The 48,049-nt window shown below is 69.4% G+C and carries 52 protein-coding genes and 1 riboswitch; of the genes, 30 read left to right on the plus strand and 22 right to left on the minus strand.

The features are described from left to right. Positions 1-122: fasciclin domain-containing protein (locus ACFE65_RS12395; RefSeq protein ID WP_375382720.1), on the plus strand; the 122-nt coding region annotated here is incomplete at its 5' end. A 59-nt stretch (positions 123-181) separates the two neighbouring features. Here the strand turns inward: ACFE65_RS12395 and ACFE65_RS12400 are convergent. The 10 genes from ACFE65_RS12400 to ACFE65_RS12445 all read right to left on the minus strand — a co-directional run bounded on the left by ACFE65_RS12400 (position 182) and on the right by ACFE65_RS12445 (position 7,230). Then, a complete protein-coding gene (locus ACFE65_RS12400) occupies positions 182-592 on the minus strand; it encodes an acyl-CoA thioesterase (protein WP_375382671.1) in 411 nt (136 codons plus the stop codon). 71 nt (positions 593-663) lie between these two features. Continuing rightward, complete coding sequence (ribH, locus tag ACFE65_RS12405) at positions 664-1,083, minus strand: 6,7-dimethyl-8-ribityllumazine synthase (protein WP_375382672.1); 420 nt, start codon at positions 1,081-1,083, stop codon at positions 664-666. A 1-nt stretch (position 1,084) separates the two neighbouring features. Next, positions 1,085-2,260 (minus strand): 3,4-dihydroxy-2-butanone-4-phosphate synthase, encoded by a 1,176-nt coding sequence (ribB, locus tag ACFE65_RS12410; RefSeq protein ID WP_375382673.1) that lies wholly within the window; start codon positions 2,258-2,260, stop codon positions 1,085-1,087. After that, positions 2,253-2,909 (minus strand): riboflavin synthase, encoded by a 657-nt coding sequence (locus ACFE65_RS12415; RefSeq protein WP_375382674.1) that lies wholly within the window; start codon positions 2,907-2,909, stop codon positions 2,253-2,255. Before ACFE65_RS12415 ends, ribB begins: the two co-directional genes overlap by 8 nt. Positions 2,910-2,922: 13 nt before the next feature. Next, a complete protein-coding gene (ribD, locus tag ACFE65_RS12420; protein WP_375382721.1) occupies positions 2,923-3,981 on the minus strand; it encodes a bifunctional diaminohydroxyphosphoribosylaminopyrimidine deaminase/5-amino-6-(5-phosphoribosylamino)uracil reductase RibD in 1,059 nt (352 codons plus the stop codon). A gap of 17 nt (positions 3,982-3,998) precedes the next feature. Next, positions 3,999-4,346, minus strand: a complete 348-nt coding sequence (locus tag ACFE65_RS12425) for a hypothetical protein (protein WP_375382675.1) — start codon at positions 4,344-4,346, stop codon at positions 3,999-4,001. A 79-nt stretch (positions 4,347-4,425) separates the two neighbouring features. Further along, positions 4,426-5,097: an energy transducer TonB gene (locus ACFE65_RS12430; protein WP_375382676.1), complete on the minus strand. Its 672-nt coding sequence runs from the start codon at positions 5,095-5,097 to the stop codon at positions 4,426-4,428. A 117-nt stretch (positions 5,098-5,214) separates the two neighbouring features. Continuing rightward, entirely contained in the window at positions 5,215-6,540 is a 1,326-nt protein-coding gene (locus tag ACFE65_RS12435) for a glutamate--tRNA ligase (RefSeq protein ID WP_375382677.1), read from the minus strand. A gap of 25 nt (positions 6,541-6,565) precedes the next feature. After that, positions 6,566-6,976, minus strand: a complete 411-nt coding sequence (locus ACFE65_RS12440; protein ID WP_375382678.1) for a type II toxin-antitoxin system VapC family toxin — start codon at positions 6,974-6,976, stop codon at positions 6,566-6,568. Further along, positions 6,973-7,230, minus strand: coding sequence for a type II toxin-antitoxin system Phd/YefM family antitoxin (locus tag ACFE65_RS12445; RefSeq protein ID WP_375382679.1), 258 nt, complete (start codon positions 7,228-7,230; stop codon positions 6,973-6,975). Before ACFE65_RS12445 ends, ACFE65_RS12440 begins: the two co-directional genes overlap by 4 nt. Before the next feature lie 101 nt (positions 7,231-7,331). On the opposite strand from ACFE65_RS12445, the gene ACFE65_RS12450 reads away from it, so the two are divergent. Continuing rightward, on the plus strand, positions 7,332-8,261 hold the full coding sequence (locus tag ACFE65_RS12450) for a ribose-phosphate pyrophosphokinase (RefSeq protein ID WP_375382680.1): 930 nt from the start codon (positions 7,332-7,334) through the stop codon (positions 8,259-8,261). A 231-nt stretch (positions 8,262-8,492) separates the two neighbouring features. On the opposite strand, the gene ACFE65_RS12455 is transcribed toward ACFE65_RS12450, so the two are convergent. After that, complete coding sequence (locus ACFE65_RS12455) at positions 8,493-8,825, minus strand: pilus assembly protein PilZ (protein WP_375382681.1); 333 nt, start codon at positions 8,823-8,825, stop codon at positions 8,493-8,495. Between the two features lie 262 nt (positions 8,826-9,087). Between ACFE65_RS12455 and sucC the strand changes: the two genes are divergently transcribed. The 3 genes from sucC (at position 9,088) to ACFE65_RS12470 (ending at position 12,121) form a co-directional block, all read left to right on the plus strand. After that, a complete protein-coding gene (gene sucC, locus ACFE65_RS12460; RefSeq protein WP_375382682.1) occupies positions 9,088-10,287 on the plus strand; it encodes an ADP-forming succinate--CoA ligase subunit beta in 1,200 nt (399 codons plus the stop codon). Between the two features lie 114 nt (positions 10,288-10,401). Further along, entirely contained in the window at positions 10,402-11,151 is a 750-nt protein-coding gene (locus tag ACFE65_RS12465) for an electron transfer flavoprotein subunit beta/FixA family protein (protein WP_375382683.1), read from the plus strand. Positions 11,152-11,191: 40 nt separating this feature from the next. Then, on the plus strand, positions 11,192-12,121 hold the full coding sequence (locus ACFE65_RS12470; protein WP_375382684.1) for an electron transfer flavoprotein subunit alpha/FixB family protein: 930 nt from the start codon (positions 11,192-11,194) through the stop codon (positions 12,119-12,121). Between the two features lie 231 nt (positions 12,122-12,352). Here ACFE65_RS12470 and ACFE65_RS12475 read toward each other — a convergent pair whose 3' ends face one another. Continuing rightward, positions 12,353-12,985: a class I SAM-dependent methyltransferase gene (locus tag ACFE65_RS12475; protein WP_375382685.1), complete on the minus strand. Its 633-nt coding sequence runs from the start codon at positions 12,983-12,985 to the stop codon at positions 12,353-12,355. Positions 12,986-13,103: 118 nt separating this feature from the next. Between ACFE65_RS12475 and ACFE65_RS12480 the strand changes: the two genes are divergently transcribed. Both ACFE65_RS12480 and ACFE65_RS12485 read left to right on the plus strand, forming a co-directional pair. Beyond that, positions 13,104-13,427, plus strand: coding sequence for an antibiotic biosynthesis monooxygenase family protein (locus ACFE65_RS12480; protein WP_375382686.1), 324 nt, complete (start codon positions 13,104-13,106; stop codon positions 13,425-13,427). Next, positions 13,424-14,752 carry an MFS transporter gene (locus ACFE65_RS12485; protein WP_375382687.1) on the plus strand — a complete coding sequence of 443 codons (1,329 nt, stop codon included), beginning with the start codon at positions 13,424-13,426 and terminating at the stop codon, positions 14,750-14,752. Before ACFE65_RS12480 ends, ACFE65_RS12485 begins: the two co-directional genes overlap by 4 nt. 172 nt (positions 14,753-14,924) lie before the next feature. Here ACFE65_RS12485 and ACFE65_RS12490 read toward each other — a convergent pair whose 3' ends face one another. After that, the gene (locus ACFE65_RS12490) at positions 14,925-17,207 is read right to left on the minus strand and encodes a CDC48 family AAA ATPase (protein ID WP_375382688.1); all 2,283 of its coding nucleotides are present in this window, start codon (positions 17,205-17,207) and stop codon (positions 14,925-14,927) included. A 275-nt stretch (positions 17,208-17,482) separates the two neighbouring features. On the opposite strand from ACFE65_RS12490, the gene ACFE65_RS12495 reads away from it, so the two are divergent. Then, a complete protein-coding gene (locus ACFE65_RS12495; RefSeq protein ID WP_375382689.1) occupies positions 17,483-18,376 on the plus strand; it encodes a LysR substrate-binding domain-containing protein in 894 nt (297 codons plus the stop codon). 45 nt (positions 18,377-18,421) lie between these two features. Here the strand turns inward: ACFE65_RS12495 and ACFE65_RS12500 are convergent, their stop codons facing one another. After that, a complete protein-coding gene (locus ACFE65_RS12500; RefSeq protein WP_375382690.1) occupies positions 18,422-18,877 on the minus strand; it encodes a peptidylprolyl isomerase in 456 nt (151 codons plus the stop codon). Between the two features lie 164 nt (positions 18,878-19,041). Between ACFE65_RS12500 and mgtE the strand changes: the two genes are divergently transcribed. Together mgtE and ACFE65_RS12510 are read left to right on the plus strand one after the other, a co-directional pair. Continuing rightward, a complete protein-coding gene (mgtE, locus tag ACFE65_RS12505) occupies positions 19,042-20,490 on the plus strand; it encodes a magnesium transporter (RefSeq protein ID WP_375382691.1) in 1,449 nt (482 codons plus the stop codon). Positions 20,491-20,520: 30 nt separating this feature from the next. Then, the gene (locus ACFE65_RS12510) at positions 20,521-20,925 is read left to right on the plus strand and encodes a DUF1489 family protein (RefSeq protein WP_375382692.1); all 405 of its coding nucleotides are present in this window, start codon (positions 20,521-20,523) and stop codon (positions 20,923-20,925) included. 16 nt (positions 20,926-20,941) lie between these two features. On the opposite strand, the gene ACFE65_RS12515 is transcribed toward ACFE65_RS12510, so the two are convergent. Next, positions 20,942-21,259: a 2Fe-2S iron-sulfur cluster-binding protein gene (locus tag ACFE65_RS12515; RefSeq protein ID WP_375382693.1), complete on the minus strand. Its 318-nt coding sequence runs from the start codon at positions 21,257-21,259 to the stop codon at positions 20,942-20,944. A gap of 60 nt (positions 21,260-21,319) precedes the next feature. Between ACFE65_RS12515 and ACFE65_RS12520 the strand changes: the two genes are divergently transcribed. Beyond that, positions 21,320-21,937 carry a DNA-3-methyladenine glycosylase family protein gene (locus ACFE65_RS12520; RefSeq protein ID WP_375382694.1) on the plus strand — a complete coding sequence of 206 codons (618 nt, stop codon included), beginning with the start codon at positions 21,320-21,322 and terminating at the stop codon, positions 21,935-21,937. Between the two features lie 15 nt (positions 21,938-21,952). On the opposite strand, the gene ACFE65_RS12525 is transcribed toward ACFE65_RS12520, so the two are convergent. After that, positions 21,953-22,840: an alpha/beta hydrolase gene (locus ACFE65_RS12525; protein ID WP_375382695.1), complete on the minus strand. Its 888-nt coding sequence runs from the start codon at positions 22,838-22,840 to the stop codon at positions 21,953-21,955. A 98-nt stretch (positions 22,841-22,938) separates the two neighbouring features. Here ACFE65_RS12525 and ACFE65_RS12530 point away from each other — a divergent pair, with 98 nt between their 5' ends. The 4 genes from ACFE65_RS12530 (at position 22,939) to ACFE65_RS12545 (ending at position 28,490) form a co-directional block, all read left to right on the plus strand. Beyond that, a complete protein-coding gene (locus ACFE65_RS12530) occupies positions 22,939-24,261 on the plus strand; it encodes an Nramp family divalent metal transporter (protein ID WP_375382696.1) in 1,323 nt (440 codons plus the stop codon). A gap of 78 nt (positions 24,262-24,339) precedes the next feature. Continuing rightward, on the plus strand, positions 24,340-26,523 hold the full coding sequence (locus tag ACFE65_RS12535; RefSeq protein WP_375382697.1) for a penicillin acylase family protein: 2,184 nt from the start codon (positions 24,340-24,342) through the stop codon (positions 26,521-26,523). Positions 26,524-26,663: 140 nt separating this feature from the next. Beyond that, positions 26,664-27,608, plus strand: a complete 945-nt coding sequence (locus tag ACFE65_RS12540) for an isoaspartyl peptidase/L-asparaginase family protein (protein WP_375382698.1) — start codon at positions 26,664-26,666, stop codon at positions 27,606-27,608. 9 nt (positions 27,609-27,617) lie between these two features. Next, positions 27,618-28,490, plus strand: a complete 873-nt coding sequence (locus ACFE65_RS12545) for a S1/P1 nuclease (protein WP_375382699.1) — start codon at positions 27,618-27,620, stop codon at positions 28,488-28,490. Between the two features lie 10 nt (positions 28,491-28,500). Here the strand turns inward: ACFE65_RS12545 and ACFE65_RS12550 are convergent, their stop codons facing one another. Genes ACFE65_RS12550 through ACFE65_RS12560 form a run of 3 tightly spaced genes read right to left on the minus strand, consistent with a single transcriptional unit; the run spans position 28,501 to position 29,920 of the window. Next, positions 28,501-28,839 carry a GNAT family N-acetyltransferase gene (locus ACFE65_RS12550; protein ID WP_375382722.1) on the minus strand — a complete coding sequence of 113 codons (339 nt, stop codon included), beginning with the start codon at positions 28,837-28,839 and terminating at the stop codon, positions 28,501-28,503. Beyond that, the gene (locus ACFE65_RS12555; protein WP_375382700.1) at positions 28,776-28,988 is read right to left on the minus strand and encodes a hypothetical protein; all 213 of its coding nucleotides are present in this window, start codon (positions 28,986-28,988) and stop codon (positions 28,776-28,778) included. The genes ACFE65_RS12550 and ACFE65_RS12555 overlap by 64 nt, the downstream gene beginning before the upstream one ends. A gap of 47 nt (positions 28,989-29,035) precedes the next feature. Continuing rightward, positions 29,036-29,920 (minus strand): hypothetical protein, encoded by an 885-nt coding sequence (locus ACFE65_RS12560; protein ID WP_375382701.1) that lies wholly within the window; start codon positions 29,918-29,920, stop codon positions 29,036-29,038. A gap of 152 nt (positions 29,921-30,072) precedes the next feature. On the opposite strand from ACFE65_RS12560, the gene ACFE65_RS12565 reads away from it, so the two are divergent. After that, complete coding sequence (locus ACFE65_RS12565) at positions 30,073-30,561, plus strand: TraY domain-containing protein (protein WP_375382702.1); 489 nt, start codon at positions 30,073-30,075, stop codon at positions 30,559-30,561. A gap of 8 nt (positions 30,562-30,569) precedes the next feature. Further along, positions 30,570-30,890 carry a type II toxin-antitoxin system RelE/ParE family toxin gene (locus tag ACFE65_RS12570; RefSeq protein WP_375382703.1) on the plus strand — a complete coding sequence of 107 codons (321 nt, stop codon included), beginning with the start codon at positions 30,570-30,572 and terminating at the stop codon, positions 30,888-30,890. A gap of 850 nt (positions 30,891-31,740) precedes the next feature. Here the strand turns inward: ACFE65_RS12570 and thiC are convergent. Next, entirely contained in the window at positions 31,741-33,648 is a 1,908-nt protein-coding gene (gene thiC / locus ACFE65_RS12575; protein ID WP_375382704.1) for a phosphomethylpyrimidine synthase ThiC, read from the minus strand. A 28-nt stretch (positions 33,649-33,676) separates the two neighbouring features. Then, positions 33,677-33,785, minus strand: a riboswitch (TPP riboswitch). Positions 33,786-33,812: 27 nt separating this feature from the next. Continuing rightward, positions 33,813-34,289, minus strand: a complete 477-nt coding sequence (locus ACFE65_RS12580) for a DUF2569 family protein (protein ID WP_375382705.1) — start codon at positions 34,287-34,289, stop codon at positions 33,813-33,815. 206 nt (positions 34,290-34,495) lie between these two features. Between ACFE65_RS12580 and ACFE65_RS12585 the strand changes: the two genes are divergently transcribed. The 10 genes from ACFE65_RS12585 to ACFE65_RS12630 all read left to right on the plus strand — a co-directional run bounded on the left by ACFE65_RS12585 (position 34,496) and on the right by ACFE65_RS12630 (position 45,371). After that, a complete protein-coding gene (locus ACFE65_RS12585) occupies positions 34,496-35,497 on the plus strand; it encodes an SDR family oxidoreductase (RefSeq protein ID WP_375382706.1) in 1,002 nt (333 codons plus the stop codon). A 163-nt stretch (positions 35,498-35,660) separates the two neighbouring features. Next, positions 35,661-36,422 carry a Coq4 family protein gene (locus tag ACFE65_RS12590; protein WP_375382707.1) on the plus strand — a complete coding sequence of 254 codons (762 nt, stop codon included), beginning with the start codon at positions 35,661-35,663 and terminating at the stop codon, positions 36,420-36,422. 202 nt (positions 36,423-36,624) lie between these two features. Further along, positions 36,625-37,698, plus strand: a complete 1,074-nt coding sequence (gene recF / locus ACFE65_RS12595; RefSeq protein ID WP_375382708.1) for a DNA replication/repair protein RecF — start codon at positions 36,625-36,627, stop codon at positions 37,696-37,698. A gap of 219 nt (positions 37,699-37,917) precedes the next feature. Further along, positions 37,918-39,090: a M42 family metallopeptidase gene (locus ACFE65_RS12600; protein WP_375382709.1), complete on the plus strand. Its 1,173-nt coding sequence runs from the start codon at positions 37,918-37,920 to the stop codon at positions 39,088-39,090. A 98-nt stretch (positions 39,091-39,188) separates the two neighbouring features. Continuing rightward, the gene (locus ACFE65_RS12605) at positions 39,189-39,479 is read left to right on the plus strand and encodes a GIY-YIG nuclease family protein (RefSeq protein WP_375382710.1); all 291 of its coding nucleotides are present in this window, start codon (positions 39,189-39,191) and stop codon (positions 39,477-39,479) included. 200 nt (positions 39,480-39,679) lie between these two features. Beyond that, positions 39,680-42,208 carry a DNA topoisomerase (ATP-hydrolyzing) subunit B gene (gene gyrB / locus ACFE65_RS12610; protein ID WP_375382711.1) on the plus strand — a complete coding sequence of 843 codons (2,529 nt, stop codon included), beginning with the start codon at positions 39,680-39,682 and terminating at the stop codon, positions 42,206-42,208. 387 nt (positions 42,209-42,595) lie between these two features. Then, positions 42,596-42,829: a hypothetical protein gene (locus ACFE65_RS12615; RefSeq protein WP_375382712.1), complete on the plus strand. Its 234-nt coding sequence runs from the start codon at positions 42,596-42,598 to the stop codon at positions 42,827-42,829. Between the two features lie 354 nt (positions 42,830-43,183). After that, entirely contained in the window at positions 43,184-43,507 is a 324-nt protein-coding gene (locus ACFE65_RS12620) for a MerR family transcriptional regulator (protein WP_375382713.1), read from the plus strand. Positions 43,508-43,687: 180 nt separating this feature from the next. Continuing rightward, entirely contained in the window at positions 43,688-44,305 is a 618-nt protein-coding gene (locus ACFE65_RS12625) for a hypothetical protein (RefSeq protein ID WP_375382714.1), read from the plus strand. 133 nt (positions 44,306-44,438) lie between these two features. After that, positions 44,439-45,371: a 3'-5' exonuclease gene (locus ACFE65_RS12630; protein WP_375382715.1), complete on the plus strand. Its 933-nt coding sequence runs from the start codon at positions 44,439-44,441 to the stop codon at positions 45,369-45,371. Positions 45,372-45,792: 421 nt separating this feature from the next. Here the strand turns inward: ACFE65_RS12630 and ACFE65_RS12635 are convergent, their stop codons facing one another. Beyond that, the gene (locus ACFE65_RS12635) at positions 45,793-46,059 is read right to left on the minus strand and encodes a hypothetical protein (protein WP_375382716.1); all 267 of its coding nucleotides are present in this window, start codon (positions 46,057-46,059) and stop codon (positions 45,793-45,795) included. 172 nt (positions 46,060-46,231) lie between these two features. On the opposite strand from ACFE65_RS12635, the gene ACFE65_RS12640 reads away from it, so the two are divergent. From ACFE65_RS12640 to ACFE65_RS12650, 3 genes are read left to right on the plus strand one after another with little or no spacing between them, the layout of a single operon-like run. Then, on the plus strand, positions 46,232-47,035 hold the full coding sequence (locus tag ACFE65_RS12640) for a hypothetical protein (RefSeq protein WP_375382717.1): 804 nt from the start codon (positions 46,232-46,234) through the stop codon (positions 47,033-47,035). Continuing rightward, the gene (locus ACFE65_RS12645; RefSeq protein WP_375382718.1) at positions 47,032-47,847 is read left to right on the plus strand and encodes a hypothetical protein; all 816 of its coding nucleotides are present in this window, start codon (positions 47,032-47,034) and stop codon (positions 47,845-47,847) included. The genes ACFE65_RS12640 and ACFE65_RS12645 overlap by 4 nt, the downstream gene beginning before the upstream one ends. Beyond that, complete coding sequence (locus ACFE65_RS12650; protein ID WP_375382719.1) at positions 47,844-48,002, plus strand: hypothetical protein; 159 nt, start codon at positions 47,844-47,846, stop codon at positions 48,000-48,002. The genes ACFE65_RS12645 and ACFE65_RS12650 overlap by 4 nt, the downstream gene beginning before the upstream one ends. The last annotated feature ends 47 nt before the right edge of the window (positions 48,003-48,049 follow it).

Raw genomic sequence — 48,049 nt, forward strand, 5'->3', positions numbered from 1 at the left:
CGATGAAGATGGGCAAGCTCGTCCTCACCGACGCCAAGGGCGGCATGTCGACGGTGACGATCAAGGATGTGATGCAGTCCAACGGCGTGATCCACGTCGTGGACACGGTGCTGATGCCCTGAGGCAGGCAGGGGCGGTCGGACGATACCGGCCGCCTCATCCCTCCGGCAGGACGGATGGCTCATCCCTCCGGCAGGAACATCGCCACCACCGCATCGTCCAGCCGCACCGGCCGATGCGTCGCCGCATCGACGCAGCACCAGCGCGACGTGACCTCCACCAGCAGTTCGCCATCGCGCGTGAACACGGTGTCGTAGAACGCGCTCTCGCGCTTCACCCGGTCGAGCCGCACGGACACCACGACCGCGTCGTGCAGGAACGCCGGGCGCCGATAGGTGATCTCGTGCCGCACCGCGATCCACAGATAGCTCGCCACTGCGTCCGGCGGCGCCACGGTACGCCAGTGGCCGATGACAGCGGCCTGCACCCATTTCAGGTAGCTCGCGTTGTTGACGTGGCCCATGAAATCGATGTCGGCGGGTTCGATCGCCACCTGTTCGCTGTATCGCGCGGGATCGTTGACGGCGCTCATGCCGGCCGGCCATCATGGGCAGGGCCCGCGGCGTAGGAGAGTGCGGCCATGCCGGTCACCGTCCCGTCATGTCACCCCAGCCGCTCGCGCAGCGCAAGCATCGCGAGGGCCGCCTTCGCCGCCTCGCCGCCCTTGTCCTTCTCCGTGCGACGGGCGCGCGCGAGCGCCTGCGCCTCGTCCTCAACGGTCAGGATGCCGTTGCCGATCGCGATCCCGTCCATGCTCAGCGCCATCAGCCCGCGCGCGCTCTCGCCCGCGACGATCTCGAAATGATAGGTCTCGCCGCGGATGACGACGCCCAGGCCGACGAACGCGTCCCACCGCCCCGACTCGGCCGCCAGCGCGACGGCGCCGGGGATCTCCAGCGCGCCGGGGACGGTCACCGTCTCATGCTCGTGCCCCGCGGCCGCGATGGCCGCGCGCGCGCCGTCGAGCAGCAGGTCGTTCAGATGGCCGTAGAAGCGCGCCTCGACGATCAGGATACGCGCCATGTCATCCCTCTCCGACGCCGGTGCCGACACCGACGCCAGGGCTGTCGATCGGCCGCTCGCCGACGATCGACAGGCCGTATCCGCCGAGCGCCACCAGCGTGTGGTGCGTGTTGGTCAGCAGCACCATGTCCTGAACGCCGAGTTCCGCCAGGATCTGCGCGCCGATGCCATAGTCGCGCAGTTCCTCCACCTCGGGCGCGGCGGCGTCCTTGCCCTCCGCGCGCAGCTTCATCGAGCGGGTGACCCAGTCCTTCATCGGCCGGTTGATGACGACGATCACGCCGGCGCCCTCCGCCGCGATCGCTGCCATCGATCGGGACAGGAGGTCGGAACGGCTCGAATCCTCGCCGAACGTGTCGCTGAACAGCGACAGCGTGTGCATGCGGACGAGCGTCGGCGTGTCGGGATCGATATGGCCCTTCACCAGTGCGACCTGCTCGTCGCCGCTCGCCTTGTTGTAATAGGTGATCGCCCGCCACCGGCCGCCCCAGCGCGAGTCGAAGTTCATCTCCGTGCGCTTCTCGACCAGATGGTCGTTGCGGCGGCGATAGGCGATGAGGTCGCGGATCGTGCCGATCTTGAGCGAGTGGAACTGCGCGAACGAGACGAGGTCGTCCATCCGCGACATCGTGCCGTCGTCGTTCATGATCTCGCAGATCACGCCCGAGGGATTGAGCCCGGCGAGCCGCGCGACGTCCACCGCCGCCTCCGTATGCCCCGCACGCACCAGCACGCCGCCGTCGCGCGCGACGAGCGGGAAGACGTGGCCGGGCGTCACGATCTCGTCCGCGCCCTTCCCCGCGTCGATCGCCACCGCGACCGTGCGGGCGCGATCAGCGGCCGAAATGCCGGTCGTCACCCCGTCCCGCGCCTCGATCGAGGTGGTGAAGGCGGTCTCGTGGCGCGTACCGTTGTGCCGGCTCATCAGCGACAGGCCGAGCTGGTCGACGCGCCGCTTCGTCATGGCGAGGCAGATGAGGCCGCGGCCGAAACGCGCCATGAAGTTGATCGCGTCGGGCGTCGCCATCTGCGCCGGGATGACGAGATCGCCCTCGTTCTCGCGGTCCTCGTCGTCGACCAGGATGAACATGCGCCCGTTGCGCGCCTCGTCGATGATCTCCTCGGGACTCGACAGGAATGCGTGGCGCAGCCGCGCCAGTTCAGCAGATTTAGCCACGGCGATACGTCTCCATGCGCATGAGGTAGCGGGCGAGCACGTCGATCTCGATGTTGACCGACTGGCCGGGCGCAAGATCGCCCAGCGTGGTCGCGCCCTGGGTATGGGGGATGATGTTGAGCGTCATCCAGGTGCGGCCGCTCCCGTCGTCGGCGCCCCCGTCGCTGTCGTCGTCGAGCACGCGATTGACGGTCAGCGATACGCCGTCGACCGTGACCGATCCCTTGCCAGCGACGAAGGGCGCGAGCGCGGCGGGCACCGCGATCTCCAGCCGGGTTGAATCACCGTCGGGCTCGACGCGGATCACCTCGGCGAGGCCATCGACATGGCCGGTGACGATGTGGCCACCCAGTTCGTCGCCCAACCGCAGCGCGCGTTCGAGGTTGAGGCGCCGACCCTCCACCCACTGCCCGTCGGCGGTGCGCGAGCGCGTCTCGCCCGACACGTCGACCGCGAACCAGCCTGGCTCGCCACCTGAGGAGCTTGGCGGCGCCTTGTCGACCACGGTCAGGCACACGCCTGAACAGGCGATCGACGCGCCCAGGTCGATGGTGGCCGTGTCGTAGCCGCAGTCGATCACGACGCGGGTGTCGCCGGTCCGCGCCACAGAGCGGACGGTGCCGATATCGGAGATTATGCCGGTGAACATCGCGTCCTCGCTGTCACCGCATCCCGGCGGATGCGGTGTGGCGCTCGTAGACCTCCAGGCGGTCCGCGCCAAGCCGGCGTTCGTCGACCAGGGCCCAACGCTCGTGCGCCTCAGCGAGGCTGCCGAGCCCGATGTCACCGAGCGCCGCCCTGCCCCCGCCGATCAGGATCGGCGCGCGGTAGAGCAGCAGGCGATCGACGAGGTCGGCGGCGAGGAACGCGACGGCCGCGCCCGCGCCGCCCTCGACCAGGAGGTGGTCCACGCCGGCGAGGTCGGATATCTCCGCCGGCCCGCCCAACCACACCACATTATCCCCGCGAAAGCGGGAACCCATCTCCTGCGGTTGAGCCATGGTGGACGGGTCGGGAGATGAGCCCCCGCTTTCGCGGGTGTGACGAGAGGAGAGGACGACGCGCCGTGGCGACCGCGCCTCCAGCCCGGGCAGCCGCACGTCGAGCGCTGGCGCGTCCACCTCCCACGTCCCGCGCCCGACCAGGATCGCCTCGCACCGGCTGCGCTCCAGATGCGCGTGCGCGCGCGCTTCCGGCCCCGTGATCCAGCGGCTCTCGCCCGACGCCATCGCGATCGCGCCGTCGAGCGAGGTCGCGAGCTTCAGCGTCACGTGCGGCCGTGCAAGGGAAAGGCGCGTAAGGAAGCCCGCCATCGCGCGCCCCGCCTCCGCCTCGCGGACGCTGATCGTCACCGCGATCCCCGCCTCCCGCAGGCGATCCAGCCCGCGCCCGTCGGTGCGCGGATCGGGGTCGCGCAACGCCGCCACCACGCGGGCAACGCCGGCCGCCGTCAGCAGCGCCGCGCAGGCCGGCCCCCGTGGCGAGGCGTGCGCGCAAGGCTCGAGCGTCACGAACGCCGTCGCGCCGCGCGCCGCCTCGCCGGCCTCAGCCAACGCCATCGCTTCGGCATGCGGGCGCCCGCCGGGCTGCGTCCAGCCCCGACCCACGACACGGCCATCACGGACCAGGACGCAGCCGACGTTAGGATTGGGCGCCGTCCGCCCCCTGCCCCGCTCACCCAGCGCGAGCGCCGCGCCGATCCAGCGCGCATCCTCCGCCATCGTCGACGACGGCACGCTCAGATGCCGTATTTCTTCAGGCCATCGTCGATGCGCTTGAACGCCGCCTGCTGCTTGTCCTGCGCCGCCTTGATCTCCGCCTCGCGCTTGTCGTCGGCGACCTTGTCGATCTTCTGCTGCGCGAGGATCTGCGCCTCGCTGCGATCGGCGGGCCATTGCTGCACATAGATGATGTTGCGGTGGTACTCGGCGACATAGTGCGAATCGTGCGCGATCTCGAACAGCGCCAGCCCGGTCAGCGCCACCGCCGCCGACGCGAAGACGAACTGATGCGGGCGCCGACGCGACAGGAAGTCCCGCAGGTCGAGATAGGCGCGGCGCGGCGACAGGAACTGCAGGAAGGCCATTGATGCCGAAGATAGTGACGCGGGGCCGGGCCGACCAGCCCCGCGTGTTCCGTCGTTCAGTGCCTCCGCGGGTCGGCCGCTACTCCGCGTCCAGCACGAAGCGGACCGTCATCGTCCGCCATGCCTCGACCGGGATGCCGCCGCGCGTGCCGGGGCGGAAGCGCCAGCGGGTGAGCGCCTGGCGCCGGGTGCTGGCGAGGAACGACTCGGGCGCCGATCCGACCGGCTCGATCTGCTTCACCCGCCCGTCCATGCCGACCAGCACGCGCACCGTTATTTTCGCCTCGCGTCCGGCGCGGCGTTCCTCCGCCGGATAGGCGGGCTGGAGCGCGTCGGCGTAGCGCGGGTCGACGCTGGGATCGACGAGCGCGGGCTCGGCGGCGGTCGGGCTGGCGGTGGGAAGCGGCACGGGGCCAAGATCGAGCGCGGTGGCCGGCGGCGTCGCCGGCTGGATCGGCAGGTCAAAGGCGATCGGCCCGGCGGTGGGCGGCGACGGCACCTGCGGCGGCGGCGCGATCAATGGTTGGGCGTGCGGGGTCGCCGCGCTCTTGGGTTGCGGCTTGAGCGGTTCGGGTGTCGGTGGCGGCGGGACCGGAATGTTGCGGGCCACCAGATCGACCTCGCTGGGGCCGTGGGTGATATGCGGGGCGGAAAAGATCAGCCCGGCGATCATCGCGCCGGTGAGGGACAGGCTGGTCGCAAGGCTTACGGGATGGACGCGCCCTGAGCGGGCGTGACGATCAGCATACATGGTGGGGGGCTCCTTCAGTCACTCTCCTAGGGGGTACGCACACGCCGGCTCTTTCGGCCGGTCAGGCAATGATACACCAGCACCCAGGCGCTCGCAACGGGCGGACGCTACGGAACGCTAGGATTTCGCAAGCCGCTCGATCGCCCGTTCGCGCCCGATTAGCGGCAGCAGCGCGGCCATGTCGGGGCCGTGATCGAGCCCGGTGAGCGCGCGGCGCAGCGGCAGGAACAGCGCGCGGCCCTTGCGCCCGGTCGCCTCCTTCAGCCGATTGGTGAGCGCATGCCATGGATCGCCCGCCGTCCAGTCGATCGCAGCGGCCGCGGCGGCCGCGGCGGCGAGGAAGTCGCGATCCTCCAGTGGCGCCTCAGCTTCGACGGGGCCGGTCACCACCCGCCACCAGTCGACCGCCTCGGCCAGCGTGTGGAGGTTGGGCCGGATCGCCTCCCACGCCGCCACGTCCATGCCGGCGGGCAGCCGGTCCGCGACCGCCCCGAATGCCAGCGCGTGGACGATGCGCGTGTTGAGCTGCGCCAGTTCCTCCTCGTCGAACCGCGCCGGCGCGCGCCCGAACCGGTCGAAGCCGAAACCGGCGGCGAGGTCGTCCAGACCGAGCGGCTCGACCGGATCGCTGGTGCCGATCCGCGCGAGCAGCGCGGTGACGGCGGCGGGCTCTACCCCCGCGTCCCGGAAATGATCGACGCCCAGGCTGCCGAGCCGCTTGGACAGCTTGCCCTCCGCTCCCGTCAGCAGCGCCGTGTGGGCGAAGGCAGGCGGGGTCGCGCCCATCGCGGCGAACATCTGGAGCTGGAGCGCGGTGTTGGACACGTGATCCTCACCGCGCACGACATGGGTGATGCCCATGTCGGCATCGTCGATCGCCGACGGCAGCAGGTACAGCCACGAGCCGTCGGCGCGACGTACGACGGGGTCGCTCATCGTCGCAGCGTCGAACCGCTGGGGGCCGCGGATCAGGTCGTCCCACTCGATCGCGCCGGGATCGAGCCGGAAGCGCCAGTGCGGGCGCACGCCCTCCGCTTCCAGCGCGGCGCGCTCGGCATCGGCCAGCGCGAGCGCGCCGCGGTCGTAGATCGGCGGCAGGCCGCGGCCGAGCTGGATCTTGCGCTTGAGGTCGAGCTCCTGCTGCGTCTCGTAAGCGGGATAGACGCGGCCGCTCGCGACCAGCTCAGCGAACCGCGCGTCGTACAGCGCACCCCGCGCCGACTGCCGCTCCTCGCCGTCCGGGTGCAGGCCGAGCCATTCGAGGTCCGCGCGAATGGCGTCCACGAACCGCTCCTCGCTGCGTGCCGCATCGGTATCGTCGATCCGCAACAGAAACCTGCCCCCGGTGGCGCGCGCGAACAGCGTGGACAGCAGCGCGGTACGGATGTTGCCGACGTGCAACCGGCCGGTTGGAGACGGGGCGAAGCGGGTGATGGTGGTCATGATATCCGTCGTAGGATCAGACCCGTCACGCGAACAGCTCGATCCCGATCCGCGGAGCCGCGATGCGAAGCTTGCTGTCACCGGTGAGCAAGGTGGCGGACAGCTCGAGGGCAAGCACCGCATAGGACGCGTCATACGCGCTCAATCCGAACTCGCGGGCCAAGCCGACCACGACATGGGTGGGTGGATCGGGCGCGATGATGGCCGTTCTGCGGAACAGGTCGGCTTGCGCACAGACCCGCATCAGGTCTTCCGGTCCCAAACGTTTGCGACGAAAGGCATTGATCGTCAGGCTGGCGATCTCGGCAGCCCATATGGCTGGTACATGGAGGTCATGTTCGCGGGTGGCGCGCAGCACATGCTCGCGCATCGCACCTTCCTCGTCCGGCAACAGGATCGCGCCGGTGGCGGACGCGTCCAGCACGACCGCCGTCACGGACGCCCTTCGTCGATCCAGTCCCGGATTTCCGCTCGGGTCGTTGGGCCTTGCTTGCTTCGGATCTCCTCGCCCAAAGCGATCAATCCTTCAACGGCTGCACGCTGCCGGATGCGCCGTTCCTCCTCCACCGGAACGAGGCGCACCGTTTGCCGACCATGCCGCGTTATGACGATGTCTTCGCCCGCCTCGGCAGCGGCGATCGTTTCGGCCATCTTGTCCTTGAACTCCGCCATCGGCATGTGTCGCATCATATTCTCCGGCCGAAAATGTAGCCGGAATAATCCGATGCCGCAATTGGCGATCGTATCCGCTCTCGCTAAAGACCGCGCCCTAACGCGAGGAACCCGCACCCATGAAACTGATGACCGGCAACTCGAACCTGCCGCTCGCGGGCGCGATCGCTGCGTATCTCGAGGTGCCGTTGACCGAGGCGCTGGTGCGGCGGTTCGCGGACGAGGAAATCTTCGTCGAGATCATGGACAATGTCCGCGGCGAGGACGTGTTCGTCATCCAGTCGACGGGCTTTCCCGCCAACGACAATCTGATGGAGCTGCTCATCATGATCGACGCGCTGAAGCGCGCGTCGGCCAAGCGGATCACCGCCGTCGTCCCCTATTTCGGCTATGCGCGGCAGGACCGCAAACCCGGGCCGCGCACGCCCATCTCGGCCAAGCTGGTCGCCAACCTCATCACGGTGGCGGGCGCGGACCGGGTGCTGTCGGTCGACCTGCATGCAGGCCAGATCCAGGGGTTCTTCGATATCCCGACCGACAACCTCTACGCCGCGCCGGTGATGAGCGCGGACATCCGCTCGCGGTTCGGCAGCCGCAACCTGATGGTCGTCTCCCCCGACGTCGGCGGCGTGGTGCGTGCGCGCCAGCTTGCCAAGCGGCTCGACAACGCGCCGCTGGCCATCGTCGACAAGCGGCGCGAGCGGGCGGGCGAGTCGGAGGTGATGAACATCATCGGCGACGTCGAGGGACGGTTCTGCGTGCTGATCGACGATATCGTGGATAGCGCCGGCACGCTGTGCAACGCGGCGGCGGCGCTGCGTCAGGCGGGGGCGGAGGAGGTCGTCGCCTATGTCACCCACGGCGTCCTGTCGGGCGCGGCGGTGGCGCGGGTCGAGTCCTCGGTGCTCAAGGAACTGGTCATCACCGACTCGATCGGTGCCGATCTGGGCGCAGGCGGCCGCATCCGCCCGCTGACGATCGCGCCGTTGCTGGCGGAGGCGATCAAGCGGATCGCGGACGAGACGAGCGTGTCGAGCTTGTTTGACTGACGGCCCGAGGCGCGGCCACGACCGCGCCGACGCGCGCAGCGCACGGGCCGACTCGGCTGGCGGTTCGGCATAGCCGAGCCGTCCAACGTCACGACGGCGGCTTTGCCGTCGGCGCGCCTGAAGTGAAAGGACAGAAGAAGCGACGGCCAAGCCGCCGCATGACGTCGGATCGGGCTCGTCGGCTCCGCCGCCGACCCGCCGGCCGGACCACATTGTAGCGCTATATCGCGCTCAAGCGCGAGACAGCGCTACAATGTGGTCGAACACCGCCGGATGCAGCGGCTTGGTGAAGGCGCAACCGTACCGATACTTGTCCCGCCACGCGACCACCGCTTCCAGCCCGGCGAGGCCCGGCAGCGTCAGCCACACGGTCGTCCCGGGCCACAGCGTAAAGCTCGTCTCGGCGCGGAAGCCGGTGACGGACAGGTCGACGACGTCGATCTCGAACCGTGTCGTGCCCCGGTCGCGCAGATGGGCGCGCATCCGGACCGACTTGCGCAGCGCGACGCGGTGCTCGTCGTCGCCGCCTGTGGGGTCCTCGGGAGAATAGGCTGGCTGATCCATGGACGCGAGTATCGCCAACAATGTTTAATTTTCGCCCAATGACGTGCTTGTCATAGCTGCCCAGGTGTCGAGCGGCGACGCGGGATCGTCGGCTTCCTCGTCGCACCGCGGCCGGAGGCGCTGAAGGCCGCCTCGTGGACGCGTCGCGCCCGCCGGGTCCACGCGTCCGCTGGCGGGAGCCGCATCCCGGCAGGGTGGATTCGGCCGCCCGGCTGTGCTTTAGGCCGACCATTCCCGATCTTCGAACCGCGAGGGCGCACCTGTGAACATCCATGAATACCAGGCCAAGGAATTGCTGGCCAAGTTCGGTGTCCCCGTCCCCGCCGGCTACGCGGCGATGAGCGTCGAGGAGGCCGTCGAAGTGTCAAAGAAGCTGCCCGGGCCGCTTTATGTCGTGAAGTCCCAGATCCACGCCGGCGGCCGCGGCAAGGGCAAGTTCAAGGAACTCTCCCCCGACGCCAAGGGCGGCGTGCGCCTCGCCTGGAGCGAGGACGAGGTCCGCGCGGCGGCGACCGACATGCTCGGCAACACGCTCGTTACGATCCAGACCGGCGAGCATGGCAAGCAGGTCAACCGCCTGTACATCACCGACGGCGCCGACATTGACAAGGAGTTCTACCTCGCGCTGCTGGTCAACCGCGCGACCGGCCGCGTCTCGATGGTCGTCTCGACGGAAGGCGGCATGGACATCGAGACGGTCGCGCACGACAGCCCTGAGAAGATCCACGCGATCGACATCGACACCGCGACCGGCTTCATGCCGCACCACGGCCGCGCCGTCTCCGCCGCACTCGGCCTGACCGGCGATCTCGCCAAGCAGGCGGCGTCGACCGCGTCCAAGCTGTACGACGCGTTCCTCGGCACCGACGCCGAGCAGATCGAGATCAACCCGCTCGCCGTGACGAAGGACGGCAAGCTCTTGGTACTCGATGCCAAGGTCGGCTTCGACGGCAATGCGATGTTCCGCCACAAGGACCTGGCCGCGCTGCGCGACGAGTCCGAGGAGGACCCGGCGGAGCTGGAGGCGTCAAAATACGACCTCGCCTATATCAAGCTCGACGGCGACATCGGCTGCATGGTGAACGGTGCCGGCCTGGCGATGGCGACGATGGACATCATCAAGCTGAACGGCATGTTCCCGGCGAACTTCCTCGACGTCGGCGGCGGCGCTAACAAGGAGAAGGTGACGGCGGCGTTCAAGATCATCCTGGGCGATCCGAACGTGAAGGGCATTCTGGTCAACATCTTCGGCGGCATCATGCGCTGCGACATCATCGCCGACGGCATCGTCGCCGCGGCAAAGGAGGTGAACCTTTCGGTGCCGCTTGTCGTCCGGCTCGAGGGCACCAATGTGGAGGCGGGCAAGGCGATCCTGGCCAACTCCGGCCTCGCGATTGTGCCGGCCAACGACCTGGGCGACGCGGCGCAGAAGATCGTCGCCGAGGTGAAGAAGGTGGCGTGAAGCAACCCGTGACCCTTCGTCATGCCAGCGAACGCTGGCATCTCCCCGATGGGAAGCGCGTCATAACCGGGAGACCCCAGCGTTCGCTGGGGTGACGATATTGGAGCGGATGCAATGAAGGTACTGGTCCCCGTCAAGCGCGTGCTCGACTATAACGTGAAGCCGCGCGTAAAGGCGGACGGCACGGGCGTCGATCTCGCCAACGTCAAGATGAGCATGAACCCGTTCGACGAGATCGCGGTCGAGGAGGCTATCCGGCTGAAGGCAGCCGGTGTCACCGAGATCGTCGTCGTGTCGATCGGCGAGGCGAAGTCTCAGGAGACGTTGCGCACCGCGCTCGCGATGGGCGCAGACCGCGCGATCCTCGTCACCAGCGACACGCGCGTCGAGCCGCTGGGCGTCGCCAAGATCCTCGCCAAGATCGTCGAGGAGGAGAAGCCCGATCTGGTGATCCTGGGCAAGCAGGCGATCGACGACGACAACAACCAGACCGGCCAGATGCTCGCCGGGCTGCTCGGCTGGGGCCAGGGCACGTTCGCGTCCAAGGTCGTGATCGCGGACGGCTCCGTCAGCGTGACGCGCGAGGTCGACGGCGGCGCCGAGACGGACAAGCTCAAGCTGCCGGCGATCATCACCACCGATCTCCGCCTCAACGAGCCGCGCTATGCGAGCCTGCCCAACATCATGAAGGCCAAGTCCAAGCCGATGGCGCAGAAGACGCCGGCCGATTACGGTGTGGACGTGACGCCCCGGATCGCGACGCTGAAGGTCGTGGAGCCGGGCAAGCGCCAGGCCGGCGTCAAGGTCGCCGACGTGGACGAACTGGTGATGAAACTGTCGGCGATGGGGATCAGCAAGAGCTGAGCCGCGTCAGGCGCGATGAACAGGTCGAGAGGATGAAGCGATGAAGACGCTGGTATGGGTCGAGCATGATGGTTCGGCGATCAAGGATGCGACGCTCAATGCGGTGACCGCGGCGGCGAAGCTGGGTGAGGTGCATCTGCTCGTCGCAGGCCAGGGCGTCGATGCGGTCGCGCAGGCGGCGGCGAAGATCGTCGGCGTCGGCAAGGTGCATGTCGCCGACGACGCGGCGTTCGCGCACGCGCTGGCCGAGAACGTCGCGCCGCTGATCGTCGAGCTGATGGGCCACCACGACGCGTTCGTCGCGCCGTCGACCACCAGCGCCAAGAACATCGCACCCCGCGTCGCCGCGCTGCTCGACGTGATGCAGGTGAGCGACATCCTGTCGGTCGAAAGCGAGAACACGTTCACCCGGCCGATCTACGCCGGCAACGCGATCGCGACGGTGCAGACGTCGGATGCCAAGCTCGTGCTGACGGTCCGTACCACCGCATTCGAGAAGGCGGCGGCCGAGGGCGGCAGCGGCACGATCGAGGCGGTGGCGTCGACCGGTGATAAGGGCCTCTCGACGTTCGAGGGATCGGAGATCGCGAAGTCCGTGCGTCCCGAGCTCGCGAGTGCCCGGGTCATCGTTTCGGGCGGTCGCGCGCTCGGCTCTGGCGAGAAGTTCCGCGAGCTGATCGAGCCCTTGGCCGACAAGCTAGGCGCGGGCGTCGGCGCCAGCCGGGCGGCGGTGGACGCAGGCTTCGTGCCCAACGACTATCAGGTCGGCCAGACAGGCAAGATCGTCGCACCGGAGGTCTATGTCGCGGTTGGCATCTCGGGCGCGATCCAGCACCTCGCCGGCATGAAGGACTCCAAGATCATCGTCGCGATCAACAAGGACGAGGACGCACCGATCTTCCAGGTCGCGGACGTCGGCCTGGTGGGGGATTTGTTCAAGCTGGTGCCGGAGCTGACGGCCAAGTTGTAGGCGCGGAGCGCCGGTGCGCTGCGTAGCGGCGCAACACTTGGCCCGGCCGGGCTCGGCATAGCCGAGCTTCGACGTCAGGGGCTTTGCCCCATGACCGCCCGACGTAAGGCTCTTAAGAAGGTAGCAAGTTACGACGGCAAAGCCGCCGTCGAACGGGTTCGGCTTCGCCGACCCGCCGGCCGGGCCCGACGCTGCGCTTTGCGCATCGGGCCGGACGTAGCCGGCCCTGCGTCAGCCTTTCCACGCCCAATACAACTGCGCAGGCGGCACGTTCCACCATTCCATGTCGTGATCGATCCGGTCCCAGTGCGGCGTCAGGAAGTCGCGGACCTTGGGACTGAACTGGTACACCAGGAACGCACCGTCGACGCGCAGCACGCGGTGGGTCGCGGCCGCGATCGCGGGGCCGACGCCCGGCGGCAGCGTCGAGAACGGCAGGCCCGACAGGACGTAATCGGCGTGCGCGAAGCCGTGCTCGGCGACGATCCGCTCCACGTCCGCCGCCGACCCCGCCACCGCGGAGAAGCGCGGATCCGGGATCGTGTCGCGCAGATAGCCGATGAACTCCTTGTTGGTGTCGATCGCGATCAGCTTCGCGTCCGGCGCCATCCGGTCGAGGATCGGGCGGCAGAAGGTGCCGACGCCCGGGCCATATTCGACGAACAGCTTGCAATTCGCCCAGTCGACCGGCCCCAGCATCTTGCGGATCAGCTTGCCCGACGACGGCATGATCGAGCCGACCATCACCGGATGCTTGACGAATCCCGACAGGAACATGCCCCAGGGGGAGGGAACGCCGGCGTCCCGATGCGCCCGTCGGGCCTGCGTCGTCGTGGCGGTACCGGTGCTGGAGGAAGGTGGCATGGGATCCTGACGTGATTGCTGTCCGCGACACTCTCCGTCGCAAGAACGACGACGACTTTCAAGCGTCGCTGATTGCCGGCCGGTTTGCAGCCGATCGCCGGCGGCGTAGACCCATTTGATGCAAGACGATCGTATCGGCCAGACTGCCGTCATCTTCCTGAACCGCCGCACCGACACGGACGAGGCCGGCTATGCCGAGGCCGCCGACCGGATGGCGCGGCTCGCCGCCGCTCAGCCCGGCTTTCGCGGGCTCGACAGCGTGCGCGGGGCCGACGGGGTCGGGATCACCGTCAGCTGGTGGGCGGACGAGGCGAGCGCGCTCGCCTGGCGCGCGCAGGCGGACCATGCCGCGGTCCGCGAGGCCGGCCGCGCCGGCTGGTATTCGGCCTATGAGGTCGCCGTCGCCGGCGTCGGCCGCTCGTATCGCTGGAGCCAGCCGTGATCGGTGCCGTCGCGCGCAAGCCGCCCGACCGCCGCTTCGCGCTGCTGTTCGGGGTGATGCTGACGATCGCGGCGGGCAACACCGCGCTCCAGTCGGTTCTGCCGGCGCTCGGGCGGGAGCTCGGGGTCGCCGACAGCGCGGTCGCCGCGGCCTTTTCGGTTTCGGCACTGCTGTGGGTGATCGCGGCGCCGTTCTGGGCGACCCGATCGGACCGTCACGGGCGCCGCGCGATGATCCTGCTGGGCCTCGCAGGCTATGTCGTCTCGCTGTCGACGTGCGGGGCGTTCCTGGCGGCCGGGATCAACGGCTGGATCGCGGGCGGCACCGCGTTCGGGCTCTTCATCGCCGGGCGGCTGATCTACGGCACGTTCGGCGCGGCGGCGCCGCCGGCGGTGCAGGCGCTGGTCGCGGGCGAGACGAGCCCGGAGGAACGCACCCGCGCGCTGACGCTGCTCGCCTCCGCCTTCGGATTGGGGACGATCCTGGGCCCGGCGGTGGCGCCCTATCTGGTGCTGGGCAGCATCGCCGGCGTGCGGATCGCGCTGGCGGGGCCGGCATTCGTGGCGGCGCTGGCCGGCGCGGGCATGTGGATCGCGGTGCGCGTAATGCTGCCCGACGACCGGGTGACCGCGGGCGCCCCGCACGCGGCAGCTCATGGCGCCGCCTCCGCCTATCCCTCGATCGGGGGCGAGCCGACCGGCGCCAGCGTGCGCGCCGCGACCGCCAGCCATGCGGAGAAGGTCGGCTGGCTCGATCCGCGCATCCGCGGCTGGATGGTCGCGGGCGTGGTCAGCGGCCATGCACAGGTGATGGCGAGCCAGGTCGTCGGCTTCCTGGTGATCGACCGGCTGCACCTCGCCCCCGCCGCAGCGCTGGAGCCGACCGCGATCGTGCTGATGATGGGCGCGGGCGCGACATTGCTCGCGCAATGGGGGATCATTCCGCTGCTGGACTTGAGCCCACGCGCGCTGATGCTGTGGGGACTGGGCGTCGCCGGTGCGGGCTGCGCGCTGACGGGGATGGGCGGCTCGCTCTACGCGATCGGCACCGCCTATGCGCTCGCGAGCCTGGGCTTCGGCTTCACCCGCCCCGGCTACACGGCCGGCGCGAGCCTCGCGGTAGGAGCCGATGCGCAGGGCGAGGTCGCGGGCAAGGTGACGAGCGTCAACGGCGCGAGCTTCGTGCTCGGCCCGAGCATCGGCGTGGCGCTGTATGGGGTGGGCCACGGCTGGCCATATTACATCGCCGGGGCCGGATGTGTGGCGCTGCTGGCGTACTGCTGGTCGGCGTTGCGAGATGGCGTGATCGTCGCTCACGACGTCTAAAAAGTGTTTCGTTTGGGTCCACACGCAGACCTTGCTGTTCCTCCCCCGCCAGGGGGAGGTGGCGCCGAAGGCGACGGAGGGGGCGGACTCGCGAACGTCAGCCAGTCCTCCCCCTCCACCAGCTCCGCTGGTCCCCCTCCCCCTTGCGGGGGAGGATAGGCGCGTTCTGGCCTTACTCCCGCTTCGCCGGCGCCGGTAGGGCGAAGCCGATCGGCTGCATCGACGCTGCGTCCTGCTTCAGCCGCCCGGCGATCTGCTCGTAATCGCGCTCGGTCTCGGGCGTCACCGACGCGCGGGATTCCTTCAGCGCCTCCTCGAAATCGACCATCCACACCTCCGCCGATTTCAGGCTCCGGCGCAGCGCGCCGAGCCCGGCGCGGCGGACGAGGTCCTCCAGGTCCGCGCCGGTATAGCGATCGGTACGGTTGACCAGCGAGTCGAGGTCGACATCGCCGGCCAGCGGCATCTTCTCCGTCTGGATGCCCAGGATCCGCCGCCGCCCCTCGCGGCTGGGGACGCCGACATAGATCAGCTCGTCGAACCGGCCGGGCCGCAGCAGCGCAGGGTCGATCAGGTTGGGCCGGTTGCTCGCGCCGATCACCACGACCGATTGCAGTTCCTCCAGCCCGTCCATCTCGGCGAGCAACGTGTTGACGACGCGCTCAGTGACATTGGGCTCTCCCATCGACCCGCCGCGCGCGGGCGCCAGGCTGTCGAGCTCGTCGATGAAGATCACTGTCGGCGCGACCTGGCGCGCGCGGCTGAACAGGCGGGCGATCTGCTGCTCGCTCTCGCCATACCATTTCGACAGCAGATCCGACGACTTGGTGGCGATGAAGTTCGCCTGCGCCTCGCGCGCCACCGCCTTCGCCAGCAGCGTCTTGCCGGTGCCGGGCGGGCCATAGAGCAGGAAGCCCTTGGCCGGGCGGATGCCGAGCCGCCGGAACGCGTCCGGGTCTTTCAGCGGCAACTCGACGCCCTCCTTCAGCCATTCCTGCGCCGCGTCGAGCCCGCCGACATCCTCCCAGCGCACGTTGGGCGCCTGAACCATCACCTCGCGCATCGCGCTCGGCTGCACGCGCTTCAATGCACCCAGGAAATCCTCGCGTGTGACCGACAGCGTGTCGAGCACCTCGGGCGGGATCGTCCGCTCTTCCAGGTTCAGCCGCGGCATGATCCGGCGCACCGCCTCGATCGCCGCCTCGCGCGTCAGTGCCGCCAGGTCCGCGCCGACGAAGCCATAGGTGGTGCGCGCCAGTTCATCCAGGTCCACCTTGTCGCCCAGCGGCATGCCGCGGGTGTGGATGCCCAGGATCTCGCGCCGGCCGCGCTCGTCGGGCACGCCGACGACGATCTCGCGGTCGAACCGGCCGGGGCGGCGCAACGCCTCGTCGATCGCCTCGGGCCGGTTGGTGGCGGCGATGACGATCAAATTGGCACGCGACTCCAGCCCGTCCATCAGCGTGAGGAGCTGCGCGACCAGCCGCTTCTCCGCCTCGCCCGAAACCTGCCCGCGCTTGGGGGCGATCGAGTCGATCTCGTCGATGAACACGATCGAGGGCGCGTTCTTGGTTGCTTCCTCGAACACGTCGCGCAGCCGCTTCTCCGACTCGCCGTATGCCGAGCCCATGATCTCGGGGCCGTTGATGAGGAAGAACTGCGCGTCCGACTCGTTGGCGACCGCGCGCGCCAGCCGCGTCTTGCCGGTGCCGGGCGGGCCATAGAGCAACAGGCCCTTGGGCGGCTCGACGCCCAGCCGCTGGAACAGCTCTGGATAGCGTAGCGGCAGCTCGACCATCTCGCGCAACTGGTCGATCGTGCCGCCCATGCCGCCGATGTCGTCATAGGTGACGTCGGCGCGTCGCGCCTGCGCGGGCTCCTCATATTCGGAGCGCAGCTCGATCTCGGTATTGTCGTCGATGTGGATGACGCCCTTGGGACTGGCCGAGACGACCAGCAGGCGGATCTCCTGCAGCGCATAGGCCGGCGCGTTGAGCATCTGGCGCACGTTCGCCGGCATGTCCTGCGGGCCGACGCGCTGCTGGCCCGCCGTGGCGACGATGTCGCCCTGGCAGAACGGCCGGCCGAGGAAGGTGCGCTTGAGCGCCTGGGTCGAGCCCTGCAGCCGCAGGTTCTGCTGCGCGGGCGCGAACACGACACGGGTCGCGGGCTTCGATTCGGCGCGCTGCACCTCGACGAAATCGCCCGAGCCGACGCCCGCATTGGCGCGCTGGAGCCCGTCGAGCCGGACGATCTCCAGCCCTTCGTCCTCCTGATAGGGCAGCACGGCGCGGGCGGGCGTCGTCGACTTGCCGACGATCGCGATGACGTCGCCCTCGGTGATGCCCAGCGCCTGCATCAGCGTGCGCGGCACATGCGCCAGCCCGCGGCCGGAGTCCTCCGGACGCGCGTTGGCCACCTGTACCTTGCGAGCGGGGGCTTCGACGTCGGCCATGTCACGCTTCCTCGGCGGCACCAAGCCGACAAGCGTGTGAGATAGGAACGCAACTCCGGCGTACCAGCCGACGCCGGTTGGAGCGGCCCACCGGCGCAGGAACAAAAAAAGGGCCGACCCGAAGGCCAGCCCGAAAAGTTTTTAGGAGAGGATGCCTGAAAGGCCTGTTCTCTCTGAACTTCGATCAGTTTTTGTGCAAGTGCGAAATGAACTGGACCGATTGCATTTTGCGCAATCGCCAGCGTAACGGGGGCGTTACATCCAGCGAGGGACTGATGCGCCGCTTGCCACCTCTCACCGCCATCGAGGCCTTTGTCCAGGCGGCTCGACTGGGCTCGATCAAGGCGGCCGCGCAGGAGCTGGCCCTGTCCGCGCCCGCGCTCAGCCGGCGGGTCCAGACGCTGGAGCGCTTCATCGGCAAGCCGCTGTTCGAACGGCGGCACCAGGCGCTGGCGCTTAACGCCGACGGTGAGCGGCTGCTCGCCCATCTGGCCCCGGTGATGGACTCGCTGTCGGATGCGGTGGAAGCTATGACGAGCGGCACGGAGGTGCTGCGCCTGCGCCTCGGCGTGTTGCCGCTCTACGCCTCGCAGCGGCTGTTCCCGCGGCTGGGCGAATTGCGCGCGCAGCATCCGGAACTCCATCTCGACATCGACACCGCCGGCCATGGGCTCGCCCGGCTCGGCGACGGCCTGGACGCGGTGATCGCGATCGCGCAGGACGTCGACCCCAGCCTCTATTCGCGCCGGCTCGATCGCAACATGGTGTATGTGATTGGCAACCGCACGCTGCTGACCGGCTCCGATCCAGTGCTGCGCCCGGAGCAGCTCGCGACGCAGACGGTGCTGATCCACCGTGACATGCCCGACACCTTCGCCACCTGGCGTGCAGCGGCGGGCCTCGACGGGATCGAACCGCTCGCGGTGGACCAGTTCGACTCAGGCGCGCTGATGCTGGAGGCGGCGGCGCAGGGACTGGGCGTCGCGTTCATGCACGGCAGCCATTTCGACGACGCGCGCGACGAGCGGCTGGTGAAGCTGTTCGGGATCGAGGTCGAAAGCCCGTACAGCTATTGGTTCGTCTGCCGCCCACGCGCGATGCTGCAGCGGCCGGTACGCTTGTTCCACGATTGGGTGGTGAAGGTGATCGCGGACAAGGACGCAGGGTAGCGCCCCTCCCGCCGCCGGATCGCGGACGGCGGGAGGGGCGTGGCGTCAGCTCGCGCGCATCTTGACGATCTTGCCGGGCTCGCGCGGCGGCTCGCCCTTGGGGAGCGCGTCGATCAGCTCCATGCCGTCGGTCACCTGGCCCCATACGGTGTACTGCTTGTCGAGGAAGCGGGCATCGTCGAACACGACGAAGAACTGGCTGTTCGCCGTGTCGGGCTGGTTGGTGCGTGCCATCGAGCACACGCCGCGCACGTGCGGCTCGGCAGAGAACTCGGCCTTGAGGTTCGGCTTGTCCGACCCGTGCATGCCAGTGCCGGTGGGATCGCCACCCTGCGCCATGAAGCCCGGGATCACGCGGTGGAACACGACGCCGTCGTAGAAACCGTCGTTGGCGAGCGTCGCGACGCGCTCGACGTGCGCGGGTGCAAGGTCCGGGCGCAACTTGATCGTCACATCGCCGCTTTCGAGCGTCATTGTCAGGGTGCTGAACTGGTCGGGCATCGGGTATCTCCGGATAGGGGAAGCGGGCGCACACGCGATCGGCGCGCCGATGGGCAACCGAACGGCGGCGGGCGTGGCGGGTTCCTATCGGGCGGCCGCGATGCTGGCAAATCGGGCGGCGGCGGGCTACGGGCGCGGCAACGCACCATCGGAAGGGAGCAGCGATGAGCGAGACCGACCTCCCCTCCGGCGCGCGGCCGGGTGACGCCGAGACGCTGGACCGCCCGCAGACCGGCGAGACCCCGCCCGACACGCAGCTCGACGAGGACGACCGGCTGCGCCCGGCTTTCGTGCGCGCGGTGCTGGACGCGGTGGAGGCGGGCGATGCCGCGGCCGCGAAGGCGCTGGTGGAGCCGCTGCACCCCGCCGATATCGCCGACCTGTTCGAACTGACCCCCGCCGACGAGCGCGCGGCGCTGGCCAAGGCGATCGCCGAGCACCTCGACGCCGACGTGTTCGCGGAGATGAACGACTACGTCCGCGAGGTGCTGATCGACGCGCTGACCGCGACGCAGGTCGCCGACATCGCCAGCGAGCTCGATACGGACGATGCAGTCGCGATCATCGAGGACATGGACGCGGAGGACCAGCTCCAGGTCCTGCGCGCGATGGAGCCCGACGATCGCGCCGCGATCGAGGAGGCGCTGTCCTATCCCGAGGAGTCCGCGGGCCGGCTGATGCAGCGCGAGCTGATCGCGGTGCCCGAGCATTGGACGGTCGGCAACGTGCTCGACTATCTGCGCGGCCACGACGAGCTGACGACGGACTTCTGGGAGATCTTCGTCGTGGACGCGGGCCACCATCCGGTCGGCACCTGCGCGCTGTCGTGGATCCTGCGCACGCCGCGCGCCGTCCCGGTCGCCGACGTGATGAAGCGCGAACAGACGCTGATCCCGGTCGACATGGACCAGGAGGAAGTCGCGCTCCGGTTCCAGAAATACGCGTTGATCTCCGCCGCCGTGACCGACGCGTCCGGGCGGCTCGTCGGCATAATCACGGTCGACGACATCGTCCACATCATCCAGCAGGAAGCGGGCGAGGACGCGCTGCGTCTGTCGGGCGCGGGCGATGGCGACATCAACGAGCCGATCGGCCTGACGGTGCGCACCCGGCTGGTGTGGCTGGTCGTCAACCTCGGCACGGCGATGATCGCGGCGGGCGTCGTCGGCCTGTTCGATGCGGTGATCGCCCGCTACGCGCTGCTCGCCGCGCTGATGGGCATCGTCTCGGGCATGGGCGGCAATGCGGGCACGCAGACGCTGGCGGTCGTGGTGCGCGCGCTCGCCACCAACCAGCTGACGTCGTCCAACACGTGGCGGATGATCGGCCGCGAGTTCAAGATCGCCGCGAGCAACGGCCTGCTGCTCGGCCTACTGATCGGCGGCGGGTCGTGGCTGCTGTACGGGCGCGCCGACCTGGCGGTGGTGTTCGGGTCGGCGATCTTCATCAACAACGTGGTCGCCGGCCTGTCGGGCGTGCTGATCCCGATCGGGCTGGAGCGGATGCGCGTCGATCCCGCCGTGTCGTCGGCGGTGTTCGTGACGATGATGACCGACTGCTGCGGCTTCGGCGTCTTCCTGGGGCTGGCGACGCTGTTCCGGCTGCACGGTTGATCGCGCCAAGCCTGCGCCCACATCGGTGACGTGCCTCTCCACATTACCAAGGTCGCGTTCGGCGCCACCAGCCTCGACCATCTGACCGAACGGCTGGCCGGGCGTGCCGCGGAAGGCGCGCTGTTCCTGACCACGCGCTACCTCCCCAAGCGACACGAGGAGATCGTCGGAGACGGATCGCTCTACTGGATCATCAAGCACCAGCTCGTCGCCCGGTCGCGGATCCAGCGGTTCGGGGATGCGGAGGGCGGACGCGTGGCGATCCACCTCGATCCGGCGCTGGTGCTGGTGCAGGCGCGGCCCAAGCGCGCGCACCAGGGGTGGCGGTATCTGGAAGGCGCGGACGCGCCGGTCGACCTGGGCGACGGCGCCGCCGGGCTGGTCGACATGCCGCCCGCGCTGCTGGGCGCGCTCGCCGAGCTGGCGCTGATCTGATGCCGCTTGGGAAGCGCTATTCCTCGGCGGCGATCGTCACGCGCAGGCCGTCGAGCGCCGGGCCGAACGGGATCTGGCACGACAGGCGGCTGGTGGCGTCACGGCCGTCGGCGGACTCGAGCAGATCGTCCTCGTCGCGGTCCATCGCCGGCAATCTGTCCATGAACGCCGGGTCGACTTGGACGTGGCAGGTCGCACAGCTCAGGCAGCCGCCGCACAGCGCCAGGAGTTCGTCGATGCCGCCGTCGCGGATGACCTCCATCACCGAAAGACCGGCTTCGCCGTCCAGCTCGCGCACGGCCCCCTCGCGGGTGGTGACGATCAGCTTGGGCATGGGCGACCTTTCCGAAACAAGGCCGCGCCTTGCCGCGCCGGGCAAGCGGGATCAAGCGCCTTGGGGCTGAACGCGGCCGATCTCACCGCGGGCGTCGACGCGCTGTGCGCCCGCGAGCCCGCCTTCGCGGCCGCGCTGATCCGCACCGGCTATCCGGCCCCGCGCATCAGCGCGCGCGGCCATGCGACGCTGCTGCGCACCATCGTCGGCCAGCAGGTGAGCGTCACCTCCGCCGCGGCGACCTTCGCGCGGCTGGCGGCGCTGGTCGGCGATCCAGACGACCCCGCCGGCATCGCGCGGGCGACGGACGACGAACTGCGCGCCGCCGGCCTGTCACGGCAAAAGGCGGGCTATGCGCGCAGCCTGGCGGACGAGGTGACGAGCGGACGCCTTGATCTCGCCGCCTTGCCTGCCGACGACGAGGAAGCGATCGCGGCGCTGGTGCGGGTGAAGGGGATCGGCCGCTGGTCGGCGGAGATCTACCTGCTGTTCGCCGAAGGACGGCGCGACATCTGGCCGGCCGGCGACCTGGCGGTACAGATCGAGATCGGCCGCATCCTGGGGCATGGCAGCCGGCCCGGCGAGGCGTTGACCCGGGCGGTGGCGGAGGCGTGGCGGCCGCATCGCGGCGCGGCGGCGATCTTCGCGTGGCACTGCTACCAGACGGTGGTGCTGTAGAGCGTACGCCGGAAGCTAACGCTCTGCCGTCACCCGCCGGGCGAAGGCGACCACGTCGTCCAGCACCGGCGCGCGGCGGCGGAACGGGCGCGCGATCGCGGTCACGAGCCCGACATGGCCGATCCCGGCGTAGCGCCGCCGCTCCACCGGTACGCCTGCTGCCGTCAGCCTGGCGGCGAGCGCATCGCTGTTGCGGGGCAGGACCAGCGTGTCGTCGTCTCCGGTCGCGAGGAAGGTGGGCGGATCGCCGGCGCCGGCGTAGGCGATCGGCTGCGTCTGGCGCGGGTCGGCCGCCGCACCGAAGGCGGCCTGCGTCACCGGCTGGTCGAGCGGCAGGAAGTCGTACGGCCCGGCGAGCCCCACCCAGCCGCGCACCGCCGCCCGGTCGGCGCCCAACCAGCGCGGATCGAGCGCGAGCATCGCCGCGTCGTACGCCCCGGCCGAATGACCGGCGAGCACCAGCCGGTCGGGATCGCCGCCGAGGCGAGCGACGTGACGCCTCACCCAGCGCACCGCCGCGGCATTGTCCTCCAGGAACGCAGGGAAGCGCACCTGCGGCACCAGCCGGTAGTCGGGCACCGCCACGACGAAGCCGCGCGCGGCGAGCGCGCGTCCCACGAACGAATAGCCCGCCTTGGTGCCCGAGTTCCACGAACCGCCGTAGAAGAAGACGATCACCGGATGGACGGCCCTGCCGTCATTGGGGCCGTCCGTCGGCGCATAGACGTCCAGCCGCTGGCGCGGATCGAGGCCGAAGGCGGCGTCGCGGGTCACCAGGCTGACGCCTCCGTCCTTGGGCACCACCGCATCGAAGGTGCGCAACGGCGAGCAAGCCGCCGCCATTATGCCCAACACCGCGCCGGCCCAGCGGCCGCGCCCCAGTTTCGCCGCCCAGCCGCTCATGATCGAGCGATAACAGCGCAAGGGCGCGGCGTCAGCCTGCGTTGGCCGGCTTCGTTGGGCGGTTGTATCCCCGGCCGTGTTTCCGCAGGACGATCGGTGTGCCTCCCGTAACGCCCGCCCCCGTCGATGCCGCATCGTTTCGCCCGTCGCTGGCGGAAAGCCATCGCTCGGTCGCGGTCGCGGGCGGGTTCTGGCGGCGGCTGGCCGCCTTCTCCGGGCCGGGCTATCTCATCGCGGTCGGCTATATGGACCCGGGCAATTGGGCGACCGACATCGCCGGCGGTTCCGCCTTCGGCTACACGTTGCTGTCGGTCATCCTGGTCTCCAACCTGCTGGCGATCGTGCTGCAGGCGCTGGCCGCACGGCTGGGCATCGCCGCGGGGCTGGACCTCGCGCAGGCGTGCCGGGCGCACTATCCCCGCCCGGTGGCGATCGCGCTGTTCGTGCTGGCGCAGGCCGCGATCGTGGCGTGCGACCTCGCCGAGGTGCTGGGCACCGCGATCGGGCTGCAACTGCTGTTGGGCCTGCCGCTGATCGGCGGCGTGGTGCTGACGGGGCTCGACGTGTTCCTGATCCTGGCGCTCCAGCATCGCGGCTTCCGTCGGCTGGAGGCGTTCGTCGTCGCGCTGATGGCGATCGTCGCGATCTGCTTCGTCTGGGAACTGATCGCGGCCCAGCCCGACATGGCCGGCATCCTCCACGGGCTGGTGCCGAGTCCGGCCATCATCGCAAAACCGGCGATGCTGTACCTCGCGATCGGCATCGTCGGCGCGACGGTGATGCCGCACAATCTGTACCTCCACTCCTCGATCGTGCAGACCCGCTCGTTCGAGCAGATCGACAGGGGGCGGCGCGACGCGATCCGGCTAGCGGCGATCGACAGCACGCTGGCGCTGACGCTCGCGCTGTTCGTCAACGCGGCGATCCTGATCCTGGCGGCTGCGACCTTCCACCGCGCCGGGCGGACCGACATCGCCGAGATATCGGACGCGTACAATCTCCTCACACCGCTGCTCGGCGCAGGCACCGCCAGCGCCGTCTTCGCGATCGCGCTGCTCGCGTCGGGGCAGAACTCGACGGTCACCGGCACGCTCGCCGGCCAGATCGTGGCGGAGGGGTTCCTCGACTGGCGGCTGGCGCCCTGGGTACAGCGGCTGGCGACGCGCGGGCTGGCGATCGTGCCGGCCGTGATCGCGGTCGCGGCGGCAGGTGGCGCAGGCGCGACCCGGTTGCTGGTGCTGAGCCAGGTGGTGCTGAGCCTGCAACTGCCGTTCGCCGTCGTGCCGCTGGTGCAGTTCACCGGCCGCGCAGGCATCATGCGCGGGCTGGAGGCGCCCCGCTGGCTCCAGGCGCTGGCTTGGACCATCGCCGCGCTGCTGATCGCGTTGAACCTGAAGCTGCTCTTCGACTTCGCTTTCTGACGGACGGCGCGGTAGGCAGCCGCCGGTCCGTCGCCAACGACGCTTGCCGCTCGTGGCCAGCGCCGATAGCCTTCCGCCATGAACCGAACCCTCCTCCTCGCCGTCGTTCTCCTCGCCGCGGCGCCAGCGGCCGCGCAGCCCACCGACCAGTCGCGATGGCAGGCTCAGGCGGCGCGGGTCACGATCACGCGCGACGATTGGGGCATCGCCCATGTCCATGGCCGCAGCGACGCCGACGCGGTGTTCGGCGCCATCTATGCGCAGGCGGAGGACGACTTCCCGCGGATCGAGGCCAATTACCTGACCGCGCTCGGCCGCACCGCCGAGGCGGAAGGCGAGGATGCGATCTGGCGCGACCTGCGCGAGCGGCTGTTCATCGATCCCGAGCTGCTCAAGGCAGATTATGCCGCCAGCCCCCCGTGGCTGCGCGAGCTGATGGACGCCTGGGCCGATGGGCTGAACTTCTATCTCGCGCGCCACCCCGACGTGCATCCCCGCGTGCTGACCCGGTTCGAGCCGTGGATGGCGCTGTCGTTCACCGAAGGCAGCATCGGCGGCGACGTCGAGCGGGTGGACCTCGCCAGGCTCGCCGCCTTCTACGGTGGCAAGGCGCCGCAACTCGCGCTGGCGAACGACGAGCGGCTGCGGGGCGAGCCGACGGGGTCCAACGGCATCGCGATAGCGCCCAAGCTGACCCGCGACGGCCACGCGCTGCTGCTCATCAACCCGCACACCTCGTTCTTCTTCCGCTCGGAGCTCGGGATGGAGAGCGACGCCGGGCTCCACGCCTATGGGGCCAGCACCTGGGGGCAGTTCTTTCTCTACCAGGGGTGGAACGAGCATCTGGGCTGGATGCACACGTCGAGCGGCGTCGACACGGTGGACGAGTTCGCCGATGCGATGGTGTCGACCCGCGCCGGGCCGCCGGCCTACCGATATGGCAGGGAGGTGCGCCGGTTCACCGAGCGGCCCATCACGATACGCTATCGCCTGCCCGATGGCGCACTCGCGAGCCGCACCTTCAAGGCGTTCTTCGATCATCGCGGACCCGTCGTGCGAATCGAGGCGAACCGGTACATCACCGTCGAGCTCATGAACCGCCCGATCCCCGCGCTCGAACAGAGCTGGCTGCGCACCCGGACCACGTCGTTCGCCGACTACATGAAGGTCGCCGCGCTCCAGGCCAATTCGTCCAACGACACGCTGCTCGCCTCGAAGGAAGGCACGATCGCCTATCTCCACCCGCAGTTCGTGCCGGTGCGCGACGACCGGCTCGACTGGCGCGCGCCGGTCGACGGCAGCGACCCGGCCGCCGAGTGGCACGGCCTCACCCCGCTCGACAAGCTGCCCCAGGCGGTGAACCCGGCGTCGGGGTGGGTGTACAACAGCAACGACGCCCCTTGGCGCGCGGCCGGGGAGGCGCCGGGGTCGGGCAGCCCACGCCAGGCCGACTTCCCCAGATACATGGACCAGGCGGGCGCCTCCCCGCGCGGCGACCATGCGGTCGGACTGCTCTCCAGGGCGCATGACCTGACTCCGGAGGGCCTGCGCGCCATCGCCTACGATCCCGGCCAGCCCGGCTTCGACCGGCAACTGCCGCGGCTCCTCGCCGCGTTCGACGCCCTGCCGCCCGGCCCGCGCCGCACTGCGCTCGCCGAGCCGGTCGCGATGCTGCGCGGCTGGGACCGGCGCTGGTCCGGCACGTCGGAGCCCACCACGCTCGCCATGTATTGGGGCGAGGCGCTGTGGGCCAAGGCGGCTCCGCTCGCCGGCCCCGCCCGCGTCACGCCCTGGGACTGGATGGCCGACCGCATGACTCCCGCCGATCGCCTCGACGCGCTCGACGCCGCCGTCGCGCGGCTCCGCGCCGACTGGGGCGGCATCCATGTGCCGTGGGGCGAGGTGAACCGTTTCCAGCGCAGCGACGCCGAGATCGTCCAGCGGTTCGACGACACGAAGCCCTCCACCCCCGTCTCCTTCACCTCCGCCAAATGGGGCAGCCTCGCCTCGTTCGGCGCCAAGGCGTATCCGGGCACGAAGCGCTGGTATGGCACCAGCGGCAACAGCTTCGTCGCGGTCGTCGAGTTCGGGCCGCGGGTGACGGCGGTCGCGGTGACCGCCGGTGGGGAGAGCGGGCATCCCGGCTCGCCGCACTTCGCGGACGAAGCGGGCCGCTATGCGAGCGGGGACCTGCGCCGGGTGTATTTCTACGACGACGAACTGCCGGGCCATGTCGAGCGGCGGTATCATCCGGGCGGTTAGCCTGCCCCTGCGTCATCCCGGGCTTGACCCGGGATCCCGCTTCTCGCGCGTCCTCCATGATGAATAGCGGGATCCCGGCTCAAGGCCGGGATGACGAAGAAGGGGGATCGCACCTTCTCAAACAAATTCAAGGACCTTCCATGACCCACTGGACCCTCCTCGTCCACGGCGGCGCCGGTCGCTTCGATCCGGCCACCATGGCCGCCGAGACGGATGCCGCCACCCGCGCCGGCCTGTCCGCCGCGCTGGACGCCGGGAGCGGCATACTCGATGCCGGCGGCCGCGCGCTTGACGCGGTGGAGGCGGCGGTGCGCGTGCTGGAGGACCACCCCGCCTTCAACGCCGGTCGCGGTGCCGCGCTCACCACCGCGGGCGGTGTAGAGCTCGATGCGGCGATCATGGACGGCGCCACCTGCCGGGCCGGCGCGGTCGCGTCCGTCTCCGCCACCCGCCACCCCGTCGCGCTCGCCCGCGCGGTGATGGAGGACAGCCCGCATGTCCTGCTCGTCGGGCCGGGCGCCGACGCGTTTTCGCGCCTGCAGGAATTGGACCAGGTCGGCCCCGACTGGTTCGCGATCCCGGAGCGCCAGGCCCAACTCGCCGAGCTGCTGGCGGGCGACGCCGGCTTCGACACGGCCATGAAATACGGCACCGTCGGCGCGGTGGCGCGCGACCGGGACGGGCACACGGCCGCCGCCACCTCCACCGGCGGGGTGACGGGCAAGCGGCCGGGCCGGGTGGGCGACACGCCGCTGATCGGCGCGGGCACCTATGCCGACGACGCCGGGCTCGCCGTGTCGTGCACCGGCTCGGGCGAGCAGTTCATCCGCGCGGCCGCCGCCGCCGAGGCGAGCGCGCGCGTCCGACTGTTGGGCGAGCCGGTGGCCGTCGCCATCGCGGCGGCGCTCGCGCGGGTGCGCGCGCTGGGCGGCACCGGCGGGATGATCGCACTCGACGCCGCCGGCCGCTCGGCATGGCGCTTCTCGACGCCGGGCATGAACCGTGGCCTCGCCCGGTCGGACGGCACGCGCGCCGTCGCGATCCATGGCGACGAGTTCACTGGACAGGCCGGCGCCGACGACTAGGGGCAGGCGATGCGCCTCCCCTTCCTCGCCGCCGCCCTTGCCATCGGCGGCGCCCTCACCCTCGCCGGTCCCGCCCATGCTTATGGCGCCTATGGTCACGAGACGATCGCCAGCATCGCGATGGCCAACGTCACCCCTCGCACGCGCGCCGCGGTGAAGCGCATCCTGAAAACCTCCGCGCTGCTCGACACGCCGACCTGCCACGCCGCCACGCCGCAGCAGGCGTCGACCTGGGCCGATTGCGTCCGCGCGATCAAGGACGCCGACGGCAAGTCGCCTTGGGGCCATACCGCCGGCTGGCACTATCAGGACGTCGAGGTGTGCGATCCGTTCGAGGCTTCGCTCGAGGCGGCGTGCAAGGACGGCAATTGCGTCTCCGCCCAGATCGAGCGTGACGTGGCGCTGCTCCGCGATCCGGCCACCACCCCGCACGACCGGGTGCAGGCGCTGGTGTTCCTGATCCACTTCGTCGGCGACCTGCACCAGCCGCTCCATGCCGGCGAGAAGCATGACAAGGGCGGCAACGACGTGGCGGCCAGCTATGGCATCTACGCGTCGCGCCGGCTGAACCTCCATTCGGTTTGGGACGGGCAGCTCGCCGAGCGCGCGATCACCAGCGGGCCCGACATGATCCACCGCTACCCCGCTGCCGAGCGCAAGTCCGTCGCCGCCGGCACCGTCCAGGACTGGAGCCGCGAGTCCTGGCAGGTCGCCCGCGACACCATCTACGCCCGGATCGACGGCGGCGATGCCTGCGCGTCGACGCCCGCGCGCCTGGCGCTGGACGAGGCGACGATCGAGGCGTGGGTGCCCGCGGCACGGCTGCAGGTGGAACGCGGCGGGCTACGCCTGGCCAAGGAGCTCGACGCGGCGCTGGGCTGAGGCGGGGTCATCACGCAAGCGGGAAGCGCATCGCCACGTCGCAGCGCGTGTAGGTCGCGCCATATGCGGCCATGATCCCCGCGTCGTGGACGAAGCCGGCGCGTTCGTAGAGGCGGATCGCGGTACGGCACTTGCTGCTGGTCAGCAGGAACAGCGTCTCGATCCCCGGCAACGCCCGCGCGCGCTCGATCAGCGCGGCGAGCAGCAGGCTGCCGGCGCCACTACCCTGCGCCTCGGGGCGCACGCCCATCTTGGTCAGCTCGTACACACCGGGCGCGACCGGCATCAGCGCGCCCGTGCCCAGGATGTCGCCCGCCCCAGTATCGCCATCGTCCGCGACGAACAGGATCGCCCGCCCGGCTCGACGATCGCCTCGCGCGGGTGATCGAGCACATGCTCGTCATGCGCCTCCAGCACGAACATCTCCTCGATCCACGCGGCGTTGATGGCGCGGAAGGCGGGGGCGAGCGCGTCGGTGAAGGGCAGGATCACGGGCATGGCGGCGGCAAATCCAACGAGTAGGTAACAGTAGGTAACACCAAACGCTATCTGCGACGCCGTCGCTTGCCGCCCGGCGGAACCCGGGCGGGCTCCCCCGGCGGCACCCATGTGCCGTTCTTGGCGGCCTCCAGGTCGCGCTCGAACTGCTCGCCGAGCGGCGAGATCGCCGGATCGATGCGGGATGCGAAGTCGCGCTCACAATTATCCCGCGCCACGAGATCGCGATCGCGGCGCCAATGAGGCAGATCGCCGGGCATCATGTCCGCCACCTGCAACGCGCTCGCCATATCGTCGGGCGGCATCAACGTGTGCGGTTCGGGCGGCGGTACCGGATCGATCGCCTTCACCGCCTCCGCGACCGGCTCGATCGCGGGCGGCAGCGCCTCGCCGCGCGCGCGGTCGGCGCGATGCGCGTCGCGATACTGGTCGGGCATGTGCGCGCGCAACAGGAACATCGCCATGCGGTCGTGGTATCGCCTCCGGTGGCCGATGACGTGTCCGTCCTTGTCGAAGATCGCCTCCTCCGTCCCTTCCAGCGCGCGCTCCATGCACACGTCGACCAGCCGGTTCATCCCCTGGTGGATCGCGGCGGTCCAGGCGCGCGCGAACCCGGCCCCTTCCGGCGCGCGCCGCAGCGCATAGGCGCTGCGCGTCGACATGCCGACGTCGCGCGCGGCCTGCGTCACCGATCCCGTGTCGGCGAGCGCGGCGATGAACACCCGCTGCTTCTCCGCGCTCCACCCGCCGGGGTGCGGCTGACGCCGGACGGGTATCCAGTCATAGGCGGCGGGATCGAAGCCGTGCGCGTCGAGTGAGGTCTCCTCCTCCTGCGCGACGAGCGCGGTGGTGGCGGCGGCCTTCTCTGCGCCGGCGGGGTGGGAGGAGGCCAGGTCCGAGCCGGCGGTGGTGGGAGCGGGGATGTCGGTCATGCCGCGGGGCAAACCATGGAAAAGAGGGTGTAGGACAGCACCGGCGCCGGCGTGTTGAACATTTTGCCGGGCGGGTATGGCGGCGGGGCCTCCATCAGCGGGAGGCGGGGGATTGTAGGGACGTTGAAGATAGCAGGGCCACTACTGCGGGCGTGACCTACGCGGGGGCGGCGAATACGATCGCCGAAGGGGTGGCGCAGGACGTCGCGGGGTGGGGTGAGCAGGCCTTTGATCTCGTGCGGCTTGGCCGCTATACGCGTATAGCAAGGAGACGGCCGATGCTGGCGGTGCGACTGGACGAGCAGACCGAACGTCGCCTGGACGCCTTGGCGGCGCGCACGGGACGGACCAAGACCTTCTACGCACGCGAGGCGATCGAGGCGCATCTCGACGATCTGGAGGACTTCTACCTCGCCGAGGAGCGGCTGCGCGCCTTTGGGGATCGTCATGCAACGACAGCCACCGAAGCGATTGGAAGCGCGCCGGGTGACGACGCGGCGCGCGCCGACCTGCTCGAAGCGCTACGCCGGCTGTGGGTACAGGGAGAAGCGAGCGGCGCCACAATCGAGCGCAATTTCGACGCGGCGGACGTAGCGCGACGCGGGGCCGAGCGGCTGGCGGCGATGCGACGCGACGATTGAGGAGGGCGTTGAGGATACGGCGCCTTCCGCGCGCGATCCGCGACGTCGACGACATCTGGCTTCACATCGCCGCCGACGATCCCGCCGCCGCGACGCGGCTGGTCGAGCGGTTGGCGACCGGCGTTGCCCGTCTGTCGGATTTTCCCGAGAGCGGCCCCGCCCGTCCGGAGATCGGCACAGGCGCGCGTAGCTTGGTCGTCGGCGGCTATCTCGTGCTGTACCGGGTGAATGGCGAGTGCGTGGACATCGTCCGCGTCATCCACGGCGCGCGCGAGATCGCGGGATTGCTGGATGGAGCAGACCGGTTGCAGGGCGGCGCACCGCGCTGATGCTGCACATCGGCGGTCTGATGTTCGAGTAGCAGGTGCGATCAGTGCCCTACATCGCCGAGGCGTTGAGCGTGACGTATGCGGGGGGGGCGGCGAACAATATGGCTGAGAGGGGCGCGCAGGGCGCGGCGGAGGTGAGGGGGGAGCTAGCCAATGCTGATCCGGTTTCTGGGAATGCTGGAGGCGCTGCGGGTAGGGTAATTGCTATGTCTCAGGCCCAACGCCAGCGATCAGGAATTACCTAACCCCCATGTATCTATGCATTCTGCTTGACAACTATTTTAAAGAAGCGGACAACAAGGTTGCATTGAGACGACCGGTTCCTCCGCACCTGCGGAGATAGACCGCCCCATGTATCGATGCACAACAACGCAGGAGCGGGTTCCCCGCACCCGCGGGGACATTTTGGTCGCTGCGCAACAAGCTTTCAGCTCGTAGCTGCGACAAAGCGAAATTAGGGCCGCCTTGCCGGGCGACCCTAATCGAAGGCAGGCATCCCACCTCGTGCTATTCTCAAGCAGGCTCGAGTTAGTGGACCTTCGTTATTAAATCAACGCCTAGGTGCCGGGTGTCTGAAGCGGAGGCCGGCATGGCTTGCTACAAGTACGATCAATACGTTCAGAAATCATCAAGTGACGCTTATGATAGCATCTACGGGCCGGGAGCGACTGTGCCCCACTCTGGCATCTATCGCTGTCAGGGATGTGGTCGTGAGATTGCGGCAAACAAACCCAATCCGTTTCCGCCGCAGAATCATCACCAGCATACGTCTGGGCACGCGATCCAATGGCGGTTGGCTGTGTACGCCGACCCAGACGTAAAGTGACTGAAAGCCGGCCTGAGCGTAAGCTCAGGCCGGTTCAATCGATGCGGGCAGGTAAACCTCCCCGCCCTTCTCCCGGAACCTCTCGCTCATCTCCGCCATGCCCTTGAGCGCCGCCGCCTTGCTGGCCGCTGCGGTGTCGGCGGCGTTGAGGCCGGACGCCAGGAACGCGTCCGCCGGCGCGTTCTGCTTCGCCGCGAAGTCCCGAACCTCCTGCGTGATCTTCATCGAACAGAACTTGGGGCCGCACATCGAGCAGAAATGCGCGGTCTTGGCGCCTTCGGCGGGCAGCGTCTGGTCGTGATAGCTTTCCGCCGTGTCGGGATCGAGCGACAGGTTGAACTGGTCGCGCCAGCGGAACTCGAACCGCGCGCGGCTCAGCGCGTCGTCGCGCATCTTGGCGGCGGGGTGTCCCTTGGCGAGATCGGCGGCGTGGGCGGCGAGCTTGTACGTCACCACGCCCACCTTCACGTCGTCGCGGTCGGGCAGGCCCAGATGCTCCTTGGGCGTCACGTAACAGAGCATCGCCGTGCCATACCAGCCGATCATCGCCGCGCCGATGCCGCTGGTGATATGGTCGTAGCCCGGCGCGATGTCGGTGGTGAGCGGCCCGAGCGTGTAGAACGGCGCCTCGCCGCAGACCTGCAGCTGCTTGTCCATGTTCTCCTTGATCTTGTGCATCGGCACGTGGCCCGGGCCCTCGATCATCACCTGGACGTCCTGCGCCCAGGCGCGGTGGGTCAGCTCGCCCAGCGTGTAGAGCTCGGCGAACTGCGCCTCGTCGTTGGCGTCGGCGATGCTGCCGGGCCGCAGGCCGTCGCCGAGGCTGTAGGCGATGTCATACGCCTTCATGATCTCGGTGATCTCGTCGAAGCGTTCGTACAGGAAGCTCTCGCGATGGTGCGACAGGCACCATTTCGCCATGATCGATCCGCCGCGCGACACGATGCCGGTCACGCGCTTGGCGGTCAGCGGGATGTACGGCAGGCGAACGCCGGCGTGGATCGTGAAATAGTCGACGCCCTGCTCCGCCTGCTCGATCAGCGTGTCGCGGAAGATCTCCCACGTCAGGTCCTCGGCGACGCCGCCGACCTTTTCGAGCGCCTGGTAGATCGGCACGGTGCCGATCGGCACGGGCGAGTTGCGGATGATCCATTCGCGCGTGTCGTGGATGTTGCGGCCGGTCGACAGGTCCATGACCGTGTCCGCGCCCCAGCGGATCGACCAGACGAGCTTGTCGACCTCCGCCGCCACGTTGCTGGCGACCGCGCTGTTGCCGATGTTGGCGTTGATCTTGACGAGGAAGTTGCGGCCGATCGCCATCGGTTCGGATTCGGGGTGGTTGATGTTGTTGGGGATGATCGCGCGGCCGCGGGCGACCTCGTCGCGGACGAACTCGGGTGTCACGAAATCGGGGATCGCCGCGCCGAAGCTCTCGCCGTCGCGGACGTGGTCCATCATCTGTTCGCGGCCGAGGTTCTCGCGGGTGGCGACGTACTCCATCTCGGGCGTGATGATGCCGCGGCGGGCATAGTGCATCTGGCTGACGTTGTGGCCGGCTTTGGCACGCAAGGGGCGGCGGATGACGTTCGGGAACGGCTGAACGCCGCCCGAGCGATCCGGGCCGAGCTGGCCGTTATCCTCGGGCTTCAAGTGGCGCGCGTCGTAGCTCTCGACGTCGCCGCGACCCTCGATCCACGGGCGGCGGAGCTGCGGCAGGCCGGCGCCGATGTCGATGAAGGTCGCGGGATCGGTGTAGGGCCCGGACGTGTCGTACACGCGCAGCGGCGGCTCGGAGCACGACGGGTCGAGGCGTATCTCGCGCATCGCGACCAGCACGTCGGGGTTTCCCGGCGCCGGCACGTGGATCTTGGCGGAGCCACGGATCGCGCCGGTGGTGACAACGATTTCGGTACGGGCGGGAAGGTCTGCCATGCGCTTCGCTCCATCTAGTCGGACGGGGGGCGCATAACCGCTCCCTCCCTCCGCCGGTATTACCCGGATCAGGTTCGGCGGGTTCCGGGCCGCGAGCGGACCGATCTCAGCCTCGTGAGGCTCCCCGGGGACTGAGGTGATCGTAGCAGGCTTCGCAGGCTGCGCTAACCGAAAACGTCGGCGAGCGCGTTGTCCGTCGGTGCGTAGGTGTTGGCCACGCGGTCGGAGCGGAGGAGATAGGCGGTCCAGATCGCGGCATAACCAGCGGTGCGGAAGAACGTCGGGCTCAACACCGCACCGACGGCGGCGGTGCCTGAGCCGAACCATGCGCCGACAAGCGTGACGATGGGCAAGGTCAGCACCAGCAGCCATAGCCCAGCTACCACGATCCGTACTGTTCCCGACTGGCGGCGCGCGATCAACCGCCAAGCCAAATAGCCGTACCCTCCGCCACGAAGGATAATGCCGACGGCCGCCGTTCGATAGAAGGCTGAAAAGGTAGCCGTCGACGCGCGCCCGGCGAGGTGAAACAACCCCCAGGAGATCACCACCGCCGCTACCGCGTTCAGCGCCAGCGTCGCCACGAATACCGCCAGCCAGCCGCCCATTCCTACCGGTCCCTGCCGCGCGTAGCGCGCCATATTTGCTTTCCCCCGACCCCCACCCTGCCGTTCGTCTCGAGCGAAGTCGAGAGACAGGAGGAGCGGTGTCTCGACTGCGCTCGACTCGAACGGGGTTGGAACGGGCGCGCCAACGGCATTTGATTGCGGTGCCGCGCTCATGCCCGCAACTCCCCTGCCCGCTCGATCATTTCCGTCCCAGGTCTTTTATCGGCAGGAACAACGACATGGACGAGGTGACACGGCGCACGGTGATGGGCGCAGGCGTGGGAGCCGGGCTGGTGGCGGCGACGCCGGCGCTCGCGACGGGTGCAGGTCAGATGGCTCCCGCGCAGGGGACCGGCGACGCGCAGTTGCAGGACCCGACCACCAAATACCCGCGCCCGCCGTTCCAGCGCCAGTCGCAGCCGTGGCCCGGCCTCGCAGCCAAGATGAACCCCCGCCCCGACCATGGCGAGACGAGCTACAAGGGCTCCGGGCGGCTGCTCGGGCGCAAGGCGTTGGTTACGGGCGGCGACAGCGGCATGGGGCGCGCCGCCGTGATCGCCTTCGCGCGCGAGGGCGCGGACGTCGCGTTCGCGTATCTCCCGGCCGAGGAGCCCGACGCGCGCGAGGTGGTGGCGCTGATCCAGGCGGCGGGGCGCAAGGCGGTGCCGCTGCCCGGCGACCTGCGCGACCCCGACTACATCAAGCGCATGGTGGCGACCGCGGTGCGCGAGCTCGGCGGGCTCGACATCCTGGTCAACAACGCCAGCCGCCAGCAGCAGCGCGCGTCGATGGCCGAGTTGACCGAGGAAGACTTTGACGCGACGATCAAGACCAACATCTACGGCACGTTCCGCGTGACCAAGGCCGCGCTGCCGCATATGCCGCCGGGCTCCGTGATCATCCAGACGACGTCCGAACAGGCGTATGACCCGTCGGAGAATCTGGTCGACTATGCGATGACGAAGGCGGCGATGATGAACTTCACGAAATCGCTCGCCAAACAGCTCGGCCCCAAGGGCATCCGCGTCAACGGCGTCGCGCCCGGCCCAATCTGGACGCCGCTGCAGGTGTCGGGCGGCGCGACGATGGAGAAGCTGGAGCAGTTCGGCAAATCGACGCCGATGGGCCGCCCGGGCCAGCCCGCAGAGCTCGCCGGCATCTATGTGCGGCTGGCGGAGAACGATGGCAGCTATGCGACCGGGCAGGTATACGGCGCGGCTGGCGGGTCGGGCCAGCCGTAGGGATATACTTACGTCATGCCGGACTTGATCCGGGATCCCGCTTCAACGTCACGGTCGAAGAAGCGGGATCCCGGGTCGAGCCCGGGATGACGGAGGACGGGTGGCTCCTTGACTCACCTCCCGGCGCTTCTTACCAACATCAGTGTCAGTAAGGAGCGCCGTCATGGCCACCACCGTCTCGCAACCGTACCGCAAGGACTGGCGGACGGCGTTCGGCGCGCTGCGCAAGCTGCTCGCGAACGGGGACGACACGCACCAGGTGTTCGTCATCATGCGCGCGCTGAACGGGTCGGCGACGCTCAACGGCTATCACCGGCTGCTGAACCGGCCGGGCGGCGGGCGGATCGCCTATCGTCGCCCCGAGCTCGCCGAGATGTTGTCCGATCCTGCGTACGTCGCCTCGTTCGCGCCCGGCAGCGTCGGCGCGGCCTATCGCGACTGGCTGGCCGATACGGGCTATACCGCAGCGGGCCTGGCGGAAATCTCGCTGGGCGGCGTCGACCGGCTGGCCGACGAGCACCCCTATGCCTGGTTCGGCCGCCGCACGCGCGATCTGCACGACACATGGCACGTGCTGACCGGCTACAAGGCGGACGAGACGCTGGGCGAGGCGGCGCTGGTGGGCTTCTCCTACGCGCAGACGGGCGGGCTCGGCTGGGCGTGGATCGCGCTCGGCGCAGCGCTGAAAAGCCGGGGCGTGACGGGCAATTGGCTGTTCGCGCGGGCGGTATGGGAGGGGTGGCGCAACGGCCGTCGGGCGGCGTGGCTGCTGGGCGAGGACTACGACGCGGTGCTGCACGAGCCGCTGGACACGGCCCGCGCGCGGCTCGGCATCCGCGAGCCGGTGGCGTACCGGCGCGCGCAGGCGGCGCTGGGGCCGGCGCTGGCGTCGTACGCGAGCGCGGCGAAGCTGGTGGGGACGTAGGGATAATATAATCCTCCCCCGCCAGGGGGAGGTGGTCGGCGCCGGCCGGACGGAGGGGGCGGATTGGCGGACGCTCGGGCTTCCTCCCCCCCACCAGCTTCGCTGGTCCCCCTCCCCCTGGCGGGGAGGATGGATGGGCACACCAGCTTGTCCGGCTGGATCGGCCGTTCCTCCCGCCTCCATTCCGCTCTACGGGGCCGGCATGATCGCCCGGCTGGTCCTCACCGACGTGCGCAACCACGCCGCGCTCACCCTAGCTCCTGACGTCGGCGGTGGCGCGGGCTTCGTGATCCTCACTGGCGAGAACGGCGCGGGGAAGACGAACGTGCTGGAGGCGGTGTCGCTGCTGGCGCCAGGACGCGGGCTTCGGCGCGCGGCCTTGTCGAGCGTCGCGCGGCAGGGCGGACCCGGCGGCTTCGGGATCGCCGCCACGCTGGTCGACGCGCCGGACGCGATCCCTGTCGAGATCGCCACCGGCACCCGCGCCGACGCGCCCGAGCGGCGGATCGTGCGCGTCAACGGCGCGCCCGCGAGCGCGGCGACGCTCGCCGAGTGGCTGTCCGTGCTGTGGGTGACGCCCGCGATGGACCGGCTGTTCACCGACCCCGCGGCCGCGCGGCGGCAGTTCCTCGACCGGCTGGTGCTGGCGCTGTTCCCCGGCCACGCCGGCCACACCAGCCGCTACGAAAGCGCGATGCGTGAGCGCAACCGGCTGCTCGCCGAGCCCACCGCCGGCGACCCCGCCTGGCTCGCCGCGCTCGAAGCGCAGATGGGCATGCACGGCGCGGGCGTGGCGGCGGCGCGGGCCGAGACGGTGGCGCTGGTGGGCGAGGCATTGGCGGCCGCCCCGCCCGGCCCCTTCGCCCGCGCGCGCATCGCCCGCGACGGGTGGAGCGGCGAGGCCGCCGATCTTGCCGAGGCGCTGGCGAGAGGCCGCTCGCGTGATGCCGCCGCAGGCCGCGCGCTGGTCGGCCCGCACCGCGACGATCTGCTCGTCGACCATGCCGAGAAGGCGCAACCCGCCGCCTTGTGCTCGACCGGCGAGCAGAAGGCGCTGCTGCTCGGGCTGGTGCTGGCGCACGCCGGGCTGGTGACGGAGCGGACCGGTCGGCCGCCGATCCTGCTGCTCGACGAGGTGGCCGCCCACCTCGACCCTCTGCGCCGCGCCGCGCTGTTCGAGCGGTTGCAGGGCCGCGGCCAGGTGTGGATGACCGGCACGGAGGCGGCGCTGTTCGCGGACGCCGGCAGCGCGGCGACGCGGGTGGTGTTGGGGTAGAGGCAGCCATCGTCAGCCGCATCTAATCCTCCCCCGCCAGGGGGAGGGGGACCCAGAAGTGGTGGAGGGGGAGGACTCACAAACATCAGCCAATCCTCCCCCTCCGTCACGCTTTGCGCGACACCTCCCCCTGGCGGGGGAGGATAGATAAGCCCCAACCACTTCCCCGCTTGCACCCCGCCCCGTTTCCCCCATCATGCCCGCAATCCAGGGGGACCCATGCGCCACATCACCACCGTCACGTCACTGATCCTCACCGCCATGCTCGCGACGATCCCCGCCGCCGCGCAGGACCGGCCCGCCGCCCCGCCGCTCGACGCGACCGAGCGGCTGCTCGCAACGCTCGCCGACGCACCCGGGCCATCGGGCTTCGAGGAGGCGGTGCGCGCGATCATGGTGCGCGAGATGAAGCCGAGCGCCGACAGGCTCAGCTACGACGGCGTCGGCTCGGTCATCGCGCAGCAGGGATCGTCCGGGCCCCGCATCATGCTCGACGCGCACATGGACGAATTGGGCGGCGTCGTGCGCCGGGTGACGCCGACAGGCTTCCTGTCGATGCAGATGCTGGGCGGCTGGCTCGACCAGGCGCTGCCCGACCAGCGGTGGATCATCATCGGCAGCAAGGGCCCCGTCGAGGCGGTGACCGGCATCCGCGACGTCCACGTCGTGCCACCCGACGAGCGGACGAAGGTGTTCCCGCGCGAATCGCTGTACCTCGACGTCGGCGCGAAGGACGCGGCCGGCGTCGCCGCGCTCGGGCTGTCGCCGGGCGATCCGGTGGTGCCCGACTCGCCGTTCGTCGCGCTGCCGGGGCGGCGGTATCTCGGCAAGGCGTGGGACGACCGGATCGGCTGCGCGGTGGTGATCGAGGCGCTGCGCCGGCTGCGCGCGTCGGGCCACCCCAACCAGCTGTTCGTCGCCGCGACGGTGCAGGAGGAAGTGGGGCTTCGTGGCGCGCGCACCGCCGCCGACCTCATCAAGCCCGACATCGGCATCGCCATCGAAGGCGGCATCGCCGGCGACAGCCCGGGCCGCAGCCCGGAAGAGACGCAGGCGCGGATCGGCGGCGGGCCGGGGCTGTTCCTGTACGATTCCAGCACGCTGCCCAACCGGCGGCTCGTCGCGCTGACCAAGGACACGGCGCAGGCGGGCGGCATCCCGCTGCAGCTCGACCTGGTACAGGGATACGGCGACGACACCGCCGCGATCCAGGCAACGAACGGCGGCGTGCCGACCGTTAACCTCGTCGTCGCCGCGCGCTACACCCACGCCCACAACGGCATCATCGACCGCGCGGACTTCGATCGGACGGTGGACCTGGTGGTGGCGCTGATCCGCCGGCTGGATGCGGGCGAAGTCGCGCGGCTGCGGAGTTTCGCGCCGGCGGGGTGAGGGGCCGGCGCCTTTCCCCTGCTCCACCGCTGAGCATCCACACCGCCGTCATGCCAGCGAAAGCTGGCATCTCTCGAGGCTAGGCGCACGCTCGATCAATGACACGCGGCGGATGGACCTACATCATGACCAATAAGCCGCGCGGTGTCCTCTATACGGGCGTCACCGCGAATCTGGCGGCGCGCGTCGATCAGCACCGAGCAGGTCGCGGGTCGGCCTTCTGTCGCCGCTACGGTCTAAACCGCCTCGTGCTCGCGGAACCACATGAGACCATCGAGCAGGCCATCGTCCGCGAAAAGCACCTCAAGGCTTGGCGGCGCGAGTGGAAGATCGATCTGATCGAGGCGACTAATCAGAATTGGGAGGACCTGTTTGACCAGATCACATGATGAAAGCGACTGCTCTTCGCTGACGTAAGCCAGACTGCGCCGTCATGCCAGCGCACGCTGGCATCTTCTCGGGCGGCGCGGGCCACCACTAAGAGACCCCGGCGTTCGCTGGGGTGACGGGTAGTTGTTGCCGTTTGATCGGCTTCCACTTCCCGGCCATTTCGCTTCCGTTCCGCCCCTCAAATCCCTATATGTTACAGATGAACGAACCCACGCAGAACGACTACGACGCCTCCTCGATCAAGGTGCTGAAGGGCCTCGACGCCGTGCGCAAGCGGCCGGGGATGTATATCGGCGATACCGACGACGGGTCGGGCCTTCACCACATGGTGTTCGAGGTATCCGACAACGCGATCGACGAGGCGCTGGCGGGGCATTGCGACCGGATCGACATCTCGCTCAACGCCGACGGATCGGTGTCCGTCACCGACAACGGCCGCGGCATCCCGACCGGCATCCATTCGGGCGAGGGCGTGTCGGCGGCCGAGGTCATCATGACCCAGCTCCATGCGGGCGGCAAGTTCGACAACACCAACGACGCCAACGCCTACAAGGTGTCGGGCGGGCTGCACGGCGTCGGCGTGTCGGTGGTCAACGCGCTCAGCGAATGGCTGGACCTGACGATCTGGCGCGACGGCCAGGAGCATTACATGCGCTTCGCGTTCGGCGACGCGGTCGCGCCGCTCAAGGTCGTCGGCACGGCGGAGCCGGGACAGAAGGGCACGCGCGTCACCTTCTTCCCCTCGCCCGCCACGTTCAAGATCACCGAGTTCGATTTCGACAAGCTCGAGCACCGCTATCGCGAGCTGGCGTTCCTCAATTCGGGCGTACGCCTGTTCCTGACCGACGCGCGTCGCCCGGTCGAGGAAACCGGTGAGCATCGCACCGTCGAGCTCTATTACGAGGGCGGGATCGCCGCGTTCGTGCGCTACCTCGATCGCGCCAAGCAACCGCTGTTTCCCGATCCGATCAGCGTGGTTGGCAGCCGCCACGACGTGACGATCGAGGTCGCGCTGGAGTGGAACGACAGTTATTACGAGAACGTCCTCGCCTTCACCAACAACATACCCCAGCGCGACGGCGGCACGCACATCGCGGCGTTCCGCGCGGCGCTGACGCGCACGCTCAACAACTATGCCGAGAAGTCCGGCATGTTGAAGAAGGAGAAGGTGTCGCTGACCGGCGACGACATGCGCGAGGGGCTGACCGCGATCGTCTCGGTGAAACTGCCGGACCCCAAGTTCTCGTCGCAGACCAAGGACAAGCTCGTGTCGTCCGAGGTGCGCCAGCCGCTTGAATCGCTGATGGCGGACAAGATGGCCGAGTGGCTGGAGGAGAACCCCGCCCACGCCCGCAGCATCATCGGCAAGGTGATCGACGCGGCGGCGGCGCGCGAGGCGGCGAAGAAGGCGCGTGAGCTGACCCGGCGCAAGGGCGTGATGGACATCGCGTCGCTGCCCGGCAAGCTCGCCGACTGCCAGGAGCGCGATCCCGCCAAGTCCGAGCTGTTCCTGGTCGAGGGCGACAGCGCGGGCGGATCGGCGAAACAGGGCCGCGACCGGCACTTCCAGGCGATCCTGCCGCTGCGGGGCAAGATCCTCAACGTCGAGCGCGCGCGGTTCGACCGGATGCTCGCCTCGCGCGAGATCGGCACGCTGATCCAGGCGATGGGCACCGGCATCGGCCGCGACGACTTCAAGCTGGAGAAACTGCGCTATCACAAGATCGTCATCATGACGGATGCCGACGTCGACGGCGCGCATATCCGCACGTTGCTGCTGACGTTCTTCTATCGCCAGATGCCCGAGATCATCGCCGCCGGTCACCTCTTCATCGCCCAGCCGCCGCTGTACAAGGCGACGCGCGGGCGGTCGGAAGTGTATCTGAAGGACGATGCCGCGCTCGACGAATATCTGGTTGAGAACGGCGTCGCCGCGACGGTGCTGGAGGCGCCGGGCGGGTCGCGGTCGGGCAACGACCTGCGCGCGCTGGTCGATCACGCGCGGCGGATGCGCACGCTGATGCGCTACGTGCCGCGCCGTTACGATCCGGTCATCATCGAGGGGCTGGCGCTGGGCGGCGTGTTCGCGCCCGATCTCCCGCGCGAGGATCGCTTGTCCCGCATCGTGGAGGCAACGCGGCGGCTGGAGGGCGGCGACACCGGCATCGGCGGCGGCGCACGCTGGTCCGCCGAGCTGACCGACGAGGGCAGCATCCACTTCCGCCGGCTGTGGCGCGGCGTGACGGACCACCATATCGTCGAGGCGGCGTTCCTGGTGTCCGCCGAGGCGCGCAAGATGCACACGCTGGCGGCCGAACAGGCGGAGTCGTTCGCGCAGGCGGGCAAGCTCGTCCCGTCGCGCACCGCGCCGCCGGTGGAGGCGCCGGTCGACGCGGTCGCGACCGACGAAGAGGGGGAGGAGACCATCGCTCAGCCCGTCGGCAAGGGTGAAGTGCTCGTCGCGCGCCCGTCCCAGCTGCTCGACGCGATCCTGGCGTCGGGGCGCAAGGGCCTCGCGATCCAGCGCTACAAGGGGCTGGGCGAGATGAACGCCGAGCAATTGTGGGAAACGACGCTCGACCCGCAGGTCCGCTCGATGCTGCGCGTGACGGTCGACCAGGCGGATCTGGCGGACGAGATCTTCACGCGCCTGATGGGCGACGTGGTCGAGCCCCGGCGCGAGTTCATCCAGGAGAATGCGCTGTCGGTCGCCAACCTCGACGTGTGACCGCGGCGTCTTAACGGACCAGATTAGGCTGCAACCGGACGTGATTGCGGTCAGGCTGGACGCATTAAGGCCGTAACGGGCTTCCGGGTCTCGTCTGCCGAAAGAGCCGGACGATGCCGATAGACACGCTATGACGGTGGACGAGAACGACGATCGGTAGCGTAAGCGAGGCCTGAAGGCCGCCTTGCAGGATGCTTCCGGGCGAGTCATCCTGAGCCGTCGCGCGAGCTGTTCCCTGCTCGCCAGCCTAAGGTTCGCGTCGGCCACGGCGCGAACCGTTTCCAGCTCGGGCGCCCTACCGTCCTTCAGGTCCATCCTGATCTTGATGAACGTCCTTATGCTGGTGAGCACGTCGGCGGCCTGCTCGAGCACCACGCCTCGGTCGCGTTGATCGCGGTGTGCGACGAAGTCGCCGATCTCTCGGACGGTGTGGCGATGGCGCGCGTGGTCGCGCAGCCCCAGGAACAGCCGGTCGACGTCATCGTGCCGGCGCTCGCCCCGCAGCAGCCGCTGCACCCGCAGACGGAGGTCGGCCGCGAGCCGCTCGGAGATCTCAGTAGGTGTCACAGGCGGCATATGGCTAGCGTCCCAGCAGATTGTAAATCTGAGCAGCACTCCTGACCGGATGTCAGGGGATATGCAGATTAAGCCGCCGCAGGTCGTCGTGCCGACAGGTTCGGCACGACGTTTCCGCTCGAGGGTCGAAAGACGTTTAGGGAGCGCGCGCGGAACGGCAGGGACTTCCGCGTGATCAACGGCGCCGGAGACTACGAGGTGCAAAACGTGCCCGAATACGTCAGTCAGGCGGTGGATCGGCCCGCAGGCTTCATCGGGAGTGCCGACCGGAGGCGATCGAGGCGGCCCGTCGTTCGGGCGCTGGGCCGAGGGATGGTCCGCCCCCGCCCCGCTAGGTATTCCTGGCCGCCGGCACCGGCGGAGTCTTCCGATCGGTCGCCGCCCGTCTATAGTGTCGGCATGAACATTGCGCTGGTCGCCGAGCGGAGCGGTCTGAGCCCCCGCATGATCCGGCACTACGAGACCCTGGGTCTCGTGCCGCAGCCGGCGCGGACGGAAGGCAACTACCGCGACTACTCGCAGGAGGATCTCGACCGGCTGATGCTGGTCGCCTCGTCGCGCGCGGCGGGGTTCGGACTCGACGAGATACGCGAGATACTGGAGCTCTGGTCCGGACGGGCGTCCGGACCGTCCTCGGATGCCGTGGCCAGGTGGATCGAGGTGGTCGAGGTCAGGCAGCGTGCGCTCGAGACGGTCAGGGAGATGCTACTGCGGCTGTGCTGACGGTGTCGGACGCGGCGGGGCCCGTCCACGCCTTCTTCGCCCCGGATCGCACCTGTTCCCGATGCGTTCTTGACAAACCTTCACATTGTGTCAATGTTGTCTGCGCCGGACCCGTCCGGTGGACCCATCCCGTGCGGGACGTCGCCGGAAGGCGGCGATGGATTCCACGAGGAGACGATCATGATCGACGAGACCCTGCCCGACGCCCGCGACCTGCCCAAGCTGCTCGACGTCCTGACCGACGTCGTCATGACCCTCGATGCCGCCGGCGCCGACGGCTACTCCGACGTCTACGTCCACGTGTCCGGTTCCCGCGACGGGCGCCACATGGGCGACGTCTCGTTCGAGCACGGCGAGATCTGGATGTCGACCGGCGGGTCCAAGGCTGACGTCTCCACATACCGCCGGGCCGACGACACGACGGGCGGGCGGACCCTGCTCGTGGCGCAGATGATGCACATGGTCTGGCACTGGCGGTGGACCACGGAGGACATGGCTTCGGCGCTGGGCGTCGGGGCGAGGTTTCTCGACCGGTGGATGGACGGGGACGGATCGTCCGAGGGCGCGATGCCCGCGGTCGTCACCCAGCGGGCGCGCCGGTTGCTCGTCGTTGAGCAGCTCCGCCTAATCGCGGGCATCGGGGACGCGGCGGTCGCGGCTTGGTCCGGTGCCGATCGCCGGGCGCTCGGCGGCCGCAGCATCCGCGAGGTACTGTCGACCGACGGCGAGGTCGGCTTCCGCCGCGTGCTGATGCTGATGATGAACGCCGTCGCGGCCGGGTCGCACACCGTCCACTGATCCGCATGGGTGGCCGGGTCGCCCGGGCTTCGGCCGGTGTCGAACCTGCGAGGGCTTCGAACTTCCGCGAAAAGCCTCCCCGTTCGTCGTTCGACAGCCGCCCCGATGATCGCCGCCCACAAGGAAGATGACCATGAACCTTGACGCCCAGGACGATGGCTTTCCGTCGACCGCGCTTCCAACGGCCGTGGCGCTGGCGCTCGAGTTGATCTCGGACGACGATAGCTTCCGGGTGTTGCGCCGGGTGGATCTGCCCGCCACCCGTCTGACCTGGGGACCGACGGAGGGCACCCACGTCGGGGTCTGCCTCGACACCGAGACCACGGGTCTCGACGCGGAAAGGGACGCCATTGTGGAGCTGGCTCTGCGGCGCTTCCGATACGACGACTCGGGCCGCATCGTGGCGCTGGACGCGCCGCATTCGTGGCTCGAGGATCCGGGTCGCCCCATCGATCCCGCCATCACGCGGATCACTGGTCTTTCGAACGCGGACGTAGAGGGGCGCTCGATCGACGCGGAAGCCGCGACCGCGCTGCTGAACTCCGCCTCGCTCGTCGTCTGCCACAACAGCCGCTTCGATCGCGACTTCGTCGAACGCCGCCTTCCGGGCGTGCGCGGACTCCGGTGGTCCTGCTCCATGGACGAGGTCGACTGGGCGGCAAGCGGATTCGAGGGCCGGGCGATGCGCTGGCTGCTGGACCAGACCGGCTGGTTCTACCGTGCGCATCGCGCCGGCGACGACGTCGATGCGCTCCTCCAGCTGCTCCGCCATGACCTTCCGGATGGCACGACGGTCCTTTCCCACGTCGCAGCAGCCGCCTCCCGGGTGGGCTGGCTCGTCCGCGCGGAAGGCGCGCACTACGAGCGCAGGGAGGTCCTGAAGGCACGGGGCTACGCCTGGAACGCGGCACGCAAGGTCTGGCTCAGGGAGATAGCCGATGGCGAGCGTGAGGCCGAGACGGCGTGGCTCGACCGCGAGGTCTACGACTTCCGCCATCGTCCTCGCAATCTCACGCCGAGGATCGATCGCATTGACGCGACCACGAGGTATCGGAAGGCGGACTGAGCCAATTCGCTCCTGCTGCCGGACCCCGAAATGTCGATGATCCTTGCAGTTCACCTATTGATGTATTAGAAGTAACTCTTGGTGACGAACGCCTACGTGCTTCGCCCTTCTTCTCCGTTGAAGCGCTGGACGAACCGTCATGTGGAGGAACAAGGGAAGCGGCGCGGCGCTCAATCCCGTGAGGTTGGCCAAGGCATCGCAGGATGGTCCGGCCTCTTCGGTCGTATCATTCGGCGGCGTCGCCGTGCGCGACGTCTCCGCTATGCTGGTGGCGGTGGCGGTGGTCTATTGGGTGCTGGTGCCAAGCCGCATGGTAGCGCCCGCTGGCTGGACCGGGCTGGAAGGGTCGTGCGGCGAGATCCGGTCACCCGCTGCGAAAACGTCCGGCTCCCTGCACGCGGCGGGCGACCATCCCGCGACGTCAGGGTGCCCGTTGTCCATCAGGCTTGCGCGCGGCGGGGCTCGAGATCGCTCGCTCGGCTGGCTGCCCAGGCAGATCGGCCTCCTCCACGGCGCGCACCGCGCCGTCGACGACGTCGACGCGGTGATCGCGCTGATGGGGCACGGCCGGCGGTCGGGCCGGGCCGCGCTCGCGGAGATGGTCGACACGGCGCGCGGGCCGTCGTGGCGCCTCCGCGCCGACGGCGGCGCCTTCGGCGTCGGGGGTCGGCGGAAGTCGCGCGGCCACCGCTGGGACGCCGAGGCGCGGGAGTGGCGGCTGGCGGCCGACGTCTACGCCGGCGAGGGAAGGCCGAAGACGCTCGCGCCCATCGCCCAGCCGTCACCTGGCACTAGCGCTACGTCTGATCCGGGCCGACGCCCGCCCGAACCGCAACGATCAAAGCGTTCAGGAGAGAAGCATGTCCACGAGCAGGATGAAGAGCAGGTCCGGCGGCGCGGCGAGGGCGAAGCCTGGCACGGCCGTGGTTCCGGTCGCGGCCGTCGACAGCTTGGCGCGCATCCCCAGCGCGGCCGGCGGCGAGGTGGTCCGGGACGACGAAGTCATCATGGTGACGGGCGTGGATTACCTCGCGCACGGCGTCCGGCTGGAGGCCGCGGAGATCTTCTTCGACGCCGGGGTGAGGCCGAAGGCCGACGGTCCGTGGCTGGGCGAGGCCGACAAGGTGGCGTGGCGCGACGCCGCCACGGGCTACGAGTGCATCATCCTGCGCGATACCCGGCGCGGCTTGCTGTGCGGCTACGTCGGCGTGCCCTCGTCCCACCCGCTTTACCGCTTCGAGGACGATGCGATCCCGGCGGACCTCGGCGTCGAGGTCCACGGCGGCGTCACCTACGCGAGGATGTGCCAGGACGGTCCTTCCCCCGAGCGACGCGTGCGCTACGAGGCGCGCCGCATCTGCCACGTCCTGGTCGGCTACCACCCGATCGGTGAGGCGACCGGCTACCGCGTCGAGGATAGCCACGCCTGGTGGTTCGGCTTCGCCTGCGACCACGTCGCGGACATGGTGCCGGGCGATCCCGGCCATGCTCGGCGTGGTGCGGCCCTGGGCGTCGCGCAGGTGTACCGCGACGACGCCTATGTCGTCGGCGAGGTGCGCAACCTCGCGGCGCAGCTGCGTGCGATCGCCGATGGTGAGCTTGCGCCGGCGCGCGTCGGGCCGCCGCTGCCACCGGCCTCGCTCGATCCGAGGCGTCGTTCGTGACGGCCGGGCGATACGAGCGCGTCCCCCCCGACCTGCCGTGGGGCTGGTGGATGCGCGCTGGCCCCGGCGGCCTGGAGGATGGTGAGGGCGGCGTCTGGCCCGACGTCCGCACCGCCTTCTGGGAAGGGCGCCTCGGCATGAGGTCCGGCCACCTCGTGAAGGAGCAGCAGGAGAGGATGCTGCGCGTCCTGACCTCGATCGACATGGGGATGGTCGGTCCCCAGGAGGATAGGCGCGACCTGTTCGGCGGCGACGACGAGTTCTGGCGCTTCTACATGTGCTGGCTGAGCTCGGTCGGTCTGACCGCGCACTCGGCGCACGCCTGGTCCGTGGTGGGGCACATCACCGACGAGGGGCGTGCCGTCGCGGGGATGCTGCGGGCGACCCGCGAGCCGGCGTGGATCGATCTGCCGATGTCCGGCGTGGTCGAGGCGGTTCGCCACGCCGGTCGGGGCGCGGCGGACAATGTGCGCGAGGACGCGCTGCGGGCCTTCGAGCGTGGCATGACGCCGCTGCTCCACGTGTTCGCGCGCGAGCGCGTCGGCCGCGCCCATCTGGTCACGCTCACGAGCATCGATCCGACTGACCGGATGCCGACGAGGCGCATCGCCTGGTCGGCGTCCTTCCTCATGGAGGGCGACCGCGACGACCTGTTCGGCTGGCTGGCCGAGCGCGTCCATCGCTGGGACGACTGGGGTGGGATCGCCCGATCGAAGGGTGCGACCGCGCTGACGGCGCATCTCCTCGCGCTGCTCGTGGTCAGCCCGGTCGGTGCCGTCGGGCGGGGACACGCGACGGATGCGGTGTCTTGAAGGGGCGCCGCCGGCTTGGCGCGCCGACCGCCGCCGACCTGCTCCGGCTGCGCGCCGCGCGCCGCGAGGCGCGGGTGGCGGTCGCCGCGGCGGAGAGGCGCTTCGCGGACGAGCGCACGGCCGCGTTCCGGCGCGAACTGTCCGCCACCTGTTGATTTGCACTGAGAGTTGACCCGGAGTTTTCATCGAGAAATGACCCGGG

This window comes from uncultured Sphingomonas sp., from assembly GCF_964237335.1.
Taxonomy (GTDB): Bacteria; Pseudomonadota; Alphaproteobacteria; order Sphingomonadales; family Sphingomonadaceae; genus Sphingomonas.

Excerpts from the sequence above, each read along its gene's own strand:
- ACFE65_RS12495 (WP_375382689.1), top strand. The coding sequence starts at position 17,483 with ATGCGCCGCTTGCCACCTCTCACCGCCATCGAGGCCTTTGTCCAGGCG.
- ACFE65_RS12545 (WP_375382699.1), top strand. The coding sequence starts at position 27,618 with ATGCGCCTCCCCTTCCTCGCCGCCGCCCTTGCCATCGGCGGCGCCCTC.
- ACFE65_RS12515 (WP_375382693.1), bottom strand. The coding sequence starts at position 21,259 with ATGCCCAAGCTGATCGTCACCACCCGCGAGGGGGCCGTGCGCGAGCTG.
- ACFE65_RS12580 (WP_375382705.1), bottom strand. The coding sequence starts at position 34,289 with ATGGCGCGCTACGCGCGGCAGGGACCGGTAGGAATGGGCGGCTGGCTG.
- ribD (WP_375382721.1), bottom strand. The coding sequence starts at position 3,981 with ATGGCGGAGGATGCGCGCTGGATCGGCGCGGCGCTCGCGCTGGGTGAG.
- ACFE65_RS12500 (WP_375382690.1), bottom strand. The coding sequence starts at position 18,877 with ATGCCCGACCAGTTCAGCACCCTGACAATGACGCTCGAAAGCGGCGAT.
- mgtE (WP_375382691.1), top strand. The coding sequence starts at position 19,042 with ATGAGCGAGACCGACCTCCCCTCCGGCGCGCGGCCGGGTGACGCCGAG.
- ACFE65_RS12455 (WP_375382681.1), bottom strand. The coding sequence starts at position 8,825 with ATGGATCAGCCAGCCTATTCTCCCGAGGACCCCACAGGCGGCGACGAC.
- thiC (WP_375382704.1), bottom strand. The coding sequence starts at position 33,648 with ATGGCAGACCTTCCCGCCCGTACCGAAATCGTTGTCACCACCGGCGCG.
- ACFE65_RS12475 (WP_375382685.1), bottom strand. The coding sequence starts at position 12,985 with ATGCCACCTTCCTCCAGCACCGGTACCGCCACGACGACGCAGGCCCGA.
- ACFE65_RS12400 (WP_375382671.1), bottom strand. The coding sequence starts at position 592 with ATGAGCGCCGTCAACGATCCCGCGCGATACAGCGAACAGGTGGCGATC.
- recF (WP_375382708.1), top strand. The coding sequence starts at position 36,625 with ATGATCGCCCGGCTGGTCCTCACCGACGTGCGCAACCACGCCGCGCTC.
- ACFE65_RS12415 (WP_375382674.1), bottom strand. The coding sequence starts at position 2,909 with ATGTTCACCGGCATAATCTCCGATATCGGCACCGTCCGCTCTGTGGCG.
- ACFE65_RS12590 (WP_375382707.1), top strand. The coding sequence starts at position 35,661 with ATGGCCACCACCGTCTCGCAACCGTACCGCAAGGACTGGCGGACGGCG.
- ribH (WP_375382672.1), bottom strand. The coding sequence starts at position 1,083 with ATGGCGCGTATCCTGATCGTCGAGGCGCGCTTCTACGGCCATCTGAAC.
- ACFE65_RS12535 (WP_375382697.1), top strand. The coding sequence starts at position 24,340 with ATGAACCGAACCCTCCTCCTCGCCGTCGTTCTCCTCGCCGCGGCGCCA.
- ACFE65_RS12585 (WP_375382706.1), top strand. The coding sequence starts at position 34,496 with ATGGACGAGGTGACACGGCGCACGGTGATGGGCGCAGGCGTGGGAGCC.
- ACFE65_RS12640 (WP_375382717.1), top strand. The coding sequence starts at position 46,232 with ATGTCCACGAGCAGGATGAAGAGCAGGTCCGGCGGCGCGGCGAGGGCG.
- ACFE65_RS12600 (WP_375382709.1), top strand. The coding sequence starts at position 37,918 with ATGCGCCACATCACCACCGTCACGTCACTGATCCTCACCGCCATGCTC.
- ACFE65_RS12560 (WP_375382701.1), bottom strand. The coding sequence starts at position 29,920 with ATGACCGACATCCCCGCTCCCACCACCGCCGGCTCGGACCTGGCCTCC.
- ACFE65_RS12470 (WP_375382684.1), top strand. The coding sequence starts at position 11,192 with ATGAAGACGCTGGTATGGGTCGAGCATGATGGTTCGGCGATCAAGGAT.
- ACFE65_RS12490 (WP_375382688.1), bottom strand. The coding sequence starts at position 17,207 with ATGGCCGACGTCGAAGCCCCCGCTCGCAAGGTACAGGTGGCCAACGCG.
- ACFE65_RS12445 (WP_375382679.1), bottom strand. The coding sequence starts at position 7,230 with ATGATGCGACACATGCCGATGGCGGAGTTCAAGGACAAGATGGCCGAA.
- ACFE65_RS12425 (WP_375382675.1), bottom strand. The coding sequence starts at position 4,346 with ATGGCCTTCCTGCAGTTCCTGTCGCCGCGCCGCGCCTATCTCGACCTG.
- ACFE65_RS12605 (WP_375382710.1), top strand. The coding sequence starts at position 39,189 with ATGACACGCGGCGGATGGACCTACATCATGACCAATAAGCCGCGCGGT.
- ACFE65_RS12630 (WP_375382715.1), top strand. The coding sequence starts at position 44,439 with ATGAACCTTGACGCCCAGGACGATGGCTTTCCGTCGACCGCGCTTCCA.
- ACFE65_RS12435 (WP_375382677.1), bottom strand. The coding sequence starts at position 6,540 with ATGACCACCATCACCCGCTTCGCCCCGTCTCCAACCGGCCGGTTGCAC.
- ACFE65_RS12480 (WP_375382686.1), top strand. The coding sequence starts at position 13,104 with ATGCAAGACGATCGTATCGGCCAGACTGCCGTCATCTTCCTGAACCGC.
- ACFE65_RS12620 (WP_375382713.1), top strand. The coding sequence starts at position 43,184 with ATGAACATTGCGCTGGTCGCCGAGCGGAGCGGTCTGAGCCCCCGCATG.
- ACFE65_RS12555 (WP_375382700.1), bottom strand. The coding sequence starts at position 28,988 with ATGCCCGTGATCCTGCCCTTCACCGACGCGCTCGCCCCCGCCTTCCGC.
- ACFE65_RS12525 (WP_375382695.1), bottom strand. The coding sequence starts at position 22,840 with ATGAGCGGCTGGGCGGCGAAACTGGGGCGCGGCCGCTGGGCCGGCGCG.
- ACFE65_RS12430 (WP_375382676.1), bottom strand. The coding sequence starts at position 5,097 with ATGTATGCTGATCGTCACGCCCGCTCAGGGCGCGTCCATCCCGTAAGC.
- ACFE65_RS12465 (WP_375382683.1), top strand. The coding sequence starts at position 10,402 with ATGAAGGTACTGGTCCCCGTCAAGCGCGTGCTCGACTATAACGTGAAG.
- gyrB (WP_375382711.1), top strand. The coding sequence starts at position 39,680 with ATGAACGAACCCACGCAGAACGACTACGACGCCTCCTCGATCAAGGTG.
- ACFE65_RS12625 (WP_375382714.1), top strand. The coding sequence starts at position 43,688 with ATGATCGACGAGACCCTGCCCGACGCCCGCGACCTGCCCAAGCTGCTC.
- ACFE65_RS12540 (WP_375382698.1), top strand. The coding sequence starts at position 26,664 with ATGACCCACTGGACCCTCCTCGTCCACGGCGGCGCCGGTCGCTTCGAT.
- ACFE65_RS12450 (WP_375382680.1), top strand. The coding sequence starts at position 7,332 with ATGAAACTGATGACCGGCAACTCGAACCTGCCGCTCGCGGGCGCGATC.